A 56,200-nucleotide genomic window follows, 5' to 3' on the forward strand; every position below is an offset into this window, starting at 1 on the left:
GTTTCCGACCGCCGGGCACCTGTGTTCCTGGGCCAAGTTCTGCCCGGGGATCAGCTCCTCCGCCGGGAAAACCAAGGGCAACGGTTCCAGCGGACACGGCAACCGCTACCTCGCCCGTGCACTGGGCGAGGCTGCCGTTATCGCCGGCAGGACCAACACCTTCCTGGGCGAACGCTACCGACGGATCGCCAGACGCCGCGGGAAAAAGCGTGCAATTGTCGCCGTCGGACGATCCATCCTGGTCGCCACCTGGCACATCCTCCAAGACCCCGACACCAGGTTCCAGGATCTGGGCCACGACTACGTCCATGCCCGCACCAACCCGGACGCCAGGAAGCACAACCACATCCGCCAACTCGAAGCCCTCGGCTACACCGTGACCCTCACCCCGGTAGCCTGACAACCACACATACTCGCATAAGCCCAAACGTGGCCCGAACGATCAACCACGCCCAACCAACAAAGCCACGTCACCCCATTTTCGGACTAGCGCTAAGTGTCGTTTTGGGCCCTCAAAACGACACTTAGCGCTACCTAGTTGGGATTCGGGGGGCTGGCCCCGGTGCCACCTCCGTCATCAGTCCAGGGCGGCAACAACACAAGAACCTATTTCTGGCCCGTCAGCAGGGTGCCCTGGATCGCCGTCAAGGGCACAGGCCCGAAGTCCCTGGAGTCGATGGACACACCGCGGTTATCGCCGAGCACAAACACGCTTCCGGCGGGCACCTTCTGGGGACCGAAGTATGTTGCGTCGATGCGGCTGTGGTCGATAAACGGCTCTGGTACGGCCACGTCGTCGACGTACAGTTCCGCGTCGCGGATGGCAACAGTCTGCCCCTCCCCCGCAATGACGCGCTTGATAACAGTGTGGCCGTCAGCGGGACTGGTGAAAGCGACCACTACACCATTGCGAATCCAGCCCGCGGCGGCAGCCGGCTTGTACAAAAGCACGACGGCGCCCGAGGGAATGGTGGGCTCCATACTGTCCGACGACACGGTGAAGGGTTCCACGAGCCACGTGCGGACCGCCAGAATGACCAGGAGAGGAATCAGCGCCACCGCAAGGAGCCGCTGCCGGCGTCCTCTTATGAACCGCACCTTCGGCCACGGCAGCCGGCGGCGGCTCGGGAGCCGCCGCCGGCCATGGCGCTTTACTTGTGCCGTGCTCAATCGTCGTCGTCCCATTCAGCCTTGGCCGCTGTCATGGGATCGTTGTCGTCCACGTCGGTCTCTTGGAGGCCCACCCGGAATTGGACCATCATGTCGTGGTCTTCGTGCGGCAGGTTGTGGCAGTGCATCATGTAAACACCCTTGTGGGGAGTGAACTTCATCAGGAGCCTGACAGTCTCGTCTTCACCGATGTAGACCACGTCCTTCGGGCCCCGCTCGTAAGCGAAGGGCGCCCTTCCGTTGCGGCTGATGATCTGGAAATCCACCAGGTGGATGTGCAGCGGGTGGAACCAGCCGCCCGACCGGTTCTCGAATTCCCAGATTTCCACCGAGTTCAGCGCGGGATCGGCAACCACTTTCTTGTAACCGCTGGCAATGACGTCCTGCCAGCTGTCCTCGTTGATGGTCCAGAGGTTGGTGGTGTCGTTCCGTTTGACCCGGAACCTTCGCGTTTTCACGGATTGGGCCGTGGTCAGCGACATCGATTCGCTGCCGGTCAGGGTGGTCGGGATCCGGTTCCAGGTGGGGTCGGAGGTGTCCACTGGCTCGTCCGTAACATCAAACGCCATGATCTTGTTGGTGAAGTCATAGTCCACGTTGTTCTTGTTGGACAGGTTCCGGAGTTCGATCCGCTGCCCCGTCCTGTACTTCCGGAAATCGATCAGGACTTCATACCGCTCCGCCCCGGCGTGGCGGTAGTTGGCCACGCTTTGGGCCGTCGGCATTAGGCCACCGTCAGTGCCAACCACCACCAAGGGATCCCCGGTGCTGAGCGCCGGCCGCAGGGAGCGGGAGATGGACGCGTTCAGGATCCGGAACCGGTACACGCGCTTCTGCACCTTCATGACGGGCCAGGGCTTTCCGTTGACCAGGATCACGTCGCCCCACAGGCCGGAGTGGCTGTTGTCGTCGTAGCCCAGGGACCCGTTCTCGGCAAACATTGCGTCGCTGACGGTCAGTGCAACGTCGTAGCGGCCCTGCGGAAGAAGCTGCCGCTCGATGGGATCGTGCATGTGGTACTGCGCCGCGAGGCCGGAATAGGCGTTCAGGGCGGTGAAGTGGACGCCGTGGTCGTGGTACCACAATGTGCGGGCCGGCTGGAAGTTGGGAAAGCGGTAGTCCTTATAGAAACCCGGGTGCGTGATGTCGCTCGCGTAGCCGTCATACTGCGGCAGGGACGCGGACCCGTGCAGGTGGGTGGACGTGGACAGGGCATGACCGTCCAAAGCGTGCTGCGCCGGGAGCTGGTTGCGAACCCTTAGTACGGCTTTTGTACCCTGGTCGAGGCTGATGGTCGGCCCGGGGAACAAGCCGTTGTAACCGAGAATGGGCGTTGTCAGGCGAGGCAGGATATTGGCGCTAGCGGCTTTTTCCGTCACCCGGTAGTAGTTGACGGGCAGCCCGTCCGCCGGATCAATTCCCGTGGAATACGGCTCGAGGATAGGAGCCTGGACAAAAGGTGCCTGGAACGGCCGCGGCATCTCCCGGTCGCTCAGGCGGCTGGCCGACTTGGCCTCCACCGATCCCGTGGGCAACAGGGCGCCACCTGCTCCGAGGACTCCAAGTCCCCCGATCAACAGAACCTGACGTCGTGAAATTGTCATGGTCGGTCTCCTTTGCTGGATGGCTCGACTGTTCCGTACTCAGCTTGTGGATTTCCTGAACCGGTTTGCCCAATGCTTGGAGAAACCCTGAAAAGGGATCTGTTGCCGGGAATCTGACGCACTTCTATCTGCCGCCTCGGTGGTGTCCTGCACCAAGGGACAGGCCTTGCCCTCCTGGCAGCTCCAGGGTCAGGTCTATCGCGCGGTCCGGCAGCTCAAACACGAGGGTGGCGTTGATGCTTTCCCCTTGGCGCGCCGTCGCAGGGGCTGGAGAAAACCAGACCGGCTTCCAGGTCCCAGCGCCCAAGGACGAGACGGCATACCTGGACGGGTCGAAGGACAGGCCGTCCCGCTCCATCGCCGTCAGCTCCACCAGTATGCGGACCCGGTGGAGCTCTTCCCCTGGTGGGTTGGCGAGCGCCGCGGAAGGTGCCGGGGGCATCCATCCGTCCACTTCGAGGGGGATAACCCCATGAATGCGTGCAAGTCCTCCATGGAGGCTCGCTGACGCGCCCAGCATGGCAGGAGGCGTCCGCGGGGCGGCCGTGAGGATACCAAAAACAAGGGTCCCTACCAGGGCGAGCAAAACCGCCGGAACAAGAAATTTCGTGCCCTTGAGCAGTGCAGTCGATGCCATAGCTGCAGTCTTCCGCCGGCTCCTAGGGAATCCCTAGGGGCTCACGGATAGCCCCAGCCGCCGATGCACCGCGGCCAATGTCCCGGCCCGGATAGTGCTCCCCGGGACGTGGGAGGCATCAGACCCCTGCAGAATTTGCGGGAACCTTGAGGAACTCTTGACCCTATCTGCCGGGGTCCTTGAGCCAAGGACGGCAAAGTATTCGATGTAAGGCTTGAAGCGCAACAAAATTGCAGCTGGGACTGGGACCAGTAATGCCAAGGCCTTTATGGGGGAAACAGAGTCTCAGGGCTTGGCGGTGTCGAGAAGCCGGCACCGCCAAGCAGAGCCCCTCCCCCTGATCGGCACGTTGTTTGTACCGGCTGAGCGCCTAAAGTACCTACTTCTGAAAAAGTGAGTAGCCACTACTCGTGTGCTTCCTCCCCCTGCCCCGTAACGTCCTGAAAAAGTGTCTGCGATGACACTCGCTTCAGTGGTTCGGCTGTCAGGGGCAGGCTTATGGGGACTAAACCCGGAGTGCGGAAAGCGCACCATCAGACCGGGGCCAATGACGGAGGCGGCGGTACAGCGTGGTTCCGCAAAGAGTCATTGGCCCCCATAACGTCCGGGCCTCCCGCTGATTTTCCAGCCGAGAATGAACAGATATTCCTGGGCTTCATAGCCCTTGCTGCTGGCGCAGCCCTGCCCGATTCCGGGCCAGTCCTTGACTGCGAGGTAATTTCCCTGCCGGAAGGACAGCGATGACGCAGTACGGGGGCCATACCCTGCCACTCCTGGACAGTTCGGTTTTGGACAGGTTGCGTGCCGAGCTGGACGACGACGAAGGCGTCTGGAGTGTTTTTGTCCAGGATTTCGTGGCCCACCTGCCCGCCAGGACGGAAAATCTCCGCCTGGCCCTCACCACCGCCGATCTTGTCGGCGCAAGGAACGCAGTCCTCAGCCTCAAGACCTCCAGCCAGATGGTGGGTGCAGAAAACCTCGCGGGCCTTGCGCTTGATGTGGAGCATTCACTGCGTTCGGCCGCCCGCGATGACGACCCCGAGGTTGCCCTGCCCCGGCTCGCGGCAGCCTACCTCCTGCGCATCAGGCAATCCGCAGATCAGACTGCCTATCTCCTGGAGAGGCTTCTTCACCAACGACGAGCCGGCGCATGAGTCATCGGTTCAGCTCACTCCCAACGCTCGGTGGGTTTCGCCCAGCTCTCTTCCGGGGAACTGTCCACGCGCGTAATCTTGAGGAATCAGCGGCCTGCTTACTGGGAGCGGCTGGTGAGGGCTCGAGCAGGAGGGCCGGTTGTTCCACCGTCATGTGAACCACAGGTCGACGGTTCGGATGCCATCCTCATTGGAACTGCAGTGAAATCTTCAACAGATCAGCCCGGCATTCCACCCGTCGGCGGGCCTCAACGAACTTTCGGCGTTGAGGAGGAATTCCTGCTCGTAGATCCGGATACGGGGCAACCGGTGCCGGTAGCGGAACAGGCCCTGCGGCACGCCATTAAGAATCCAAGGACCGGCCAGGGGCCAGTCCTTGCTCTGGAGGTTAAACAGGAGCAGCTTGAGGTTGTTGGCCCCGTTTGTTCCACCTACCAGCAGATGGCGCAGGCCATCAGGCAGGGCCGGGCCATGGCCGATACAGCCGCCCGGGCAGTTGGCGCCCGGGCCGCGGCCTTGGCCACCAGTCCCTTGGCGGCCACCCCAACACTGGTACCTGAGCGGCGCTACCTGAACATGGCGGCCCGGTTCCACCTGACCTTCAGGGAACAACTGACCTGCGGCCTGCATGTTCACGTCCACGTCACCTCAGGGGAGGAAGGCGTTGCTGTCCTGGACCGAATCCGCGTCTGGTTGCCCGTGCTGCTGGCGCTGAGTGCGAACTCCCCGTTCTGGCAGGGGACCAACAGCGGTTACGCGAGCTTCCGCTACCAGGCGTGGAGCCGGTGGCCGACGGCGGGACCTTGCGAACAGTTCGGATCCTTACAGGAATACCGCCGTCACGTGCAGGAATTGCTTGCGACCGGTGTGCTGCTGGACGAGGGCATGGTGTACTTTGACGCACGGCTGTCCCGCAACCACCCAACCGTTGAGGTGCGCATCGCCGACGTCTGCATGGAGGCCGAGCACACAGCGGTCCTCGCGGCTGTCGCGCGGGCACTGGTGGAGCGGGCGGCCCAGGAATGGCGGGCCGGAATGCCAGCGCCACGCCTGCCGGCCGCGCACCTGCGCCTTGCTGGCTGGATGGCCAGTGAAGCCGGCGTCGAAGGCAGACTCCTTCACCCCCTGCGGCATTCTCCGTGCCCTGCGACGGAGGCCGTCCAGGACCTCCTGGCGCATATCCGGCCTGTCCTCGCCAGCTTCGGGGACGAGGAGCAGGTCACTTTGGGACTCGCCCACATCCTGGCCTCCGGTAACGGCGCCCACAAACAACGCGAAGCGATGGTTAAAAGCCAGAGCCTGACCGCTGTGGTGATGGACGCCGTCGAACGCACGCATGCAGCAGCCGCAAGCCCGCACCGCCGTTGGCGGCACCTCTACGCGACCTAACCGGATGAGTGGAACGCGAAGGCAATGTGTGCTGGGATGAAGTCAAGAAGCAGTTGGTCCGCCAAGGGCCAGAATGCTGGAAATGGAGCCGGTCATGGACACTGAATTGCCGCTGGCCGACGAGCTGGCCGCGGTCTTTGCGCGGTTTTCCAACGTACTCCTGACCGAGGAGACCGTTTCCAGCGCCCTGAAGCTCATCACCGAGGCCGCAGTCCTGGCAGTGAATGACGCGGCCGGAGCAGGCGTGTCCCTGCTGGATACCAGCGGCAACCGCAGCAGCGCAGCTTCAACCAGCCCGATTGTGGCAGAGGCCGATGCGCTTCAGTACGAGCTTGGGCAGGGTCCCTGCATTAGCGCGTGGGCGTCGGGCGCCCCGGTGGACATCGCAGACGTGCGTACGGACTTGCGCTGGCCTGAATGGGGCACAGCAGCAGGCGATCTGGGCTTGCGCTCCTGCGTAAGTGTTCCCTTGCTTTCCGGGGACGTCGCCTTCGGTGCAATCAAGATTTACTGGGACAAACCCAAGGCGGCCTCGCACCGGCTGATCCGGCTGCTGGAGTTGTTCGCAGCCCAGGCCTCGATTTTCCTGGTTAATGTGCAGGCGCGGGAGCGGGCCCAGATGTTGAGCGATGAGCTCAAGTCGAGCCTGACGCAACGCGATGCCATCAGCACCGCCAAGGGGATCGTTATGGCGAGCCTGGGCATGGGCAGCCATACCGCGATGCTGCACCTGATGACCAAGGCACTGAACGAGGACCGGACCATGCTGGAAGTGGCAGAGGAAATCCTCGAGTCCACGCCGGGACTTGATTCATGACCGGGGGTGAACGATGGCCCTCCCTGGGGACGAGGACGAACAGCGCCAAGGATTCCGGTTAGCTTTCGAGGCTGCACCATTTACCCTTGACCAGATCTGGATGAAGTACTTCGCGATCGGCGGAGGAGCCGGCATGACCGAAGTCCATGCCTACGTCCACGGGGCCCTGAGTCTTCCTCCCATTGAGCGCGATATGCTGGCGCACGCGCTGAACGAATCACTCAACGGCCATGGCGTCAATGGGCGCCGCGCCGGCTACAGCCAGGCCATCTGCCTCACGTCAGACGACCTCAAGCCAGACGAGGGCGAGAGCTGACGCCAGGGAAACGGCGTACGCTGGGGACACCAACTTCTGCAGGGCCTGACCCATCGCGGGTCGAAGGGTGGAACTGATGAAAGCGTTAGTCGTGGCTATTGTCGCCGTCGCCATAGTCCTCCTCATTGTGGGCTTGGCCGTCGAAACGCTGGGCTTCCTCCTGGGGGTAGCCCCGGTGCTGGTGGTCGTGGCTGTCGTCCTGCTGCTACTAAGCCGGTTCAGGGGACGCCGCATCCCCCGCTGACCGGCACTGCTGGACCAGAAGTTTCCGCGCGGGGTTCAGTTCGTGGTCGTTTGGGCGGGGTGGGGCTTTGAAGTTGCCCGGTCGAAGTGGGTTTGGGGTTTTTCGCCGGAAGCCTTGACCACTATTTCCTCGGCGAGATCGCGTAGTTTTTGGTTCCGGGTGCTGGAGGCCTTGGTCAGGATCTTCATGGCTTCGCTTTGGGTGCACCGGTTCTGGGCCATAACGATCCCGCAGGCCAGGTCGATGGCCGTCCGGCTTTTCATGGCCGTTTCCATGTCTTGGGCAACCCCTTGAATAGTTGCAACCTTTACGGCGAGCCGTACCGCATGGCCGGCGATTTCAGCGAACCCCGCAGCGTCCCGAACCGCGGCCTCGCTGAAGACGCCGGCTTGGGAGGCGAAAAAATTCAAGGCAGCAGATGCCTCCTGGTTCAGTTCCATTGGGACCCCCAGCGTGGTGAAGCATCCGTGCTCCATTAACTGCTTTTGATACTCCGGCCATCGGGAGTCACTTCGCGTATCTCCCAGCAGGACTGAAGTCTGAGTCCGGAGTGCAGTCATGCAGGGACCAGGGCCGGCATACTGCTCAATCCTGTCCAACTCGACGGCCCTGTCGCTGCTGCCGCCCACCGTCGCAGAAGCCCGGTGGCGTTTCAGGGTGACCCCGCACTCAACGTCCGTGCCGGCGCTGCGGCTGATCGTTGCAGCGGCAACCCCGGCAAGACTGGTAAGGAAATCGGACACCGAATCCGTACCGATAATGAGGTCCTGGAGCTGGACGAGCAACTCTTGTTCAGGGGAAATGGCCATATCTCAACCTAGATCAATGCCAACATGGCGACAATAACCTGCACGGCGCAAACCTGGCGGCACCACCCTAAGGAAGGGAAACACGCGCTCTCCCGTAATCCTCCATGGCCCAGGCCAGGATCTTCAGGTCAAAGGGGTCCAGGACGAGGAGCCCATGAAGGTAGGCGTCAAACTCCTCCAGCCGCGCCTCACCCCCATTTGCCCTGTACCAGACCCATAAGAGGCAAAGTGACGAATGATCATTGCGAACCAGCAACTGCGCCTGCGGCCGTGGATCTTGCATTGGGGAACCCTCGCTACTGCCGCCGGCACCAACGCAAGGCAAGGCAGTAATTAAACGCCCCCTAACTGGAGGCGGGCGGAACCCGAGTACAACTCCGGACACCCTGTGGGGATGAACTTCTGACGTCCATCAAGGCCGCTGGCTGCATAACGGCCTGACAGAATACGGTGAACTCTCGAGCACCTGAGTTTCGCGAATCCGAGCCGTGGGCTCGACCGATTTTTCGCTCTCCTCCTGCCCAGCATGGGCGCCTTTGCGCCAAATAGCCAGCCCGGCTGTCTATCGGAGGACGAATCCGCAGAAAGCACGGGTTTGAGTACAGGTACTGACTACCCGTTCCGCCCGAAACCACGTGGTCAGCAGGCGCGGAAACGAGTAACCAGTGCTGGCAGACTCGCGCCTAAACTTAGCCATGGACGCAATCCCGGCGGTAATCCTCATCCTGGGTGTGGCTGTCGCCTGGCTGGGCCTGGCGGTATTCCTGCTCCTCAGGTTGCGGCGCCGCAGGAGTGGATCGTCACTGGTCGCGTCGGCTCCACCTCCCGCCGATCCTGACACCAACCAGCGGCACAGGCCCTGGCGCCGCCTCCGCCCGGTAACTGGCCAAGCCCCGGCGCGGCGACGCAGGTTGAGTGTCAGGAAAGTCCGCGGGTAAAGCCAACACCTGCCACTAAGACGGGGGACAGTAAGACGGCGGCCAGGCGCTAAGTCCGCGCGTCGATATGGCTCTGGGCGATTGCGGCGAGTGTCCGGAGTACCTGCTGGTCCGATGGCGGGAAGGCGCGGGGCTGCTGGTCGATGATACACAGGGTTCCGATATTCCAGCCGCGGGGCCCGTGCAAAGGATAGCCCGCATAGAAGCGGATGTGGGGCTCCCCCACCACGAGCGGATTGGACGCGAAACGGTCATCGGTGAGTGTGTCGTTGATGATCAGCATCGAGTTCTGTTCCACCGTTGCCGCGCAGAGTGCGATCTGCCTCGGAGTTTCCTCGCGAAGTGGCCCGAAGACAGATTTGAAGTACTGGGCGTCTTCGGCGATAAGTGACAAAGATGCAGCGCCCACATCAAAGTACTTCCTGGTGGCAGTCACAATGCGGTCAAACGCTTCTTCCGCGCCGCTGTGAAGCAGGTTCGTCTCGTGCAGGGATTTCAGGCGTTCACCCTCTGCTTGTTCTGGCGTGAGCAGAAACTTGCCCGCAGCTCCCAGCGCTGACAGTGACTGCTCACGGGGTGTCCCCTGGTCAGCCGCGTACTGCCTGGATCTTTCCATCAGGCCTGGTGAGGGAGCCAACTGCCGCCCCGGCGAGTGTCCGTTGCCGGCGCCAAGGCGGCGTTGCGGTTTGGGCCACGCCATGGACCCGTGAAGGTAGGCGTCCAGCTCGAACTCCGACCACCGGGATTTGCCCGAATTGGCGGGCAAGAGTTTCCGGGGATCCAAACCGATCGTCGCAGCGAGCTCCAGCCGCCGCTCCACCTCGTCATCCACGCCGTACATCTCCAACCGAGTCGCCAAACCAAGCATTCCGCAGCTGCAAACCCCATTTGTAAGGTTACTTAGTACTTTACCCTTGTGGCTACCCCTCCGGCCTAATCGGCAAGGGCGCCCCCGCTTCCGAAAAACTGACAGTTGAGCGAAGACCTCTTAGGCAGGGACTCCGGGATTAGGATTTCTTCCATGAGGATTGCCGTTGCAGGGGGAACCGGTACCGTCGGGCGCCACGTGGTGGAGATAGCGAAAGAGCGCGGGCACGACGTCGTCAGCCTGAGCCGCTCGGAGGGCGTGGACCTGGTGAACGGCCGCGGCCTGGACCAGGCGCTCCAGGGCACGGAGACAGTCATCGACGTTTCCGGCATCCAGACCACGTCCACCAAGAAGGCAGTTGACTTCTTCACCAACGCCACCCAGAACCTGCTGGCGGCGGAGAAGAAGGCGGGCGTGCGGCATCACGTGGCACTCTCCATCGTTGGAATCGACAAGGCCACCTCGGGTCTCTACGCCGGGAAGCTGGTGCAGGAGGACGAAGTCAGGCATGGCGGCATTCCCTGGTCCCTCCTCCGGTCCACGCAGTTCCACGAGTTTGTCCCGATGGTGGTAAAGGCCGCCTCGGCCGGCCCGCTGGTGCTGGTACCGAAGATGTTCACCCAGCCGGTCGGCGCCCGGGAAGTGGCGGCTGCCCTGGTCGCCGCAGCAGAAGCAGGGCCGAAGGGACGCCTGCCCGATCTCGGTGGCCCCCGCGGCGAACAGCTGGTGGACCTGGTCCGCGCTTACCTGAAGAAGACGGGCAAGCGGAAACGGATTGTTCAGGTGCATGTTCCGGGCCCGATGGGTCAAGCGATGCGCAAAGGCAAGCTGATTCCCAAGGCGGGTGCCGCCGTCGGACGCCAGACGTTTCTTGAGTGGCTGGAAACGCAGACGCAACAAAACAGGTAGTCCCCGGCCGGCGCCGGCGAAAATTAGAGTACCCGCTACTGGTGCCCTCCCTTCGGGCCCGCCCGTAGATTCAAGGTGCAGACCGCGAACAATGCTGCGCGGGCGCGGAGCGAACGGGGGGGGTCACGGTGACGATTCATGTGGCAGGCACCAGCGGCAGGGTGTTGAAGGCCGACGGCGGGAAGCAGGCGATGGCGGGCTCCCCCGCCGTGGAGCCCTGGCCGGAGCCGTCCGGGTTCCTACTTGACCTGGTGACGGACACCCACACGGATGTGGACTCCCTGCGGAGGCTGGCCGAAACTGCTGCTGTTGCGCTCACCGGGTCGGTGGGGGCCCAAATTGATTGCGCCGCCACACTCGCCTCTGCACAGCGCGCTCCCATTCGCGCGGCCAACAACGGCCGGGCGGCTTCCCTCGCCGCAGCGGAACAGGATTTCGACGACGGCCCGCTGGCCCAGGTGGTCGATTCAGGGATTCCCGTGGTGGTGGAGGCCGACGGCGGCACTTTCCCGCGGTGGCAGGCTTACCGGTGCCGGTTCCTCGACGCCGGCTATGGCGAAGTCCTCGCCGTTCCGGTCCGGCTCGAGGCCGGCATATCCTGCGTCCTGGCCTTCTTCGCCCCGCCAGGCGTTTGGTTCACACCGGAGGTGGTGGGGCATGCCACCTGGTTCGCCGGCGTGGCGGGGAAGAGCCTGAAGCTGGCCCTTGACGTGCGGAGCGTGCGGGCAGCCGGGGACAACCTGAAGGCCGTCCTGGAAAGCCGCACCTCCATCGACGTGGCGTGCGGCGTGATCATGGGCAGGAACCGCTGTTCCTACCCGGACGCCTTCAGCATGCTTGCCTCTGCGTCCACCCGTCGAAGCATGCAGGTACGGGACGTGGCCGAGGGCATCCTCAAGAACATGCCGCGCGGCGCACCCGCCACCCGGTTCGTGGACTGATCCGGAAACTTGGCAGCAAGCCCTATCAGAATGGCCCGCTCCCGCGGGGGCAGCCGGGGGACGGTGAGCGGAAGCTCAGGGCTGGCCGACGGTGTCCCGCGGCTGCCTGGCTGTATCGAGGTGTGTCTGGAGAGCGTGGGAAGTCTGGCTGGCCCGTTGCTTGATCCGGTACAGATAGTCCACCGCGAGCCGGGGCAGGGCGACAGCTGGATCAGCGATCCGCACACCTTCCCGCTGGGCTGCCTCAAGGTCGAAGGCGAGGGCAGCGAGGCGTTCGGCACCCACCATTTGGCTAGCGGTCTTGAGGCTGAGCACCGCATCCCTGGCCTCAACGGCATCCCCGGTAGTCAACGCCACCCGCAGCTTTTCGATCCTTGAAGGCAGGGCGGTGATGAAGTTTTGGACAAATACCCGCCAGACCTCGTACTCATGAAGGTCCTCGCGCAACTTCTCCAGCACAACATGGTCTATGAGGGGATGGGTGGATCCTCCAGCGCTTATTAAGGGGGACGTCCCGCCGGCCTGGAGGCAATTCACCTTGTGCAGTGGAGTGGTGGTGGTGGTCATGACTGGACTGTACGGAGCGGATGTTGGGGGAACCCTGCGGCCGCACCTTGTGGTTTCCTAGCTCGTCCAAGGTCTCTCGTTTGGCCCTGGAGCCGGGGACCCTGATATTCTGGCTGCTCGCTTGTTGTCCCGTGCAGGCCATCAAGTCTGGCTGCTGTAGCCCAACGGCGGACCACTGCACCCTGCTGGGAAGAGCCGCAATGGCGCAATCACAGTTTGATCAGTTCCTCACGGAAGCCACCTACCGGGACCCCGAGTCCGGCTCGATCCTCAGCCGGGATGCCTTTTATGGCCTGTACACCAGCTGGTGCAACGTGTCCCAGGAAACGCCGCAGGCAGAGCACGTGTTCTGGGAGGCGATGGCGCACCTCGTCGGCCCCGGTGATGAACTGCGCATGAAAGGCCCGGCGGCTGCGGATTACATCCTGGCCAGCTACCAGGCCGTGGTCTAAGCGGGCCACATCGCAGTACTGACCCTTGCTCCCACCCGAAAAAGATAGACCGAAGGAAACAGAGCATGACCATCACCAGCAACACCACAGCGTCCAATGACGGACTTTCCCGCCCGATGAGCATCGAGGACCTCGACCTCACGCCCGCCGGCCTGGCAGACGCCCCTGCAAACGAACTAGACCGCGAAAGCATCGTGCACACCGGCAACAGCTGACATCTGCAGGACCTTGGCAAGGACAAGGGAAAGCCCCTCCTAGGAGGGGCTTTCAACGTAGTGGTCACTTGTCTTCTGGTATCGGTCAGCGGTGATGCACTCCCCCTTCCCGGACGCCCCCTAGCGTCCATCCGGACTATGACAAGTACTGACTTTAGTAAGCGGGGCCCGGGTAGTAAAGGGTTTTGACGCGGAAAAATCCTGATGGAACCGCAAGTGCCACAGTTCCGATGTGGACAGCCACACATCCCGGGCCATCCACTTCCGGTAAACCGCCAAACCCGTATTATTCATTCATGTGGACAAAACAGCACCAGGCCTTTTGCAGTAAGTGCGGCAGGGAGACCAAGCACGTAACGCACTACCAAAAGGACGACGTCGGCGGCTCCTTGGTTGCCGACGTCCAGTGTGCTGAGCACAGGGAATCGTCCGTCTACAGCAACCAGAGGATGTCAGCAGCGCCTGAGCCGGCGGCCTGACGCCAATGGGCGGCCCAGCACCGTTCCGCTTTAGAATGCAGGCCGCAGTAGCCGGCTCTGGCATCGGCGTGGCCTGGGACAGTTCGCATGCGGCGCCGAAACCGTCGGTATGACGCCGGCCCGGGCAGGCAATGCCCGGGCTGCATAAGGCTTATTCCCTGACGGCCTGATAACACCGGCGGATTCACGCACTGGGCCAGGGGGTCTCGCGGAGGCCTGCGCGCAGGCCCATATCGGCTAAGGGGCGGCGCATTCGTGCTGGCCGGCACGAGACCCGGGCGCCCACATGAAGGGGACCAGGCGGGCCTCGCCCGTCAGAGGCCTAGCGCGTCAGGGCGAGGGCGGCCACCGCCAGGACAATCAACAGGACAACAGTGCCAAGGATGGCGAGCTGCTTGCCGCCCCCTTGTGCTGGCCCTGGCCCTCTTCTGCGCCCGTGCTTGCGGATTACGTCTGTCATGCGCCGACTCTACGCAATCCCCCATGCCGGCGCCCGCGTATCGCCTACTCGTTTTACTAACCCCGGACCACGTGGCGGCGTCAACACGGCGTCAATATATTGACTTTCGATAGAAACCAATTGATTCTTGAGCTATGAGTATTGTGAGTCGATTGGTCCTCCCGCTTCGGGTCCTGCTGGTGATGGTGTTCCTTGGGCTGTTGGTGGCCCAGGTCATGTCGTTCCCCGGTGAATTCCTCTTCACGACAGAGGAGGGGCCGGGAATGGATCCCTGGCGGTGGCCGCTGCTGTTGTTCGCCGAATTGGAGGCGCTGTGCCTGCAGGTTGTCATCGTGTGCATCTGGCGGTTGCTGACCTTAGTTCAGCGGGACCGGATCTTCACCCCGGCCTCCCTGCGGTGGGTGGACGTGATCATGTGGACGTTCGTCGCGGCATGGCTGCTGCTGGCGGCATTGGCCGGCTCCCTTATCGCGTACATCTACTTCACGCCCGAACTGCGCGACCCCGGGACGCCTGCCATGTTGATCGGCATCACGCTGATCTTTGCGGTGCTGGTTCTGCTGATTGTGGTGATGCGGGACCTGCTGCGGCAGGCGACAGCACTGCGGACCGACATGGAAGGGGTGATCTGATGGCCATCGTGGTGCGCATCGACGTCGAACTGGCCAAGCGCAAGATGAGCGTGGGCGAGTTCGCCGAGCGCGTCGGGATCACCCCGGCCAACGTGGCGGTGCTGAAGAACGGCCGGGCCAAGGCGATCCGCTTCAGCACCCTGGACGCCATGTGCCGGGTCCTGGATTGCCAGGCGGGCGACCTGCTCGAGTGGGTAGCCGACGATGGTGCCGGCGACGGGAAAGAGAAGCGGTGAGGCGGCTGGCCTCACTCCTCGCCGTGGTGCTGGGCGTCACCGTCTTCGTGCTCGGCGGCGCTGATGACTCTCCGGGGCTGCAGGGTATCGGGGCGGTGATCGTAGCAGGCGCGGCCGTCCTCCTCGTCCGGGCCGTGCGCCGGGATCGCCACCGCTCTAAGCCGCAACAGGGGGCCATAGGCGCGGCTGTCCTCAATAACCTGTCAAAGCCGTAGCCAGCTGGAAGCCTGCGGGTATCCGCAGACTTCCAGCATTTGCCTTTCCTCCCTTGTCCACGTTCGTAGGATTTAGCCATGCGCCGGTTCTGGAACGTACAGGTGGTTGGTGGCTCCCCTTCGGTGAAGGAGTGGTAATGGTTCTCAGGGAAACTGAAATCCGGGCGCTCAGGGCTGTGGTGGACCGGCTGGCCCGGCGCTTCCCTGATCAGCCCCGCTCCGTCATCGAGGACGTGGTTGCCTACGAACACAGCCTTTTTGCTGAATGCCGGGTCCGGGACTACATCGCCATCCTGGTTGAACGAGCCGCAAAGCTCAGGCTTGCTGCGCCGCCAGTCCTGAGCCCGCAGGTGGATGCAGCCAGCGCTCCCGGCGGGTCTCCTGTCAACGCTTGACGAAGGGTTTACGTACGCCCGGGCACACGCGGCCGCCGCCGTACGTTACCAATCAGCCCCCGCCGTCGAACCGCGCACTGCTGCTGCCCTGCGGCACCACAACGTGCACAACGTTGCGCTCGATGGTGAAATCGGTGGGCGTGGCAGTGACGATCTCGCCGTCGAGGTTCACCGGCATGGGCGGCTCGGTAACCAGCCGGACACGCCGGCTGGTTAGGTGATAAACCCCGTCGCGTTCCACAAAGCTGCCGTCCTTCAGCAGCCGTGCGATCCTCACGTGCTCCCGCAGCGGCGCCCCGGGGATGGCATAGATATCAAGGGTGTGGTCATCAATCCCCGCCGTCGGCGAGACCGTGTTACCGCCGCCGTAGTGCCGGCCGTTGCCCACTGCCACCTGCAGCATGTCCTCGAGCTCCAGCGCTTCATGGTCCCCCTCGGGGAACTCGAGGCGGGCCCGGAACGGCCTGTGCCGGGCATAGGCGCGCACGGCGGCAACGCCGTAGGCCACCGGCCCGAGATACCGCTTCAGGCGGGGGCTGAGCGTCTCGGTGACACCGACCGAGAGGCCAACCGAAGCAACGTTCAGGAAGGGCTGGCCGTTCGCCCGCCCCAGGTCGATGTCCACCACCTTTCCGTCCGCGAGGGCAGCACAGGCACCGGCAAGATCGTTCGGTATCTCGAGCGTGCGGGCAAGATCGTTGGCGGTTCCCAGTGGAAGGACGCCGAGCACGATTCCGGTCCCTGCGAGCCGGCCGGCGGCGTAGGACACCGTCCCGTCACCGCCGCCGACAACCACCAGGTCGTGCCCGTCGGCCACCACCCTGTCCAGGGTTCCGGCCAGCTCTGCGCCGGACAGCACGCGGTGCACGGATGTGACGGTCAGGCCCGCCCTTCGCAGTTTGTCCACTGCCGCCTCCGGCGCCGCCGCTGCCAGGCGTGCCCCTGCGTTTATCACCACGGCAACGGAGTACGCCTCTCGGGCAAGCTTCATGGGGAACATCCTAGGCTGGGTGGGCGGGAAATCCCTGAGCCGCCAGGCTGAAGGTTCGCACCGGGCAACGTAGGGCGTACGACGGCGGCGCGCGGGCGCCGTCGTACCCCCTACTTCCCGACGTGGCTGGGACAGGAGTGAGACCGCAAGCCTGGTGCCGCAGGATCCCGCGGCCGTAGGATCTAGAAATGCTCACGCGAGTGTCACCGCTACCGAGGGAGTTATCCGTGATCGGCTACGCGCTTACTCTGCAATACGGCGGGCAGGACAACAGAGCGGGCGGCGGGCAATGACAGCGGCCGCCCCGAGCCTGCGGGACGCCCTCGCGCAGAGGCTTCGAGACCTGCTGAGCTCATTCCAGAACGTGCGTGAAGTGCGCATGTTCGGCGGCCTGTCCTTCATGGTGGATGACCGCATGGCTGTAGCGGCCGGCCGTAACGGGGACCTGCTGGTACGCACCGATCCCGCCCTGTACGGCGACCTGCTCAAGCGAGGCGGAGAACCGGCTTACATGGGCAAGGCTCGTCCGATGGGCCCCGGATGGCTCACCGTGCCGTACGAACGGATCCAGGACAGTGCGGAACTTGAATACTGGCTCAAGGTGGGCGTCGATTCCCGTAACGCGTCGAACTGAAGGTTCAGCCACGGCAGGACTTAGTACTAGCGCGCGTAGCGGGACTTCATCATCGAGACACCGTCCCCGGCCAACTCGTCGCAGTACGTTTCGCGGCCGGCCATCGCCATGGTCAGTGCCAGGGTTGTCCCTGTGACTAACGGGCCGGAGCCGACTTGGAAGGGACCGTCGGTCGCTTCCAGGCGAAGACCCTTCACCGCGGAACGGCTGTTCACCGCGAAATCACGGGCGGCGTAGAACTGCGCCACCGCGGTGACGGCATCGGCTGCCGGGGTTCGTTGCAGCCCGAGCGGTCGACGTATGTCCTGGCTGTGCACAATAACTTCACCCAGCCAAGCCGCTGTGTGCTTGGACGGCGCCTTGGTGCTCCTGATCACGGCCCGGAACCGGCTGAGCGTTTCGCTGGGGCTCGCGCCGCGCTGTTCTTCCAGGCGCCGCTGGTTGTGGAGATCGGCGTCGAACCGGGCCGCGAGAATGCTTCCCATCCAGCGGAGCGAGCCGATGCTCGCGGCCGCGGTCAGGTGGGCGACGACTTCCTCCACCACCCACCGCCCGCACAATGCTTAGTGCTCCCGGCGGGTCTCCTGCAGCCGCTTGATGAACCAGCGCGACTGCTCCGGCCCGTAGGGCAGGACGGGAATCGCCTTGGTCGCATCGGAGGGGGCCTCGCGGATGGAACGCTGGGCCTGGCGTACCGCCGTCGTCATGGTGTCCGCCATGGTCTTCACGAACTGGTCGCTGCACGGCTTGCCGTGGCCGGGGATGAGGAATTCGTAGCGGTGGCGCAGCGCTGAGATGTGCCGGAGCGCGTCCGCCCATTCCTCCGGGTAGGAGTCCTCGAAGGACGGGTGGGCGCCCTGCTCCACGAGGTCGCCGACATAGAGGGTAGTGGGCGTGCCCACCAGCAGGTCGCCGTCGGTATGGCCCCGGCCCAGGTAGAAGAGGGTGGCGGTCAACCCGCCCAGGTCCACCAGCACCGGCTGGTCCTTCACGATGGCATTGGGCACCACGAGCTCCACGTCCTGGCCCTCGCCAGCTGACATCTCCGGTTCCAGGGTCCCCACGAAGCGGCGCTGGAGGTCCCCGCGTTCATCGATCTCCCGGGCGCAGTTCTGGTGCGCCCAGAATTCGGTGACGCCCTCTGCCGCGAACACGGCGTTTCCGAAAAAGTGGTCGTAATGGGCGTGGGTGTTGACGACGACGAGCGGCAGCTGCGTCTTCTCCCGCACCGCATCCAGGATCTCGCGCCCCTGGCGGGGGCCGCAGCCCGTATCGATCACCATGGCTCGCTCGGATCCGACTATGAGTCCGGTGTTCAGCAGCGAGCCTTCGGTGACCAGCACATAGTTGTCCGCGCCGACTTCGAGCCATTCCGACATTGTTTCTCCGTACCTCCGGCAAAGCAGTGTTCGTTCGTCCAGGCGTCGATTGTACCCACTGGCCCTTGGAGTTCCCGGGATGACCGCTGTTGCTGGTGCAGGAGTGTCCCAGTGCTAGTTCCTCGCCCAAATCGCTACCCAGTCAACGTAAACATGGCCGCTGGTCTGGGGTGCCGGGCAGCCTGTCAGGCACGACTCGGTCTGCAGGATGTAGCGCATCGGCTTGTTCGGGACCATTGACGTTGCAACGCCGATGGACTTGCCATCAAGGAAGAATTCGATGCGCCCCGGACTCCACTCGGTGGTTGCCACATGCCAGTCCGTAAAGGGAACGTTGGGACGAAACACATCGAATTGGTGGCTGCCGTCCCGGATGCCATGCAGGGCGGCGTAGATGACTGTGGAGAGGTCCCCTTCCGGGAAATCGATCTCGCCGTCCTGCGGCCACTGCTTGCTAACGGGCCAGAGCAGCCAGGCTACCTTGTAACCCGGGAGGGCGTCGGCTTTGAAGCGCACGGAGTAGCGCCCGTAAAGCTGGCTGTTGTAGGGCGGCACGGTGGCTCCTGCGAATCTCGGGGAGGGTGCCGCACCCATGGAGACACCGTTTTCCGAGTGCAGGAACATGTCCAGGACACCGTTGTGGACACTCAGGACCTTTGACGGGTAGTAGCCAGAGTTTCTCTGGCCCTTTTCCTGCGCCTGGGCATGGGTGTCCGGCGTGCCGTCCTTGTAGGTCTCGTGCCATCTCGAACCGTAGATGCCGGGAAAACCGCCAAGGGGCACGTCCCCGTCGGTGAAGTCCTCCACAAAGACCTGCTTCCAGCCCGGCAGGTCGCCCACCGGCAGGGATTGGTCGAAGGACAAAGACATGGGTTTCGGAGCCGGATCAGAGCCGCCGTCCTTGGTCGGCTCCGGGGAGGCAGTTTCGGCAGTGGCTCCCGGAGGCCCGGCCTCGGCACTCGGCTGCAGAGAACTTGGATCAGAAGTCGGCTCCGGAGAAGGGGCATCCGTAGTGGGCTGCGCAGAGCGGGTTACCTGGGTCACTGGCTCTCCTCCTCCGCCTCCTCCTCGGCCCTCAGCAGCTTGGGTCCGCGGGGAAGTTGCAGCCACGCTGAGCGTGCTAATGGCGACCGCCAGGGAAACGACCATCAGGAGGGCGCCGCCGGTCCGCGCACCCTTCTTGACCGCTTCGGTGGGTGACGTTTCCTCCTCAGGGACAAGATGCCGCGTCGTGCCGTGTCCGCCCAGCCAAGGAAAGAGGGAGTTGCGAGGGCTGTTTGCCATGGTGTCCTCCCGTCGTGGTGCGTGGGGGACTTTGGGCAACAACGGAGCGCCCGGCCTCATCCCCGTCTATTCAGCCTAGGAGGGTCGCCGCAGCAGGTCACGAGTACCGAGTACTCATATTGAGATTCAACTCCCACCCGGGTACTTGTTTTTTCCGCACGCAACCCGGCGGCGCGGCCGCCGCCGTGCAAACCGCAGTTCGCCGTTCACCCACCCACGGCTTGTCGATGCATCGGCCAACGCCAAGGATGGCAAACTCCGTGACGCTCCTGGCACCCGCCTCAGGGAAGCAAGGCTGCCGCCTCAGCAAGGGACCGACGCAGCCACAGGGCGTAGTTGGTGGAGATGTGCTGAGCATCCGCATGGGTTGCAAATCCCGATACAACCGCGGGACAGAGATACTGCGCGCACAACCAGGGAACAACGTCCACGTATGCTGCGCCACCGGCCTCGGCGACGCGCTTCTCCATCTCATTGTGTTCGGTGTCCACGGCGTAACTTCGCGGAGTGTGGCAGCGACGGACGTCGTCGAAATTTGATGTGACGCAGTCCTGGGGATCCTTTTCCGAGTACGCGATGTCCCCGATCACCACCACACGATCACTTATGGCGCTCAACGACTTTATGGTCGAGGCGAGGCCCTGCTCCCAGGCGGCGTGCGTGTTTTCTTTGTCGGGGCGCCCTTCCTTCTCAAGCCACGTACCCTGACGCTGACCCGAGATGAGGACGACGCTCGGGTTTAGTGCCTCAATCTTCGCCAGCGACTCAGCACGGAATGCCTTGCACTCGGGATAATCACCCTTGCGCCTCGCGTTGTAGACCGAAAAGTCGGCTGGCGGACACGAGAACATCGAAAAGACTTCGAAGTGCCGCCCAAGTTCAGTGGCTGTCACGCCGAGCGGATCCGCCCACATCTCAGCGTGCGAGTCGCCATAGACCACCATTGTCCCGTTGCCGTTGGCGTCACCGTAACGGCATGGGACTTTCCCTGTTGGGGCATCCAGGCCCCTTACGCAAGCATGTCGGTTGAAAAGGAACCTCCCAACAGGCGGCTCCGGCGTCCACCCTGCAGCGTTTACGCCGTCAACCACGGCTTTTGCCACTTCATCAGCCGTCGGCAGGTCACTGCCGCGGGCAACTGGAAAATCGTCGTAGTTGTCTGTGGGGGAAGGCTTGGGGAGGACCGACACCAGAATGCTCGTGAGGCCCAGTGAAAGCGCCACCAGTGCGGCGCCGAAAGCCACACTGATTGATGGCCGGCGGGCCTTGAGCCAACTGGAGTTCCGTGCCGGAAATTCCACATATTTGAAGGTAACGACGGACAAGGCCAGCGCCACACCGACCAAGGCGAGCCCGGCGATCATCGTCAGTTCGGTTCCGAGCGATGCCGCGGCGAGGATCAGCACGGGCCAGTGCCACAGGTACAGCGAATACGAGAGCTTGCCAAGCCACTGCAGAGGTCCCCACTGCAGGAGCACTTCGGCTCCTCGCTTCGGTGCGATTGTCCCGCCGATTATCACAAGAACCGTTCCGACAACCGGAAGAATAGCAGCGGACCCCGGGTACCTCGTGAACTCGTCCAGTGTGAGGGATGCTGCCGCAATCGCGATGAGTCCAGACACACTCGTAACGGCAGCAAGAAGAACCGGCAGCCGCATGATGGCCGGTGTAAGCACGGCAAGAATTGCGCCAGCCGCAAGTTCCCATGCCCTCGTCAGGGGTGAGAAGTACGCCGCACTCGCGTTCTCCGTCGTCGCGTACACCGACCACGCGAGGGAGGCGGCAATCGTGACAGCGAGGAGAAACGCCAGTCGCATGTGCAGCGGAACTCTGCGTCCGATCGCAGCGACCGCAATCATTGCGGCTGGCCAGAACAGGTAGAACTGCTCTTCTATGGCCAGTGACCAGTAGTGCTGTAGCGGGGATTGAGGAAGGTTACTGGCCCAGTAGTCCGTCCCTTGCGAGATTTCGCGAAAATTACTGGCGAAAAGCGCTGCCCATAGCCCGTCTTCGGCGGTTCGAGCAGCACGCGAACCGCCGATCAGCGCGAAGGATGAAATAACTGTGACGGCGAGGACAAGAGTCGCGGCAGGCAGGATTCGCCGGGCCCGTCGTGCATAGAACCCCAAGATGGAGATCCGCCCGCCCCGTTCAGCGTTTTTGAGCAGGAGGCCGGTGATGAGGAAGCCGGAGACCACGAAGAAGACGTCGACACCGACGTAGCCTCCTTGCAGTCCCGGCACGCCTGCGTGGTCCAACACGACCAGTAGAACTGCGATCGCGCGAAGACCCTCTATATCCGGACGGAACGTGCGTGGAGCGGATGAAAGGCGAGCGGCTCCCTTTGGTGCGGGCTCACTCGTCTGTAGATGGCGTCCGCGTTTACGCGCGACGACATGGTTTCCCATGGCGCAATCCACTGGCCAGTGTCATCATGCCGCCCCTTTGCCCGACGTCTCTTACCGGCTCGTGCGGCCGACCGTACCGCTCTTTGCGGCCAGAATCAATGCATTTCCCCGGTTTGGGCGGCTGCCGCCACTCCCGCCAACAGGCGGGCCAGCCAGTACGACGGCGGCGCTTCGCCAGGACTCATCGGCAATTGGTTCCCGCGAAGGCATCCGGCTTATCGGGTCAAACTGGACCAGGACTCCAAGAACTTCTCAGCCATGTACGCATGGCCGGCTGAGTTTGGGTGGGCGCCGTCAGCGTCGAAGCCCGGGCTGTTGGCAGTTGTGAACCAGCCGGCCTCGATGGCGTCAATGAAGGGAGCACCGGCAGCTGCGGCGCCGGCGCGGACGGCGCTGTTCACGCCACGCAGTTCCTCCGCGAGGGGCTGGGGCGCCGACGGTCCAAGCACCACCACCTGGACGCCCGGCCAGAACCTGCGAGCAGCCTCGATGGTCTGCGCCGTGGCAGCAGTGACTTCTTCAGCATTGGGGACCTGGGAATCGTTCTGTCCGCCCTGCAGAACGAGGACGTTGGGCACGAACGCGGGGTTGGCGGCAATTTCCCGCAAACGGATTTCGTACTCACCCGCAAGCTCGTCCTGCCCACCGCCGCCCCAGGCGAACCCAGTGCCGGACACGCCGTCAATATTGGTCGGGTATCCCAGCTGCCCGGCAACCAGGTAGGCCCACCCCCGGTCCGGCTGGTCGGCACCAACACCGGCAGTGTACGAGTCGCCCATGATAAGGAGGACGGGCTCAGCTGGCAGCTCAATCCCCGGTTGCGGCGCGGTTGCAGTAGCCGAGAGTGCAGGAGCCGGAGAGGTGGGAGCCACAGACGCAGGAGCCGTAGGCGTTGCCACCGAAGCGCTTGCCGTCACAGGGACGGCCTCGCCTCCGCCCTGTGGGCCCATCAGGGCGATAGCTGCCACCCCAAATGCGGCCACGGCCAGCACGAAAAGTGCGGCGTACTTGGTCCACTCCTGCATGCGCCCGCCGTTTCCCCTCACCGGCACATCGTACCGGCGAGAGCCGCCCGTTTGGGGCTCGACCCGGGGTAATCAACGCGCGAAGAGCCCTGCAGACAGAGATTCGAAGCGGGGCTCTTCTCCTGCCTAGGTCCCGGCAGCTACAAGGGTTAACCAACCGTGACCTTCCTGCCGTTCCTTCGCCGGACAACAGCCGTTACTGTCGACTCCACCATCCGGATCGAACGGAAAAGAGGCGACGATGAGCATCGACATCGAAATTGGTAGCAGCCTCAGCAACGAGGACGCGGCGCACTTTGCGGCCAAGACGGAAGTCATCACCACAGCGATGCAACGGGTAAGGGAAGCCCACGCAGCATACAGCTGGGCGTGGACGGACGAGATCCGCTGCCGGGGATGCAACGCCAGCCTCGACATACCTCTACTCGCCAGCACGAACGCCAACGCGGACAAGGCTTTTCAAGCACACCAGGCCGCCCAGCTGGATGCCTTGCTGGCTGCCGGCGGCACCGGCCCGGCAAACCGGACGTGAAGACTTCCTGAAGCAGCTGTAGGCGTACGACGGCGGCGCGCGCCGCCGTCGTACTCCTCACCGTCCCTAGAGGTACTGCCACCTCGACTGATGGAGCGTTTGGGTAAAACCAACTTCAAGTGAGAGAGCGTTTGGGAAAAACCGACATCAAGTGAGAGAGCGTTTGGGTAAAACCGACGTCGAGTGATGGAGCGTTTGAGAAAAACCGACGTTAGGTGAGAGAGCGTTTGGCTTAGAGGTCGGCTAGGAGGGTGGTTGGGTTTTCTATTGCGTCGGCTACGAAGCGGAGGAAGCCGGCTGCGGTGCCTCCGTCGCAGACGCGGTGGTCGAAAGTCAGGGTCAGTTCGGTGACCTTGCGGACGGCGAGCTCGCCGTTAACTACCCAGGGCTTGTCGATGATCCGGCCGACGCCGAGGATGGCTACCTCCGGGTGGTTGATGATCGCTGCCGATCCGTCCACACCAAACACCCCGTAGTTGTTCAGCGTGAACGTGCCGCTGCCGAGCTCAGTTGGGGTGGCCTTGCCTTGGCGCGCGACGTCGGTCAGCCGCCGGATCTCCGCGTCCAGCTCCCGCGCACTCAGCTTTTCGGCGGAACGGACCGAAGGAACCACAAGACCGCGGTCGGTCTGGGCGGCGATGCCGAGGTTGATCCCATCGAACGAGATAATTTCCTGAGACCCGTCGGACCCCGTTTCGATGCGGGTATTCAGCTCCGGGTACTTTTTTAGCCCAGCTGTGACAAAACGGGCAATGAACGCAAGCAGGCCGGGCACCTCGGAGCCGCCGGCCTTGAGTTCCTGGCGAAGCTCCACGAGCGCGGTGGCGTCGACATCCACCCAGACAGTTGCCTCGGGAATTTCCGAACGGCTGCGGGCCATATTCGCGGCAACCGCTTTGCGCACTCCCCGAACAGGAGTCCGCGAAGAAATGGCCAGGCCGGTGCGGGCATCAGTTGTTGCAGCTTTTCCACCACTGGTTTCGAGAGGCTCCACCGCGGGCGTGGGCCCAGGGGCCACCGGAGCGGGCTCGACCACAGGAGTGCTGATGGCCTTCTCCACGTCGCGGCGCATGATCAGCCCGCCCTCGCCGGAACCGGGAAGCTCGCCGAGGTCCACGCCATGCTCCCGGGCCATGCGCCGGACCAGCGGCGAGATCACGGCACCGAGCTTGCCGGGGACGCGGGTGCGCAGGAGCGAGAGGTCCATGTCGGCACCCGCCGCCGGACCGCCGTCGGCCGCCCCATCCTCAAAGGGAAGCGTGCCGACAGAGCCGGCCGCAGTCCCCTTCCGCGCACGGGTCCGGCGGGCGACGCCGTGGCCGCCTGGAGTTCCGTAGCCGATCAAAACATTGCCGGATCCCGCTTTTTCCTCTTCGCGGTAAGCCTCCGCCTCGGGGTGGATTTCCTCAGCCTCAACTGCGGACTCCCCCAGTTCCGTTTCGGTCGGCTGGGTTTCCGGCTCGGCAGGCTCCGCTGGCTGATCCACCGGAGCCGGCCCGCCCACCGAGACAGGCGTCACCGAGATCAGCGGCTTCCCCACGTCCAGGGTCTCGCCCGGCTGCCCGTGCAGCTCAGCCACAATCCCGGCATAAGGCGAAGGCACCTCAACCGTGGACTTCGCGGTCTCCACCTCGGCGATCGGCTGGTCCACGGTAATCGTGTCACCAACAGAAACATGCCAGGAAACCAGCTCGGCTTCGGTGAGGCCCTCGCCCAGGTCCGGCAACAAAAACACACGTGTTTCACTCATGGTCAGTTCTCCCACTGAAGGTCGTCAACGGCGTCGAGGATGCGGTCCACGCCGGGCAGGTAGTACTTCTCAAGCTTCGGCGCCGGATAGGGGATGTCGAACCCGGTAACGCGGCGGATCGGGGCGGCCAGGTAGTGGAAGCAGCGCTCCTGCACCCGGGCCACGATCTCGGAGGACACGGACGCGAAGCCGTGGGCTTCGGCGATCACTACGGCCCGGCCGGTCTTCCGCACCGACTCACAGACGGTGGCGTCGTCGAACGGGACGATGGTGCGCACGTCGATCACTTCCAGCGAGCGCCCTTCCAGCGCAGCGGCTTCGGCCGCGGCGAGCGCGGTGGGGACGGACGGACCGTAGGCGATCAGCGTCGCGTCGGTTCCGGGACGGGCGACGGCGGCACGGCCTTCCGAGGACCGGCCGGCAGCAGCAGCAGCAGAGTGGGCAGACCGCAGCTCACCCAAATCCACCAGGTCCTTGGACCAGTAGAGCTTCTTCGGTTCCATAAACACCACGGGATCGTCCGAGTCGATGGCTTCGCGCAGCATCCGGTAGCCGTCGGCCACGGTGGCCGGGGTGAACACCTTCAGGCCGGCGGTGTGGGCGTAGTAGGACTCGGAGGAGTCGCAGTGGTGCTCCACTCCCCCGATGCCGCCGCCGTAGGGAACCCGGATCACCAGGGGCAGTTTCACGGCGCCCTTGGTGCGGTTGTGCATCTTGGCCACGTGGCTGATGATCTGCTCGAACGCCGGGTAGGCGAAGGCGTCGAACTGCATTTCGATCACCGGGCGCATCCCGTTGATGGCCATGCCCACGGCCATACCCACAATCCCGGACTCGGCCAGCGGGGTGTCGAAGCAGCGCTGCTCCCCGAAGGTCGCGGTGAGTCCGTCGGTGATGCGGAAGACCCCGCCCAGGGTCCCAACGTCCTCGCCGAACACCAGGACGGAGGAATCGGCGTGCATAGCGTCGGCCAGCGCCGTATTCAAGGCCTTGGCAAGAGTGACCGGCTGCGGGCCGGCGGCTTCGGCGGAGGCAGCGGCCGAGGCGGCTGCCCGGGCAGTCGCAGCAGAAACGTTGCCGTTGGCCTCGGATGAAGTGGTGATGGTGGGGCTCACTTGCCGGCCTCCTCGGTAGATGATGCTGCGTCGCGGGCGAGTTCGTCGGCGAGCAGGGCGGACTGTTCCTTCAGCTGGGGTGTGGTCTTGGCGAAGACGTGGCGGAAGAGCTCCTGCGGGTCCACCGGTACGTCTTCGCTGAGGCCGTCACGCAGCTGGGTGGCAACTGCCTCCGCCTTCTCACGGATCCGCGCCTCGCCGTCGTCGTCCAAGAGGCCGCGGTCCGTCAGGTAGGTGCGCATCCGGTTCACCGGGTCCTTGGCCCGCCACTCGGCAACCTCGCTGTTCTCGCGGTAGCGGGTGTCGTCGTCGGCATTGGTGTGGGCCTGCATGCGGTAGGTGTTGGCCTCCACCAGCAGGGGGCCGGAGCCTTCCCTGGCCAGTTTCACGGCCCGGTCCAGGACGGCGAGGAGCGCCACCACGTCGTTGCCGTCCACGCGTTCGCCGGCCATGCCGTAGCCCACGGCCTTGTGCGCGAGCGACGGCGCCACGGACTGGTGTGCCAGCGGCACCGAGATGGCGTACTTGTTGTTCTGGACGAAGAAGATGACGGGCAGGTGGAAGACGGCGGCGAAGTTCAGGGCTTCGTGGAAGTCGCCTTCGCTGGTGGCGCCGTCGCCGCACATGGCCAGCACCACGGTGTCCTCGCCGCGGAGCTTGGCCGCGTGGGCCACGCCGACGGCGTGCAGCAGCTGCGTGGTCAGCGGCGTGCACTGGATGCCCACTTTGTGCTTGAGGGGATCGAACCCGCCGTGCCAGTCACCGCGGAAGATGGTCATCACCTGCACGGGATCCACGCCACGGGTCATCACGGCGACGGCGTCGCGGTAGGTGGGGAACATCCAGTCGCCATCGGAGAGGCACAGCGCGGCCGCCACCTGGCAGGCCTCCTGGCCGTGGCTGGACGGGTACACGGCCATGCGGCCCTGCCGGACGAGTGCCGAGTTCTGGTCGTTGACGCGGCGGCCGACGACGAGCTGCTCGTACGCTGCCAGCAGCTCCTCATCGCCGGGCAAAGGGTACTCGTGGCCGGGTTCGGTGCCCTGCTCACCTTCGGGCTTGAGCCGGCCGTCGGGATCCACCATCTCGATCTGGTGCCGGGCGGGAAGCATGTAGTCCTCGGCAGTGATGCCGAACTTCTTGGCAGCTTCGGTGAGCGCGTCCCCGGTGGGCGCCTTGCTGGTTTGGTCCGGGGCGGTGTGGTTCGCGGAGATCGTCATCGTTCCGTCCTTCTGTTGCCACTATTACTCCCCAGTATCAGCCAGCAGAAGGTTTCGTATCCAGCACCCGGAACAATCGTGGAGAAGCTGCGCGATTCTGCTTCTCTTGGAAGACGAATTGTAAGTGTGAGCTGGCTAACGGGCAGGAGGTGTGGACGAAATTGTAAAGCGAAGGCCCCCAGCAGTAGTTGGAACCTGCGGTCCACCTGGGGTCGGCGTCGGATGCATGTGCACATGCGCCCGATCCTGCGCCCTCCATCGCGCCAACTAGCTTGCCGGCGGAAGGTTCCTGCATGATGAACCAAGTCCCGCAACGAGGCCAGCGTTGGTGGCAACCGAGGCACCGTTGGACGTCCACCCGTAACGCTTCATCACAATAGTCAGCTGGAGTTCCGAACCCAGGCCAAGCAGCCCGCCCAACAAGTTGACGGGTACGTCCGTGACATACCCCGTGGCGGCCGATCCCGTGGTCGTTGAGGTGAAAGAGAATCCCGTCAGCGGCGCCAAAACGGAACCCAATCCCCCGGTGGAGGCCTGCAGCTCAGCGTCAGCAAAAGAGTAGCCCTGAGGCGCACGCCAGTGAATGCGCACGTGGGCGCCCAGCCCAAGGAGGTTCGGAATGTAGCTGCAATGCCCGTTGAGGGTTGGAGCTGGAATGGTGGCGGCGGCAAAGCTGCCCGAAGCGGCTTCACTGTGCTGCCACGCCGCATCGGTCGCAGGAGGAGCCAACGCCGGCAGCAACACTGCGAACAAGGACGCGGCCACTACAGCCTTTCCGACCATTCTCATGCTGCCGTAGCCCGCAGACGGGCCAGTCCATACCCTACGGCCACAGCGAGGAGACCGAGCAATGCGGCACCGCCCAGCCTCGCCCCGGTGTCAGCCAACATGCCGGCCGGCGGCCCTGTCAACTGTCCCGGAGGGCCCCCGGTCCCGGCGTCCCCAAACCCGTTCCCGGCGTCGTCCCCCGAACCGTGAACGCCTACTAGGATCTGCGTCCTGCTCCCCTGCACTTCCAGGGGAACCTCGTCCGCCAGGGACGCGGTCAGCAGCACATGGGCGCCGCCAGATACGGATGTCCCTGTTTCCATCAGATCCGTCCGGACGCCCTCCGCACTGCTCAACGCTGTGCGTTGCACCAGCACCGTTTGCCCGGCCGGGCACTGGCCATGGACCCATGGCCGGGAACAAGCCCGAAGCTCCACGCTGAGGAACTTCCCCAGCAGATCGGCTGCGGCAGGTTCCGCCTGGAGCGTCACCTCCAGCGAGGTGGCAGGCTCACCCCGTACGTGTACGTCCACGGGCCAGTGTGTACTCTCTCCAGGCGTGAGGCGGTACACGGAACTGCCCGCGTCGAGTTCCAACCAGCCGGAAGCTTCTGATGCCGCGGACGCGGGAGCGGGAGCGTAAAGGCCAACCAACACGCAGGCAAAAACAAGCCCCAGCACCGGGCCCCCGCTACGCCGCAACATGCTCGCCAACCGTCCGCCGCGGCCACAGAACCCACGTCACCAGGGCCGAGACAGCAATCGTTGTCCCGCCGAGTAGCAGCGGGTTGGCGGCCGCGGCCACAGGGTGGGCGAGCCCAGGTACGGACCAGAGGACCAGCCGCACCCGCTCCACGACATAAGGTGCGGGGTCGGCTTCCTGGTTTGCGTCACCTTTCATGGTGATGATCCGCGCTGCGCCGTCCCCTAGGTCCACCGTTTGGACCCGGTGGGTGATGGGCAGCTTACCGGGCCGGTCGACGGTCACAACATCGCCGGCGTTGATCTCGCCGGCCGGGATCTCGCGGACAACAGCCAGGGATCCGGCGGGGATGCCGGGGGCCATGGATCCGGTCTTGAACAGGATCAGGGATATGTTGAACAGCACGGCGCAGAGCACCGCGATGATGCACACGGCACCTCCAACAGCAGCGATATTCAGCAGGGCTTCCCGCAGGTGGCCGGCCCATAAACGCCCCGTCATGTGCTTGAGGTGGCATTGAACTGCCAGGTTGCCGTTGCGGTCTGGCCCTGCAGCGCGTTGCTGGCCCCCGCGGGGAGGGTCACTTCAAAACAGAAGTGCGTGGGCTCCCCCGGCCTGGTTGCCGAGGCGGCCTGCAGGGAATTTACGACGCCGGCCGGCTGGCCCTCCGTGAGGGGCTTGGCACCGTCGCTACCCACCACGAATGCAGGCGTCCCGCTGAAGGATGACGCCCCGCAGGTGACGGAACGGACCACGCGGTAACGCAAAGCCGCTCCCAGGTTGGCGTCTCCGGTTCCGCTGCTGGTGACCGAGGCAGCCGTCAGCACCAGCTCGCCAGCCACGGAGGCCGCCTTGGTCCTGATGGCGACCGGAGCATAAACCACGGTGCCCGGGCTCATCGAGGCTGCCTCGAACACCAGGTTGGCCCCCGGCTGCTGGTCGTTGGTGCTCCACGCGCCCAAAGCATCGTACGGCTTGGTGACGTTGGATTCCGTCTGGAAGGTACTTGCCCCGAACGAACCCGTGGCAAAGTTACTGTCCGTCCACGAAGCCAGCGTCACTGATGCGCCAAGCCCCAGGACCAGCGCTCCCGCCAGCAGGGCCCGGACGCGCAGGACCGCAGCCGCCCGGGGCCCCGTCTTGGCTTGTCGGTCGCCCATGGATTACTGCGATTGCGCGGAGAATTCCCAAGTGGTGGTGCCCGTCTGGGACCTGACAAGGGCATCATTGGCCGTGATCTGGAAGCAGAGGTAGACGGGTGTGCCCTCGGCAGACCCTTCTCCCTGGCTGAGCGCGAAGGTGACACCCGGCGGCGTCGTACCCAATGCCTGGGGAGCCGGCACCAGTGTGGAGCTGACCGCTTGGCCGCATCCGAAGCTGGTGGTCCGGGTCAGCGAGTAGGTCAGTCCGGCCAGGCTTTCCGTTGAAGTTTCCGTCGAAACGGTCACGGTTGCATCATAAGTGGATGCTGCGTCCAGCCTGACGGCGAAGGGAGCCGAAACCACATCCCCGGGCGAAAGGTTGGCGGTGGTGGCGGTGAATCCGATTGATGCCGGCGCGTCCACAGGGTTTTCCGTGAAGGTAGTCCCATCCGTGCTGCCCTTCAGGTTGAAGGCGCCGGCGGTGAATGTTCCCTTGGCGAATTCGGAGTCATTCCACGCTGCCAGGGTGATGGCCGCGCCGATGCCCAGGACCAGGCCTCCGGCCAGGACAGCGCGGACTTTCGGTGCTTTTCTTGAGCGCTGTTCCGCCGCCGGTGGCGTGTCGCTTACTGCAGCCATGGTTCCCCCAAAGTAGATGTGTTTGCCGGCAGACATGACCGGCAGCGCAGATGCGAGGGAACCAATGACGCTTCCCCCAAAGGCATCATTACTTACTAATTCATCATCTGACCTGCGCGAATGTCAATTTTCAGGGCTTGAAGGGCTCGCGGCCATGGGCACAACTACCCTGCTTCGAAGTTCGCTGATCATCCAGGGCAAGTGATTTACTGACCTGACCGTCACATACTCCTGGGGGACAAGTATGAAGACCTTAGCTGCCACGTTTTTGCTCGCATCGCTGGTGCTTACGGGCTGCGCCGTGACTGGCCCTGGCAGTGCTCCGGCAGCGTCAACAGCTCCCCCAACATCATCCGGTGCAGAGACCTACTCAAGCCTGGATCCGGCGGGAATAGAAGAGATTAAGGCCTCGAAGATGGCACGCTTCGATATGTCCTCAGGGAGACTTACCAAAAAGGACGTTGGCCTGGAGGATGGCACCAGCCAGGCGCCGGATGTCCTGGTTCCCGATGGTGTGATGGAACTGACTATCGAAGCGCCAACGGGTCTGATCCGCGCCAAGACAAACCGGCTCCGGCTCAACGGCATGAATAAGGGGCCCGACTTCCGTGAGATCACGTTCTTCCTCACAGCCGAATCATTGGAGGACTTTACAGCCCTGATTCGCGACGGCGTGGACCGCTACGGCATTCCCGGCGAATCGGCAGAGGACTGGATCGAATCCAAGTCCAGCCACCCGGAGGACAAGAGCGACTTTGCCCTGGCGCCGGGAACTTCAACAGGCCTCCAGGTGCAGTACGACCTCCGCTACGACGGTTCAAAGGACGTCCAGGTCATCATTGTGCACGTTCACCCCGTCTGATCCCGCGCGCAAGACGCGGCCACGCCCAGGAAGAGAGCACCGTGGAACCCCATCACCAGTACCCGAATAATCCTGCCCACCAACCGGCAACTCAGGTCCAAGCACCGCCGTTGCCTGCTTGGGCCAGGGTATTCAGGACCGTTCTGCTGGCCCTCGCCGGTCTCCTGGTGGTCATGCTGCTGCTTCTTTTTGTTGCGGGTACGTCCGCATCGGCCGATATGTACACCCAAGGCGGGAGAGACATTCTCCAGGCGACCATCTGGCTGGGTTTGGGTACTGTCGTAATGACCATCCCGTACCTCATCGCCAGCATCCTTTACTCCACCCTCTGGGCGGTTAAGCTGCGCGGCAGAGGCTACCGCGGGTACCCGGCCACTTCCTGGGTGCTGGTTGCCGCGCCCGTTATTGTTGCGCTACCTATCCTGGCCGTAATCGGGCTGGTCGCAGCCAACCCCAGCGTGTTGTGAAAGCTCGAAGGCTCAACATCGCAACGTAGCGCCAGTTTGCCCGACCCGCTTCAGAAGATCCCGGGCGCGGACGGAAACGACCATGCCGATACCCCTGCCTTTGTACAGCACGCCCTTGCCAACAAACAAGCTCACCCGAAGCAGGTCTCTTCTCTTGCCTACCGAAGGGTTAGCTAACCGTGACCTTCCGGTCGTTCCTTCGCCGGACAACAGCCGCTACTGTCGACTCCACCATCCGGATCGAACGGAAAAGAGGCGACGATGAGCATCGACATCGAAATTGGTAGCAGCCTCAGCAAAGAGGACGCGGCGCACTTTGCGGCCAAGACTGAAGTCATCACCACAGCGATGCAACGGGTAAGGGAAGCCCACGCAGCATACAGCTGGGCGTGGACGGACGAGATCCGCTGCCGGGGATGCAACGCCAGCCTCGACATACCTCTACTCGCCAGCACGAACGCCAACGCGGACAAGGCTTTTCAAGCACATCAGGCCGCCCAGCTGGATGCCTTGCTGGCTGCCGGCGGCATCAGCCCGGCACCTCTCGTGAAGGCTCCCTGAAACAGTTGTAGGCGTACGACGGCGGCACGTGCCGCCGTCGTGTGGCTCACCTCAGGAACGGGCTGGTTTATACGCGGCAACTGTTCCGCCGCGTCTGCTACGAAGAGGGAGACGGCGGCGGCGGGTCGGCCGGCACCTCGGAGCGCCAGGGATTGCGCCACTCCGCAGCATCCCAAGCATCCATGATGTAAATCCGCTCGTGCGCAACGCGGTCGCCCCTGAATTCCAGCAGGCTGACAGTGAACATCCACGGGGCGCCGTCGTAGCTGATCAGGTTCTCCACAACCACCAGGTCGGCACGGTGGGTGATGCGCCGGGTGTGGAACTTGAGGTTCGCCGGGTACCGCCGTCGCCATTCGCGGAAGTTCTCCACGCCTTCGAAGCGTTCGCCGGACTGGGGGAACTCGAGTACGGCGTCGTCGTGATAGATCTCGTGGGCGATGTCCTCGTCCTTGCCTGAGTACTCCCAATGACGCCGCAGGGCCTGCATCAGGTCCGCCTCTTCGAGCATCATCGCCTCCTCAGTCCGGAGGACCAAGCGTAACGCCGGGCTCCCAGTCCTGAATAGGGAAACTACATCGGTGGCCGCACGGCCGGCACAGGTGCTCGAAAGAGTTTTTTGATTGAAACCACTCGTTTATCTGGGCCATTTCCGGGCCGGGAGCCGGACAACGGAGGATAATGGCGTGCAGGCCCTACAGGGAGCAAAGCGCATGAGCAGGTATGACATCGGCATTCAGAGCCACCGGGCTATGCCGAGCGGGGTTAATGGCAGGGGTGCCGCTCCGCCGATGTCTGCTGCCGCGGAGTTGTTCAAGGCCGTGGCCCATCCGGTCCGGGCGCAGATCCTGGAGTTGCTCTCATATGGCGAGTCCACTATCCCTGAGCTTTGCGAGGCCACTGGGGTGAAGGCGACGCACCTGTCCCGCCACCTGGGCCAGATGCGCGGGCAGCACCTGATTCAGTGCCTCCGGTCCGACGGCCGCCTGATCTACCGGCTGGCGTACCCGGAAGCCGCCGAACTGATCGCCGCTGCCCGGTCCGTACTCCAGGCCCGGCCGGGCTCCGCCGTCACCTCTCTACGCCCCCTGCCGGAAGAACTGCCGTCCACGGCCCTCTGGGACGATCAGTTCCTGGCCCTGGAGGAGTCACTTGTATCGCGTTCGGTGATCGCCGAGGCCTGCGAGGCGATAGCCGCGCGAAGCGGCTGCACACCGGAGGAAGCGGCCGGACGGCTCATCATGACGGCTTGCAACCGCAACTGCACACTTTTGGAAGCCGCCCGGGACGAAGTTGGCAACGGGCAGCAACCGAACCGCCCCTGACTTTTGGAGGGGCAGGTTTGCGGGTTGGCGTATGAACTCCATCTCGGCAGGCCGGGTGCCCGTAATGCTTCTTCTGTTTAGAAAAACTCCTTGACCTTCTCGCTGCGTGGGACCACACTCGGATTGGTCGATAGACAAAAACGTCTATCGGTCAATCAGCGGCAATTCATTTTCCGTTATTGCAGGCAGCAGGCTCCGCACCAGGTGGCAGGGAAATCCTCTATGGGGGCTCCTGGTGCGGCGATGGACGCGGAGGGGACAGCGTGGTCCCCTCCGCCTCTGAATCACTTTCCCGATCAGCCTTTCCTGCGGCTGGCGGGAACCGAGGCAACCACGCGCCATCCGTCCCGCCGACGTGGGGCGGCATTCCAAACACAGGGAAATGACTAAGGGTGGGTATCCGTAATGGGCATTGACAAGGTGTGGGACCGGCTCGAGCCAGAAACACGGCAGTGGCTGATCGACAATCCCGGGTGCAAGATCCTTCCCCGGGCCGTGGTGGCGGCCATCACCAAGGCCACCGGAGTGGAGTTCGATCAGGACCGGCACGGTGAGACTCTCCTCTCCCCTGCCGACTGCGACTTCATCCGTACCGCGGCGAACCTGGACGATGCCCGGCGCAGCGAGGCCTCGTCCCAGCGTTCCTGACACCAGTTCGTATTCGGCTTGTTCGGTAATCGCAAAGGCTTGCGCAATTCCCCTTACACTGGGAGACGAATTGTAAGTGTGAGCCGGATTACTGATAGGCCGTGGACAGCGTGGCAACCAAGGACGCCGGGACGGAACCCGTCCCGTTGGACGACATCGACCGCAGGATTATCTCGGAGCTGACCCGGGACGGCCGCATGTCCGTCACCCAGGTGGCGGAGAACGTCCACATCTCTCGGGCGCACGCGTACACCCGCATCGGCCGGCTCACCAGCGAAGGGGTGCTGTCCAGATTCACGGCGCTGGTGGACCCGATCAAGGCAGGGCTCCGGTCCTCCGCCTACGTGACGCTGAAGCTGAAGCAGGATGCCTGGCGCGAACTGCGCGACCAGCTCGCGGTGATCCCCGAGGTGCACCACGTCGCCTTGGTGGGCGGCGACTTCGACGTGATCCTGCTGGTCCGCGCCGTGGACAACATCGACCTCCGGCGGGTCATCTTCGACCAGTTGCAGTCGATGCCTGGTGTGTTGGATACGCAGACGTTTTTGGTGTTCGAGGATTTGGATACGCGGTAGGTTAGGGAGCTTATCGTCGCAGGCCAATAGCCCATGACGAAGCGCTTGCGCTTGACCACTCCTAATGTGCGTCAAGGGAAGATGTCCACGGTGAGTGAGGCGACGGTCAGCGAACGGGAGCGCCGCCTTCCGCGACCTTCATCTAGTCAGATTGGACTGCAGGAAGACTGTCGGTCCAGCTACTCGCTTTCGCCGAACACTGCAATCATTCTGGGATAGCTACTGCGGGATGGGCGCGGAACGAACGCTCACGTGGACGGCGGGTCACTCCGCCTACAGCCGGATATGGGTATTGCCCCTCAATGACCAGGTATGCGTGACGGGATAAGACGCGTAACCTCTACTGTGGCTCATGCGAGTCTTTCAAAATAGCTTCTTAATGTGACCAGGGAAACTGAAACCAACGCTCAATCGGCTCAAAGCGACGATGAGGTAAAACGCCGGGGAATACTCCGCATAGGCACGCTGATAAGTGCACTAACCGGTCTTTCCGCAGTCTCAGCTGTAGGTGCCAGCAGCGCGCAGGCAGCGCCCGGCGCTCAGACTTCCCCCGATGCTTATGTCCCGGTTGCAGAGAAGGGATCGCCATCCGGTGTCGCAACCTTGGATGGGAAGGCAAAAATTCTTCCCATCCAGATTCCGGACCTTTCCGGCATGTATGCAAGCAAGTCCGAGGTGAAGCAACCATCTCTCGGCAAGCTACACGCTGCATTGGCACAGAGTAAGTCTGGCCCCGTGTGCCTCGCTTTTGCAGGGTCCTCCTCAGTAGCCGGAAGCAACGCCACATCCGCCGACAAGGGGTTCGTCAACCTTCTTAATGCCGATATTCAGGCTGCCTACCCTTCCGGCACGGGGACCGAACACTTTGTGGTCACGACCGGCGCTGCGCTTTCCACCGCCCCCGGCGTCCAGAGTATCAACGCTGGCGTCGGCGGGCGCGTAGCCTCCAACATCCTAAACACGACTGAGCGTAGCCATATCGCTGCCGCGAATCCGTCAGCGCTATTCGTAATGATCGGATCAAACGACTGGTTCAAGGGAGTTCCGCCCGCCGAATACAGAGCCTCTATTGAAACGTTCATAGCTGACATGAAGATCCGGATCAACACACCCTGTGTATATATCCTCTGCCATGCTTTCCGCCGCGCTGATGTGGCTTCCCCGGCGTACCCGTACTCTCACTACAAAGAAGTCCTTCAGGCCATCTCGGCAGCGGACCCGCAAAACGTCGCATTTATCGACGTAGAGGCCGTTGGCGAGGTCAATGGGCTGTCAGCCGAAGACCCGCTGAACCTGCTGGATATGGACATGGTCCATCCCACCGACGCCGGTCATGCAGTCATCAAAGACACCGTCCTCGAAGCACTGCATCTTCGTCCGCCGGTAGCGGTAATAAGCAGTGGCACGACTCGTACAGCAGTCACGGCACCGCCAGCAGGGCATCCTATTGCTTTGGACTACTTCGCCAGGGCGGACGGTGATATTGGTTCAGCGCTCTCCGGGCAGGCCTGGAGCACGCCAAGTGGCACCTGGGTTGTGGGGTCAGGAAAGGCCAGGGCCTCCACGAGTGGCACCGTTTTGCTCGACATAGGGGAATCAGACGACCTCTACATTTCGACAGCGATGTTGCTGAGTACCACTGAACCGGCCGCAGCCGGGGTAATCGCACGAGCCGTGGGCGACACATCGCGAGTAGGTGCTTTCCTCGACCCAACAGGCCTAGTAAACCTCTGGATCAAATATGGCACCTTCAATGCGGCGGTGGCCGGAGCAACACCAGGCAGCTACCGCGCCTCAGCAATGAATATCATTGGGCTAAAGATCAAAGGGAACACGATCACGACTTACCTGAACGGCGTCCAAGCATCGTCCTATACGCTTAACTCTAGGGAATCTGGCGGGTTGAACATCGCTGGCAACACCAACGTGGGGCTCCGCTCAGGGCTAAGCACCCTCCACAAGTTCGACAGCTTCGCAGTCCAGAGCATCTAGTTATAGGATCTGGTTTTCTTGGTCCTCGACGTCAAGCCGTTCACACTCGGTAGAACAGTACTTGTATCCACCAGCTACCCGGAAAGTTGCTGGCCTTACGCCGCAGTAATCACATGCGGTCCTTCGAGCAGCAATGGCCCCCGCAATAAAACGTCGAAGCGAACTAATTTTCCCCATCTACAAGGAATATCTGCCATGCATCAAGAATCTTGAAACTTTGGCTCAAGAATCTGCCAAACTCTAGCAAAGCCATGCCACTGGATGCTGCAGAGCAGGCGGCATTTGTATTGTCCTTCGTCGTCCTCAGTTTTGAATGCACGCTGCGAGCCTACGTCGCATCCTATTCTCAGCAGGTCTTTGCCACCACCTTGGCTCCGAATCTGCAGCTAGCCCTTACCCTGGATAAGTCGGGAGGGTAAGGGCTATTTCTTTGCTCGTGCGTTTATCGGTACCCGTCGACAATTGCTGCAGCAATCTCCTTATAAGCCCGCCGGGTCTCCGGTTTGAGGACATCCAACGTTACCAAGTCACCGTCAGCAACGCCCCGGTCATGTGGCACCGCTATGAGTTCACGACAAATTCCTGCAAGGTGCTCCTCAATCGCGTCTTTGTCGACTCGAGACGAAACCTCATCCTTATCTGTGATAACCACGATGGCGTTCCGGGCGAGGTCCTCGTACCCGTGGCTAGCCAACCAATGAAGGGTACTGCGAGCACGTTTGGCACCGCTCACCGCGTAGCCGGCAGCAATCACCAAGTTGTCCGCCGACTGCAGGATCCCGCTCATCGCGTTGTGGGTCACTCCTGTGCCGCAGTCGGTTAGCGCTACAGAGTAGTAGGCGGAGATGAGCTTTCGAATCCGCAAGTACTCCGCCGCGGTCAGTGAATCCGAGACCTCCGGGTCCTGCTCCCCTGCGATTAGATGCAGCCTGCCGGCATGGTGCATATAGCGGGCCAAGGCAGTGAGTGAGTCAATTGAGTCGAGGTTCCGAAGAAGGTCCGTAATGGTGCGAGGGCTGGACTGCTGGTATATACCCTCCCCCAGAGCGCGCTCCACGAGGTCGCCGGAATCCGGATTTGCATCGATCGCGCAGGGCGCGTCCCCACGGTACTCCGCGAGCGTTAGACCCACGCCCACCGTGGTCGAGGTTTTACCAATGCCACCCTTGAGACTCAGCACTGCCGTGTTGTAGCTGCCCTGAAGCTGGCGAGAGATTCGACGCCCTAGTTCTTCCTCCTGGCGCTGCTTCGCGCCCGGGCCCAAATTTATCGCCCCACCGGTTGCTTTGAAGATTGCCCCGCGGAAGCCGCCCAGGGGGCGGGGTTTCTGTTCCTTCACGAATAGGCCGGGCGAGCTAATGAAGTCTGGCATCGGAGTATCGGCGATGACATCTGCTCTTGTGGGCCGGGCCCGACGGAAAGCATCAGTTTCGAAGGGAAAGGGCGACGGCGCCGGCGGGACGGAGGTGCCGATGTCCGGCCTAGTGGCTTCCACGGGGGCAGGGGCGCGAGCCGGGGCCGGCACATGTACACCGGGCTTAGCAGCGTCAGCGGCCGCCGCTGCCTCTGCCCATGTGGTCCTGCGCGTAAGCGGCAGGGCAGCGTCGGGCTGGCTAGATGGATTGGGTGTTACGGCTGGCATGATTCCTGTCTGGGCGTCCGTCAGTTCGCCGTTACCGCGACGGAGGTCACGGCGACGGCGCAACTGCGGCTGCCCTGCATCCTCTACATGGGCGCGTGCGTTCTGATCCGCCGGATCGGGCATAAATGTCCCCCAAGACGTTCGGCAAACTTGGTGCAGCACTGGTTCAAACAGTAAGTCTAGGGGCTTTGGCAGATGCATTCGATCATGTGCGGATGATGGCGGCCGCAACCACCGCAGCGGTAAGGATTAGAAGAACAAGCAAAATTATGTAGGCCTGCCACTTCGGTCGACCTTTATGCGGGTTGATGTCAACGTAGGGCATGACTAACGGTGGTTACCTCGGGGGGCATCGGCGGGAGCGGTGACACGGATGGCACGTCGCTTGAGCCGTAGCACCTGGTAGATGAAAAAGAAGGGAACCAGCACAGTACCCAGCAGCGCGCAAAGCGCAAAGGCATACTCGGATATAGCCACAACAGCCTCCATCGGTCGCATTGATCCCCATCGACCTCGACCTAACCACGTGACTTAGCGTTTGACAAGTCGCGTCAAACGCTAGGTCCGCTCGACAGCCTTAGCGGCTTAAAGCAAACAGCACGACCGTAGCAGTTACTGTCGCCAACAGAATCAGCAGGGAATACGAAAGTGGCCGCAAGCGGGCCTGTCGAAGCTCACTGCGTGACTTACGCGCATAGGCGCTGTCCCCGTATTTACCCATGGGCCGATCATACGGAACACAACCTCAATGTTTGATCAAGTCAAGCCTTGTATGACGGTGAGGTCGCTTGCGGATCGCTTAGGTAAATTAGTGCTGTACCTGGCTGCACCGCGAATAACCCTGTTAGCGTCACTGGGTGCATCTCGAATGGATCGGCGTGCTTGGCGAGTGGCGTGACCATAGTGTTAGCCATGGTCTTGACAAATTGTGCCGCTCTTCCTTCAAGGACCCGTAACCGGAAGAGCGGATAGAGCCCTCCGGCATATCTCATCCCTGCCCTCGCTACGAAGTTCTCATACCCACTACGGCAAACCAGACAGCTCCCGGCGGTGTTGAGGATCTCGCGCCCACGTCGAAGGCCGCGGCGGTGCCAACCACCATGGCTCATTAGAAACCTAGAAGAAGTGAAGATTTCGTGACCAACCCATAATCGATGCTCCGCCTTCCAACCCTACGGACGTCGGTTGCCCCTACCTCGGCTCAAAGCAAATGCATCCGGTATAGGCACCATGTCTACCGGTACTCGGGATTCTTCTCGATACCGAGATCCGTATTAAGTCGAATCTCGTACTAAGGTCACAGCCGGGTTACGCAACGGCATTTGCTAGAAGTCCGCGTGAACGGGAGGCCTTAAACGACTCATTTTTCCACGTGATGAGACGGGACTGTACCCACCGACGATACGCGGAACTAGTACGAACGTGACGTTGATGGCTCTATGCGGGAGCGTGGCCGTTGGAAAAGTGGATTTCCGGGCAATCTCCGGAGCACGCTGTGTAAAAGGAGGGATCCGGCAGTCACGGCCGCAGTCATACCTACCGCCAACATTCCGTCCATTACTGGGTTTTGAGCCCAACTTACGGCCTTTCCAGGGTGAAGGTATGCCGCCGCCAACATAATCAATGGCGCGTGAAGCACGTATATCCCAAGAGTTCGCCGTCCTATGAAACTCGCGGCAATCCCTATCCACGTGATATTAGCTATTCCAGCAACCGAAACGATTACGGCTGGAATTGCAGCCAAACTCGGCAGCAACGCAAGCACCCACATGTCTCCGCTGCCTGGGATTGCCCGCAACGCGAGGAGAGCGATGAAAGTGCAGACAAAAGCAAGACAAGTAGCCGTGCTGGCTTTGGGGAGGGCCTTTAAGTAATCGCTGAAGTAAGCTCCCAAGGCAAAGAAGATGAAGTTGGTGACAACTCTAAGACTAAGAGAGTCAGGATCCCCCAGTTGTGAGAGTCCCCACAGTAACAGTGCGATCGACAAGACCGCCCCTTTGCGAAACCGCATGGTAGCGGCTAAAGCCACAGCGAAGGCGTAAACAGCGAGGGCGAAAATAAACCAGAGGGACGTTCCAGGAAGAACTAGTTGTATGCCTAGCTCAGCAAAAGAGGTGACCCGGTTCTCAACCGACGATGGGAGTGTCCACGACACGAGGAAGTAGACGATGATCCACAAGACATACAGGTAGTACGTATCAGCGACGCGGGCTGCCGCTCCTTTGGCCTTCCACCCCTGCAACAGCTTGCTTGCCAAGAACATTCCTGACAAAGCAAAGAGGACAGGCATACGGACCTTTGCGAGCCCCTGATTGAAAAGCGTCATTAGCCCAGAAAGGCCGGTCTCCGGGCCGTAAATGGGCGCGTGGTACCACGTTATGACGTGGAACAGCACCACAGCCAAAACGCAAATGCCCCTGGTGGCATCCGGCCAAACCAATCTCGTCTGCACAAAGACTGCCCCCTTTTGTCAACACGAAAGCCAGCTGACATCAGTTCTTGCTCTTCTTGCGGCACACTCATTCGGATAGGAAATCAAGTTGACCCGCAGCGGTGATTCAAAGTGACATTAGTTGTGCGGGTCATGCCCCAAGCGCAGAACGGGGAATCATATGAAGTGATTCCTAGCTCCCCCTAGGAGACAAGTGTAAACCACTACCCCGAATTCGCAATTTTAGTCACGATTATGGGACAAACAAGACGGGGGACGGTAGCCGGCACGTCGCTCAGAGGGAGCGCCGGCAATGGCGTCTATAGCGGATCTCCGACTAAGCCAGAGCTAAAATCCGAGTTTCCCTAGGGAAGGCACAGACCGCCATCTTCGGTGCCACTACGATCCCTACTCTTTTGAAGGGCCAGTATGCACATATACCGTCAAGGTTCCGTTCGAAGGCATGTCCGGTCGGCACGGCTGTCACGTCAACTGGGGCTACTCGGCACCTTCAACACCTGCGGGGCAACTTTGCTGGGCAGAACAACTACTGATCGCCGACCGCTGAGTCCCCGGCTGCACCGTACACTAGGTAGTCGTACGAAATTTGCGTTCTGGATATAGCCATAGGTGATCCAGTCGCCGACCCAGGGGGCCCAGCTTGAATCTCAGCGAATACCTTCGCATGGCACGTCGCAATTGGATGATCATCGCTGTAATGATGCTTGCCGGCCTACTGATAAGTGGGGCGACAACAATATTCACAAAGCCGACCTACACCGCTGAAACGCAGCTCTTCGTTGCCATCCAGAACTCGGGGTCGGTCCAGGAACTTCAACAGGGGAACACCTTCAGTCAGTCGCGGGTACAGTCTTACGCCAAGACGATCACCACGCCTGCTGTTCTCCAACCTGTTATCGACACCTTGGGACTGACCCAGTCCCCTGAGCAGTTGGCGAAGAATGTCAAAGCTACAACTGATCTAAATACGGTGCTAATCACCATATCGGTCGCCGACACCTCTCCAGTACAAGCCGCGGCTACAGCACAGGCCGTAGCCGACAGCTTGATAGAGGTCGTAGACGTTCTTGAACGGCCTAGAGCTGGTGGCACCTCTCCTGTCAGTCTTTCCGTCGTGACCCCTGCGAAAGCCCCGGCCGATCCTTCAGCACCCAACACACGCCTGAATCTCCTGATCGGCCTGGTAGCTGGTCTGACGCTTGGACTCGCGGCAGCGCTGCTCCGAAGCACACTGGACAACAGGATCCGCGGCGAAGCAGATTTCAGAAGAATTAGCAACGCGCCCCTGCTGGGGGGCATAGCTTTCGACCAAGACGCCACCAAAAAGCCTCTTCTCACGCAAGCACCCCATCAAAGCCCCCGAGCGGAAGCATTTCGGCAGCTAAGAACCAACCTTCAGTTTGCCAACTTCGCTGGGAAAACCAAGACGCTCCTCGTGACATCATCGCTGCCGGGCGAGGGAAAAAGTACAACGGCGACCAATCTCGCTATTGCCCTAGCACAAGCAGGACAATCCGTTTGCCTGATTGACGCCGATCTTCGTCGGCCTATGATCAACGAGTACTTGGGTTTGGACAGGAACGCAGGGCTCACCACAGCCCTCGTCGGCACGTCCGACGTGAATGACCTGCTTCAACCTTGGGGCGAAGACAACCTCTTTGTGATCACGTCCGGGCAGATCCCGCCTAACCCAAGCGAGCTTTTAGGGTCCGAGGAAATGGATGGCCTCATCCGCAGGCTAGAAACGACATTCGACATTGTAGTTATAGACGCGCCGCCACTCCTGCCTGTGACAGATGCTGCCGTTTTGTCTCAACATGTAGGAGGGGTAGTGGTCGTCGTAGGATCACACAGGGCGAAGCAACAGGATCTTGAAAAATCCCTGGGTGCACTCGACATGGTCGGGGCGAATTTGCTCGGTGTAGTTCTGAATCGACTGCCCTCTAAGGGACCAGACGCATATTCATATAGTTACTACAATCAGGAAGAGATCCAGCCTGCGAAGCGTGGCAGCAGAAAGGCCGCTAACAAGGAGGGAACGCCGACGGTAACTTGGCCGACCACCCTAGATAGCGAACCATACGATCGAGAGCCACAAGTATTTCCAACGTTGCGGCCGGGAAAATAGCTCGCCTTTTCAGTTCTCTAGTCCCCCGCGCGTCTGCGAAGACAGCCGCTACCCGATAGGACAGCTCGAATGACATTCTTCTCGTATCTAACGCAGGACTTTAAGGACAATCCCCTAAGTGCGGTTCGCCCTCCTAAACCCCTAACGGTGCGCGGACTGTCCACTCTGCTTGTTCGACTGTCACAGTTGGCCGGCAGGGTCCACCCCGTCTGCGGGGCAATCGTTAAGCAGAGCAACCACTTGCTCACTGGCGCGGATATCGCTTGGCAGGCAACAATCGGAGGGAATGTGAACTTTTTTCACCCCACGGGTGTTGTTATTGGAGAAGGGGTAATTCTCGGTTCAAATTGTCAGATTCAGGATGGAGTGACCTTGGGCGCTAGCGGGGGTGCTGTAGAGGGGAACCCGATTATTGGTGATGACGTGCATATCGGATGCGGCGCCAAAATACTTGGGCCAGTAAAAGTTGGGTCGCGATCCGTTATTGGCGCTAATGCCGTCGTTCGCATAGATATACCTGAAGATTCCATGGCAGTCGGTGTGCCAGCTACTGCTAAACCGCGAGCGGCCAAACTCACGAGTGAGGAAGTTGCGCGATTTTAGATGCCTCATACTTCGAGTACTCCAGCAAAGGCGAACGATCATCTTGTCCTCAAGCTGGCCTTAAGGCTATGAAAAGGGCCAGCACGCACCAAGGGTCTCTGTTGCTGGGGCCCGCGCTTCGAAGTCTTCATGCACCAACATAGGTCCGCACCTCGCGTGGGGAACCAATAAATCTGAAACTGCGAACTTTTATTTCTCACATTGGATGTCATCGGAGACAGTCCTCTGCGGATCAGATTAGCGGCCAAACCGCGCTTCGTAGTTGAAGGGGAATGGAGTTCGTGTCGTTGAAGCCAAGGGGGGCCCGTGGCCCTGCTGGCTTCATCGAACCTACCGGGGTCGCAGCCGCCGCTGCCACGATCCTGTTCAACCTGGCCCGACTATCACGTCATGTCCACCACCATCACTGCCGGCCGCCGGCAGGCCATCGTTGAAGCCAGCCGCTAGGTTGCCCAAGCTGCGCGGTCATCGCATCCCGGCGGAAAGAGCTCCGCCTTCAACGACCCGTGATATTCCCGTCGCCGGCCGGGCGGACGTGCTCTGGTCCAAGTACCGCTGGTACTGCCTAGAAGCAGCCTGCGAAGGGCTGTCGTTCTTTGAATCAACGCCCCAGGTTCCGCGCCGCGTCCGCTCCACGGTCCGTCTCCGGGACTACCCCTTGGAAGCAGTCATCCGCTCCGGCAGAGCCGTGTCGGAGACGGCTTCCGGGTTCGCGGTGTCGTGGTGCATGGTCCGAGCGGCGCCGAATGAAGCATGTCTGCTCAGGCTGCCGGTTGGACAAGCTAAGGCCGCGGATGTTCGGCATCAATGAACACCGGTTCAGGCCGGTGCGCCACTTCCGGGACGCGACGACGACGGCCTGGACACGGTTCAAGCCGTGGATGACAACCGTCGTGGACCTGGACACCGGCCAAGTACTGGGCGTGGTCGATGGCCGTGACCACAGGGGCCGTCGACGACTGGATGTTCGCCCGACCGCTGGCATGGCGGCTGGCCGTGCAGGTCGTGGCCATCGACCCGTCCGCGGCGTTCAAAAAAGGCGTTGCGGATGTGGCTTCCACGGACGGCGGTCGCGGTTGATCATACTCACCTGATCTCTCTTGCCAACCATGCCATGACCGAGACGAGGCAGAACCTCTCCCAGCAGGTCAAGGGCCGCCGCGGCAGCGCCATCGTCAAGGCCTGGGCTCACCGCATGCTCCTGCCGCGCGGCGGCGACAACCTCAGCTGCAGGGCAGCTCGTCGGCTGAAAGAAGTGTTCGCTGCGGACGACCCGACCGGCACCTCCAAGCCGACTGGCAGGTCAAGGAACAACTCCGAGTGCTGTTGGGCACCGGCCTACTGGAGGCCGCCGCGGCCGCGAAAAACGAACTCGCGGAACTCGTGAAGAAAGCAGCACGGCCGGAAACGAAAGCTCTACGGCACCGTCTACCGGTGTTGGGCAGAGATCGAGGTGCGCCTCATTACCGGCGCTACGTCAGGCAAGGTCGAGGCGAACAACACCGCCATCAAGAACAGCAAACGCACGGCACGCGGCTACCGCAACCCAGCCAACTACAAATCGGATATTCTCTTGAAAAGTGCCGCCCGGACGGCGGCATGACCGCTCATCTCAAGGAGCCATTTCCACATGAGCCGTGAAGAGCCTCTTGAGGGATAACTAAGCCACGAGGAGCCCGTGGACTATCTAAATTGACGGGCCGGTACCCATCTTTTGTTCTTGCCCCGTATCAAGCTCCAGCGAAGCGTCTCCTCCTGAGGACGCCACAACCAGCACGCGTCGCTTCAATAGATAGACATAGCTCAGCAACGAACAGATTCCCAAGGTCGCCAGCGAGACCAATAGCAGGTCTCGGGGAACGCAGAGCACAATGGCCAGACCGCCAGCAGCGCGAATTACATCCCAGACAAGACGCTCACGTTGACCGCCCAAAAGCGTAAGGCTTCTGTCTATGGGGGCTAGGAACACTGAGGTGGCAGAATAGCCAAGCATGGCAATGGCGATTGGCATGCTTAATGACTCTATATCGATCCAGGCCACGCCTATCAGCGAACTCATAATGCAAATCGCCCCCAACGTAGCACCCATCACCAGTCCTTTACGCCAAACGCTTCGCACTAATCGCGCTTTGCATTCCCGGATCCCGGCAAGGAAGCCGATGTCGAGCTTTGGCCCTAGGATATGGCCACCCACGGTCTGCAATCCCGTCATGATACGAATAGCAGTCGCCCAAGCCCCTGCGTCCGACGAGGGGACCAACGGAGTGATGAGCGCGCCTACTTGGCTGCCTAGGCCACTGACAATGGAAGCCGTTACTACATAGCGTGCCGCCACAAGCTCAGACCCGAAGCCGTAGAACGACAAGGTTGGTAAAGAAATGCTTTGTATCAGTCCCCAGGAAAATCGGCCCAGGATGATTGGGACAGCACCACCTAGGTATCCGAAAGCATTGACGAGCAAAAACGCGAGAGGACTAGCGCCGAGACCACCCATCAGCAGAGTGCCAACGAAGGTTAAGGAGCCATAGAGCAATCGGGAATACATCAACTTGGAGTAAGAAAGATCTGCGGTTCCTAAAGCCAGAGCTATAAAATAGATTGCTTGGCAGGGCAGAAGAACAAACAGTCCAAATATGAACCTGCGAAGAGTGATATCTTCGCTCAGAAAGAGTACGTAAATAAATACAGCTGAGAGACACGAAGACGCCAGCAGTACTCCGGAAAGCGAGGACGCTAAACGTGGCAACATCTGGGATTTGTCGGCCATCGGAAGCCGAGTTTGGGCACCTAATGTCACTGCATGGACGACAATTGTCACGGGCGCCGCTACCGTCAGCAGGTAAACCAATACGTCGTCGCGACCTATCAGTATGGGAAACATGGCTGCAGCTAGGGTGAGTCCCTGAGCCACGAATCCAGGGAAACTTCCCCTAAAAAGCGCTGAAAGCCGATCTTTCACTCTGTGAGCCACCGACTAACATCATCGCCCACCCTTTGCCATGAAAATGTGGTCCTGCTTGCTATTGACGCGTTATGTCCCAAGCGCTCCCTCATGTTGCGGTCCACAACTAGTTTTTCCAAGGCATTTGCGAAGTCATTTGGTGACAATCCGGCTGCTACGAGACCGCATGAAGCAGCGTGGATTTGTTCAGGCAATCCACCTACAGGAGTGACGACCATAGGAAGTCCCCGCGACATGGCGTAAGCGACTACTCCCGACTGACTAGCCTCCTTGTAGGGAAGCGCCAAAATGTCAAAGGAATCCAATATTTCGGGTATCTTCTCGTCGTCAATCCAGCCTATGGACCAGTTAAGCGCCGCTCCCAATTCGGTTCCTGCCAAATATTCTTCAGGTCCTGCGCCATGTACATGGCCTTCCACGTCGAGGCCGCGTGAGCGAAGAATTCCAACAGCTTCCGCCAGCAGATCCAGTCCTTTATATTTACCAAGGCGCCCGATAAATCCAATCCTGAGTGCACGGGCGCCGCTTGTATTGTTCCGCGCAACCTCCTGCGGTACATGCGAGTCAAAAGCACCGTGAACAGTCTCCCTAACTGGTCGTCCCCGTAGAGATTTCCCGCTACTAACAGCACTCCGCACTGCTCCACTAAAAACAATAAATTCGTCGGCTCTCGAACGTTCTCCCCAACGAGAAAGCTTCTTTAGGAAATGCTCATCCCCCGGATGATCTACGGCGTCATGCACGCAAGACATGTATTTCACTCCCCTAGGGATAGCGATCGGCGCTATCAAGCCTTGGTAAACACTCTCCATCGAATTGATAACGACTGCTATTTTGTTCTCTTGAATGTATCGCCGCAACCGGACAGCAGAAAAGAGCAGACGAGGCATCCCAAGGATCAAGCCGAATTTGCTCCTATACGTGGGTAAAGCCATGAACGAGGAACCGGTCGCACGGAACTGGGCCTTGTTATCAGCCCCCTCCGCTACAAGGTAGTGAGGTTCAAGATCGGGCCGGTCTAAAAGAGACGCGAACAAATGATAATGGAACTTAGGCCCACCGCCATTGCTTCCTAAATGTGTGACAAGAACTCGCGTGACTTTCGACGACGACATCTTCACTCCTCAACGGCTAAAGTTAGCTTTCCGCAAACAGGGCGACTAGGGAACTTTCCCGCACGATGACGTAAACGCCCGTACGAGCAGATAGTGCTGGTAATAATTCGGCAAGGGCACTAGCCTCACGACGAGGGAATTCTGCAGGCTCCACCCGCTATGTCAGATCGTGCGATTTAGCATGGGATCAACTGGGGCTTCCTCAGCAACCTTAGGCTGGTCGGATGGTTGCAGGACGATGCTTAGCATTAGAGGTAGAAGAGGCGAAAGATGCCGTATGTAAGAACCATAGTCAGGCTCGAAAATAGACTGCACGACGGTAAAGGCAAAAAGTAGGGCAACGCAACGTTGAACCCAGGGGTCTTCGGCGCCTCCCCGAACGGAAGTTTTCCATGATTTCTGCAGCGCTGTGAAAAGACGCACCCAAAGGGCCATGAGAAAGACCACAATTAGTAGGTAGAAGAACTGACCTTTGGCCACCAGCGGGATCGGCACGACAAAGCTGGCCAGTACGGCCAAGGCGTTGATGAAACCACCGACGAAGCCGCCCATGGAAGTGAGTGGTTGTATCGCGGATTGGGCATCTACATTATCGACGCGTGAATCATTGACCACCATACGATAGTGATCAAGGTCGAGACCCATGTAGAAAACAAAGACAGCCGACAGAAAAGCCAGGCCAGCAATGGAACCGATGATCATCGACTTCAGAGGCGAGTACTTTAGCAGTAGCAGACGAAACATAACGTAGAAGCCACCGACAATAAACCAATAACTCCTGAAGAACACGGCATAAAGTATGATGAAAATGAGTATGACGACGTCCCACGGCCATCGGCGTGTTCGCATGGTGACCAGGGCACAAATCGGTAAGATGAAGAATTCTTTTGCGTAATGGCCCAAATAAACGGCCCCCAAAAAAATGACTGCAGCTACAATACCTACCGTTACCAGCGAGAGTCGCGCTGCGGTGCGAGCACGCATAGCGAAAAGCAGTATCGCGCAGAATGCTACAAAGCCTATGATACCGGCCAGTAAAGGCAAATCCGCTAGACCGGTAACTCTGTAAATGTCGGCAACGATTTGAAAAGATTTGTCTGTCGGAATGCCAGGCTCTTCACGGGCCAATGCGGCGATTTTCTCTTCGTCGTAGGAATACTTCGGGGGTAGAAACGGATGCCCAGCCAGAATGTAGACTACGGAAAAACCGACAGCTAAAATGAGCAACAGGTGCATCTGTGCTGACCGCGTCCTAATCCCCAGATCTTCCTTCACGCACACCCCATCTATTTTCCTTTTCAGTACATCCACAGACAAGAGCGAGCGCAGTGCTGGCCACAGTCGTAAATTTGCCGGCGTACTCGGTTGTCAAAGTTCGTAAGCGACATTCAAAGCACGTTCCTGATGCATGTCAGTATTGTTCGCCAGCTGGCTACGCCAAGCTGACACATTCTTTTGCTTCCACGCTGCAAAGTCCAGTTGGCTACGGCAGATGTGGGGAAGAATCTTAAGGGCTGACTCAAGCTTGAGGTCTTCAGAGACTTCCTCGAACGCCGGTATATCACGGACAACTGTAGCAACAGACAGCGCCGTAGCTTCCAGAACCGCCAACGGGAATCCCTCCCACAAGGCGGAATGTATGTAAACGTCGGCTTGGCGAAGATGCTGCTGGACCTCACCTGACGACAGCCACCCGGTAACTAGGACTCCTTCCTCTCGCAAGGTCGCCTCTAGCTCAGGATTTCCGCCACCAATCCAAGTGGCAGAAACATCTAGCCCCCTTCTGCGCAGTTCTCCGATACACCTGGCGAAGAATTCCGGATCCTTTTGGGGTCCGAGCCTACCGGCGCCAACAACGGAAACTACCTGCTGATCAGAAGAGGGACCTGGCGTTCCCGCTATCACCCCCGTCATTATGTTGGGAATCATCAGCCGACCAGCCTTCACCGCTGGCCAACGGGACAGCTTTACTTCTCGCTCAGAACACCCGGCAAATAGCGTGGTATTGAAAGCCAGCGCCCACTCCATTAGCCAGAACAATACTCGCTTGACAAGTCCGATGTCTTGACGTTCAAACGCATAGCAATGCGGCGTGTAGACAATTCGCCGCTTGAGACTCTTAGCGGTAGACAAGCGCGTGTAGGCTCCCCCAAAACTGGAATGGGCGTGGATTGTGACTTCGTCAAAAGCAGCCAACCGCCGACGGAGGTCCAATATCCGACCTAAGTGGCTTGAGCCCATCTGTGTCACAGAGGCAAAGCCCTGAAGATCCGCAGCATCTATTGGCGCGTCATCTCTAGGCGCATACACAAGGTGGTGCTCTGCCTGAGGTGAATTCTTCTTATAATGCCTGATCGCGGCCGCAACGCCACCGCCAAAGCTTTCAGTCACATGAAGAATAGCTTTCCTATTAGGCTTCACCGGTGTCCTCTAATTCCTACATGGGTTCGTGCGTGGAGTGCACGCCTAAAAGACAGGGTCGCACTTAGGCCCGCTCGTGATGCCCGCATCCCCCGAAGGGACATCTTACTGGAGTCCGATGAGGACGACGCGCGCTGCTCAGGTCGTGCCGTAGAATCGGAGAGCCTTGCACCTTGCACCCAATTCGGACTGTCCGCGACGTTAGCAAGTGGTGGGACATCCTAGTCCGGCCTAGCTAGGCCAAATAAAATCGACGGCCTAACGGCCTGTACTTTGAGCTGGGTGAAGATTCGAATGGGGGGGCGAGTGAGAAGTTTAGATGGTTGGCGCATGCGCTACAGCCGGCGCCTAGCTGTATGTGATGCATTCGTAATCGCATGGGCAGTAGTAGGAGCCTATATCCTCAGGTTTGGCTGGAGTCCAGATCTCCAAAGGGGCGAGGAGGGTGTCTACGCACTTGTATCCATACCCCTGGCACTATTTTGGTGGCTCATGCTCGGGGCCTGGAACAGCCGTCAAAGCCGGATACTAGGGGCCGGAGTTGACGAGTACAAGCGCGTGGCAGCGGCATCACTTTGGGTATTCGGTCTCATCGCGATTCTTTCCTACGTCTTTCAGGCGGACATCGCCAGAGGCTATGTAGGTGTGGCGCTACCTGTGGGCTTGATTGGTTTGCTCCTGTCACGCTGGCTTCTAAGGCAGCATCTAAGCGTTGAGAGGGGGCAAGGAGAAAGTATGTCCAGGCTCTTGCTGTTGGGTGGGCCCAGCGCTGTCGAACATCTGGCGGTCTCGCTACGACGTGCAAAATTTGCCGGATACCTGCCTGTCGCGGCCTACACTCCAGGCGCCCAGGTTGGCGCCGAACCAACTTCACTTTCTGGTCTTCCTGTTCTAGGCCATCAGGCCGACGTGAGTTCTATCATTGAAGCCATAAAAGACTGCGACGCTGATGCTGTGGCTGTATCTGCAGGCGTTCAGCTGCACCCGCAAATCCTCAGACATCTAGGATGGGAGCTGGCGGCCCGAAACACGGCTTTGATAATGGCCCCCGCGCTAACGGATATTGCGGGTCCAAGAATTCACACGCAACAAGTTGCTGGGCTGCCGCTTATTCACGTCACAACGCCGACGCTTGAAGGCGGTCAAAGAGTAGCAAAACGTTTGTTCGACATTTTAGTGTCCGGACTGCTCATATTCCTTACGCTGCCTCTCATGGCAGCCATCGCCCTCTGGGTAAAGCTAGACAGTCGCGGGCCGGCACTTTTTCGTCAAGAGCGGGTCGGCATGGAGGGGCAGCCGTTCACAATGCTCAAGTTCCGCTCCATGGTGGTGGCAGCCGAAGACCTTCTGTCCGATTTGGCCAAACACAATGAGGGCAACGGTGTTTTGTTCAAAATGAAGCAGGACCCGCGGGTGACTAAAGCAGGCAGGGTTTTGCGTAAGTTCAGTCTTGATGAACTGCCTCAGCTATTTAATATTTTTGTCGGGGAAATGAGCTTGGTGGGACCACGTCCTCCACTGCCACGGGAAGTAGCCGTATACGAACACGACGTCAGAAGAAGGCTACTCGTGAAGCCAGGCCTGACAGGACTGTGGCAAGTAAGTGGCCGGTCCAACCTTTCGTGGCAGGATTCCGTTCGACTCGACCTCTACTATGTAGAAAACTGGTCTTTAACAGGCGATCTTCTAATTCTACTTCGCACAGTGCGAGCAGTTTTCCGAAGCACTGGCGCGTACTAAACCCACTTTTGCCCCCTGAAAGGCACCGCCCGGGATGACAGCAGCTAATCACGCGGTTCTTGCACCCTCCGAGAAGCGCGTCAGCCGAAACATAAAGGCCCCTCGATTGAAGCGGATAGTCATCATATCCGCTGGCATTTTCTTAATAGTGGCTGGCTGCATCTTATGGCTCAGCTACAAAGCGTCGTCGATGTATTCTCACCTAAATTCTGCTACTTCATTAGTTTCACTGTTGAAGGATGAAATCCTTCAAGATGACACGATAAGAGCGAATGAGATCACCAAAGAACTGCAAACGCATACATCGGCAGCGCGTGGGGCTGGGGAGGATCCGCTTTGGAAGGCGGCTGGGATGCTGCCTTGGGCAGGTGCAAATTTTCGTGCTGCCTCTGAGGTAGCAGTATCGGCAGATGACGTCACCCAACTCGGCCTAACCCCTTTAGTCGACGCGCTCGGGTTGCTGGACTTGAAGATGCTCACGCCAAGTAGCGAAGGTGTAGACCTTTCACCCCTGAGCGCTGCAAGGCCCAAGCTACTTGCCGCGGCCCACGCGGTCCGTGAATCATCAGATCGACTAAATGCCATAAACGAGTCGGCCTTGATTCCGCAACTGGCCGTGCCCCTCGTCGAAGCGCGCGAAGAACTTTCGTCGATGCGGAACGGGCTGGATACTGCCGCCGATATCTCCTCCATCGCTCCCAACATGCTGGGGGCGGAAGCACCTAGGCGTTACCTTCTACTGATACAAAACAATGCGGAGAGTCGGGCATCGGGCGGTATTCCCGGTGCGGTAGCTGTCTTGTCTGTTGACCAAGGGAAACTAACGCTGGAATCTCAAACTAGCGCGAGTGCATTGGGCAAATTTAGTCCAGCAATTGCAGTCGAGGCGCAGCAGCAGCTAATTTACTCGAGGCGGCCAGGGCTTTACATGCAAGACGTGAACCTCACGCCGGATTTCCCCACGACAGCAGACTTGGCAAAGCGGATGTGGGAGACGAGGATGGGCGGGTCACTTGACGGAGTTGTTTCCATCGATCCAGTGGCTCTTAGTTACATTTTGGATGCAACCGGAGTAGTTCACCTTTCTGATCCGCTGCTTCTTACCTTGGCAGGCGAGCGACTGCCCACAGAGTTGAACAGCGGCAACCTCGTTCGGACGCTCCTTTCAGATGTCTACGCAGAAATTAGCGAACCTCAACTCCAGGATGCTTACTTCGCCGGTGTCGCTCACGAGGTGTTCGACGCCCTATCCAAAGGCACAAGCGATCCCAAGGGACTAATTGTTAGCCTCACTCGCAGTGTCGATGAAGGCAGATTGAGGGTCTGGTCAAACACAACAGAAGAACAGGATGTGCTCGCTAGCTACGCCTTGGGCGGCTCCATCACCGGCGTAAGCGTCTCGCCGGCGGAGTTCGGTGTGTACTTCAACGATGGAACCGGCGCAAAAATGGACTACTACGTAAAACGGACCGTGCAACTCTTGAAGGAATGCGCCAAAGACGGTTACGAAGAGACAACTGTCCGAGTCACCAGCGTCAATAGCGCACCGGCAGATGCGGCCACGTCATTGCCAACTTATGTGACAGGTGGAGGAACCTACGGAGTTCCCCCTGGGTCCGTTCAGACGAATATTGTCGCCTATGGTCCAGTGCAGGCCAACGTAGAAACGGCAAAGCTCGACGGCGAGAAGACCCAGTTCGCACCCTATGTTCACAGCAACAGACCGGTCGGTGTTGTCGCCGTACAACTAGCACCAGGCGAAAGCAGGACGGTCGAGTTCACATTCGGAAAAATTGTGCAGCACGTGGAACCTAACCTTGTTGTCACACCAACAGTCGAACCAGTCATGAATGTGAGATTGCCCACACAGAGCGCTGCGTGCAGCTAGGACTCGTGAACCGTGCGTTAACACTATGTAAACCGATTGGATTGACGTTGCTTGAGACAACTTGCAGATGGTAACGTCTTTTTGGGATAAATATCCGTAGTTCTGCACTAGGTCTCGTGCGGAGGGGAATGCTCCCCAAAATCGGGTACAACAAAACTTATACGTCTCCGGGGGGACAATAATGAAGAAAACATTCGCAGCACTTGCACTCGCAGGTTCAATCGCTCTTATAGGCGCCGGCGCGGCTCAGGCCGGTTATGCACCGCTCCCACCGGCCGCTACCGTCTCGGATGCCACCGTGACTCCCGGTGAAACCTTTATTTTCAGTGGGCAAGGCATGCTGCCTAACGAGACAGTCACCATCACTGTGACTCCCGTTGATGGCACGGCGCCTGCTGCCGGTAGCCAGTCAGTTGCTTCAAAGATCAGCGTCTTCGCGGAACCGCAGACTCTTGGAACCACTGCTGACGCTGAGGGTAAGTTCTCCGTCCCGGTCACCCTTAACGAGGCTGGAACGTACTCCATTCTGGCGACTGGCAACATCTCCGATAACACAGTGGGTCCCGTCACGGTTACCGTGGCAGCTTCCCTGGCCAGCACCGGTGGCAACGCCGGCGGCGCTCCCTTGGCCAGCACCGGCGGTGCAGGTTTGGCCAACACTGGCGCCGACTCCGGCCTGGTCCTCTGGACCCTGGTGGGCGCTGGCGCACTCGCAGCCGGCGCTACCTCGGTAGTGGTTGTTCGCCGCCGGGCCAAGTCTGAGGTTGCTGCATAACTGCAACGCAAATAACCACCGAGGAAGGTGGGTGTCCTCCAGAGATGGAGAACACCCACCTTCCTCGTTTAAGGTTTCGAAAGAACTCAGCCGCCAGTCGGAGGGCTTGGCTGTGGTATCAATATGAACTATGGGGAGACATTGGCGACGAGCACCATGGCAGTACGACTTGTCCCTACCCCTACCGGGCCCTCAGATGCTCAGTTACGCCCTCCTGGCGCTACTCGCGGTTGCCGCCCTTGGAATCGCAGCATTAGCCCTTCTGAGGACTTCCTGAGGGAGATGTGAAGCTTCTTCAGAACTACCGACTCTGGCGTCTGATCCTTATCGCCACGATGGTTCCACTGGCTCTCATCGCCTTCTGGCCCACCCCTGTAGACCAGCCAATCCAAGGCCTGCTGACCCGCATCCTGCGATTCCTCCACCGCAACGGAATTCCGAACTGGTTCAGCTACAGATTCTTAGAAGCTTCGGCCAACATTGCGCTGTTTATCCCCATCGGATTCATAAGCTCGCTTGCTTTTCCAAGAAAGGCCTGGTGGCGGATTGGTGCCTTTGGGCTGCTACTTTCCGGAACTATTGAGCTGGGGCAACTCCTGTTTCTTCACGACCGCTTTGCAAGTCCAGTGGATCTTGTAACAAATGCGTCAGGATCTGTCATCGGCGCACTGCTGGCCATTGCGGCACGCAGAAAATTACAGGCCCGCTGCCTTCCGGCAGCGGACCTGTAAGCAGTATGTAGCATCAGTTAGTTGACGAAGCCCTTCATCCAGGTCTTCAGGTCCTCGCCGAACTCAACGCGCTCGGACGCGAGCGTGATGACGGCCTTGAGGTAGCTCAACTTGTCGCCAGTGTCGAAGCGGCGGCCCTTGAATACCACGCCATACACCCCGGAGCCTTCGCCCTCGCCGGAGGCCAGGGTCTGCAGGGCATCCGTCAGCTGGATCTCGCCGCCGCGGCCCGGCTCCGTCTTCTCAAGGATGCCGAACACGGACGGGTGCAGCACGT

General features: G+C 60.8%; 59 protein-coding genes and 1 pseudogene (1 of these 60 cut by a window edge). 29 read left to right on the forward strand and 31 right to left on the reverse strand.

Translation table 11 applies throughout. From position 1 onward, the window contains the following. A partial coding sequence (locus G6R19_RS17205; RefSeq protein WP_163167218.1) for a transposase occupies positions 1-400 on the forward strand: 400 nt, incomplete at its 5' end. A gap of 206 nt (positions 401-606) precedes the next feature. On the opposite strand, the gene lepB is transcribed toward G6R19_RS17205, so the two are convergent. The 3 genes from lepB to G6R19_RS17220 form a co-directional block, all read right to left on the reverse strand. After that, positions 607-1,059: a signal peptidase I gene (gene lepB / locus G6R19_RS17210; protein WP_240341936.1), complete on the reverse strand. Its 453-nt coding sequence runs from the start codon at positions 1,057-1,059 to the stop codon at positions 607-609. 107 nt (positions 1,060-1,166) lie between these two features. Continuing rightward, positions 1,167-2,774 carry a multicopper oxidase domain-containing protein gene (locus G6R19_RS17215; RefSeq protein ID WP_163167222.1) on the reverse strand — a complete coding sequence of 536 codons (1,608 nt, stop codon included), beginning with the start codon at positions 2,772-2,774 and terminating at the stop codon, positions 1,167-1,169. A 124-nt stretch (positions 2,775-2,898) separates the two neighbouring features. Further along, entirely contained in the window at positions 2,899-3,411 is a 513-nt protein-coding gene (locus G6R19_RS17220) for a hypothetical protein (protein ID WP_163167224.1), read from the reverse strand. A gap of 740 nt (positions 3,412-4,151) precedes the next feature. Between G6R19_RS17220 and G6R19_RS17225 the strand changes: the two genes are divergently transcribed. The 5 genes from G6R19_RS17225 to G6R19_RS17245 all read left to right on the forward strand — a co-directional run bounded on the left by G6R19_RS17225 (position 4,152) and on the right by G6R19_RS17245 (position 7,331). Continuing rightward, positions 4,152-4,565 carry an Hpt domain-containing protein gene (locus G6R19_RS17225; protein ID WP_163167226.1) on the forward strand — a complete coding sequence of 138 codons (414 nt, stop codon included), beginning with the start codon at positions 4,152-4,154 and terminating at the stop codon, positions 4,563-4,565. Between the two features lie 201 nt (positions 4,566-4,766). Then, positions 4,767-5,954 carry a glutamate--cysteine ligase gene (locus G6R19_RS17230; RefSeq protein WP_240341937.1) on the forward strand — a complete coding sequence of 396 codons (1,188 nt, stop codon included), beginning with the start codon at positions 4,767-4,769 and terminating at the stop codon, positions 5,952-5,954. A 94-nt stretch (positions 5,955-6,048) separates the two neighbouring features. Next, positions 6,049-6,771: a GAF and ANTAR domain-containing protein gene (locus G6R19_RS17235; protein ID WP_163167228.1), complete on the forward strand. Its 723-nt coding sequence runs from the start codon at positions 6,049-6,051 to the stop codon at positions 6,769-6,771. 13 nt (positions 6,772-6,784) lie between these two features. Further along, entirely contained in the window at positions 6,785-7,087 is a 303-nt protein-coding gene (locus G6R19_RS17240; RefSeq protein WP_163167230.1) for a hypothetical protein, read from the forward strand. Positions 7,088-7,163: 76 nt separating this feature from the next. Continuing rightward, entirely contained in the window at positions 7,164-7,331 is a 168-nt protein-coding gene (locus tag G6R19_RS17245) for a hypothetical protein (RefSeq protein ID WP_163167232.1), read from the forward strand. Between the two features lie 35 nt (positions 7,332-7,366). Here the strand turns inward: G6R19_RS17245 and G6R19_RS17250 are convergent, their stop codons facing one another. The 3 genes from G6R19_RS17250 to G6R19_RS17260 all read right to left on the reverse strand — a co-directional run bounded on the left by G6R19_RS17250 (position 7,367) and on the right by G6R19_RS17260 (position 9,937). Further along, complete coding sequence (locus tag G6R19_RS17250; RefSeq protein ID WP_163167234.1) at positions 7,367-8,140, reverse strand: GAF and ANTAR domain-containing protein; 774 nt, start codon at positions 8,138-8,140, stop codon at positions 7,367-7,369. 67 nt (positions 8,141-8,207) lie between these two features. After that, complete coding sequence (locus G6R19_RS17255; protein ID WP_163167236.1) at positions 8,208-8,423, reverse strand: hypothetical protein; 216 nt, start codon at positions 8,421-8,423, stop codon at positions 8,208-8,210. 704 nt (positions 8,424-9,127) lie between these two features. Continuing rightward, on the reverse strand, positions 9,128-9,937 hold the full coding sequence (locus tag G6R19_RS17260; protein WP_163167238.1) for a GAF domain-containing protein: 810 nt from the start codon (positions 9,935-9,937) through the stop codon (positions 9,128-9,130). A gap of 162 nt (positions 9,938-10,099) precedes the next feature. On the opposite strand from G6R19_RS17260, the gene G6R19_RS17265 reads away from it, so the two are divergent. Beyond that, a complete protein-coding gene (locus G6R19_RS17265) occupies positions 10,100-10,855 on the forward strand; it encodes an NAD(P)H-binding protein (RefSeq protein WP_163167240.1) in 756 nt (251 codons plus the stop codon). 128 nt (positions 10,856-10,983) lie between these two features. Further along, the gene (locus tag G6R19_RS17270; protein ID WP_240341938.1) at positions 10,984-11,796 is read left to right on the forward strand and encodes an ANTAR domain-containing protein; all 813 of its coding nucleotides are present in this window, start codon (positions 10,984-10,986) and stop codon (positions 11,794-11,796) included. Positions 11,797-11,871: 75 nt separating this feature from the next. On the opposite strand, the gene G6R19_RS17275 is transcribed toward G6R19_RS17270, so the two are convergent. Continuing rightward, positions 11,872-12,363: an Hpt domain-containing protein gene (locus G6R19_RS17275; protein ID WP_163167242.1), complete on the reverse strand. Its 492-nt coding sequence runs from the start codon at positions 12,361-12,363 to the stop codon at positions 11,872-11,874. A 200-nt stretch (positions 12,364-12,563) separates the two neighbouring features. Here G6R19_RS17275 and G6R19_RS17280 point away from each other — a divergent pair, with 200 nt between their 5' ends. Together G6R19_RS17280 and G6R19_RS17285 are read left to right on the forward strand one after the other, a co-directional pair. Then, positions 12,564-12,815: a hypothetical protein gene (locus G6R19_RS17280; protein WP_163167244.1), complete on the forward strand. Its 252-nt coding sequence runs from the start codon at positions 12,564-12,566 to the stop codon at positions 12,813-12,815. Positions 12,816-12,880: 65 nt separating this feature from the next. Then, the gene (locus tag G6R19_RS17285) at positions 12,881-13,030 is read left to right on the forward strand and encodes a hypothetical protein (protein ID WP_163167246.1); all 150 of its coding nucleotides are present in this window, start codon (positions 12,881-12,883) and stop codon (positions 13,028-13,030) included. A gap of 801 nt (positions 13,031-13,831) precedes the next feature. Here the strand turns inward: G6R19_RS17285 and G6R19_RS17290 are convergent. Continuing rightward, positions 13,832-13,969, reverse strand: coding sequence for a hypothetical protein (locus G6R19_RS17290; protein WP_163167248.1), 138 nt, complete (start codon positions 13,967-13,969; stop codon positions 13,832-13,834). A 134-nt stretch (positions 13,970-14,103) separates the two neighbouring features. On the opposite strand from G6R19_RS17290, the gene G6R19_RS17295 reads away from it, so the two are divergent. Next, on the forward strand, positions 14,104-14,601 hold the full coding sequence (locus tag G6R19_RS17295) for a DUF2975 domain-containing protein (RefSeq protein WP_163167250.1): 498 nt from the start codon (positions 14,104-14,106) through the stop codon (positions 14,599-14,601). Continuing rightward, entirely contained in the window at positions 14,601-14,837 is a 237-nt protein-coding gene (locus G6R19_RS17300; RefSeq protein ID WP_163167252.1) for a helix-turn-helix transcriptional regulator, read from the forward strand. Before G6R19_RS17295 ends, G6R19_RS17300 begins: the two co-directional genes overlap by 1 nt. Before the next feature lie 11 nt (positions 14,838-14,848). On the opposite strand, the gene G6R19_RS17305 is transcribed toward G6R19_RS17300, so the two are convergent. Beyond that, positions 14,849-15,004 (reverse strand): hypothetical protein, encoded by a 156-nt coding sequence (locus G6R19_RS17305; RefSeq protein WP_163167254.1) that lies wholly within the window; start codon positions 15,002-15,004, stop codon positions 14,849-14,851. Between the two features lie 185 nt (positions 15,005-15,189). Here G6R19_RS17305 and G6R19_RS17310 point away from each other — a divergent pair, with 185 nt between their 5' ends. After that, a complete protein-coding gene (locus G6R19_RS17310) occupies positions 15,190-15,447 on the forward strand; it encodes a hypothetical protein (RefSeq protein ID WP_163167256.1) in 258 nt (85 codons plus the stop codon). A 52-nt stretch (positions 15,448-15,499) separates the two neighbouring features. Here the strand turns inward: G6R19_RS17310 and G6R19_RS17315 are convergent, their stop codons facing one another. After that, positions 15,500-16,438 carry a lipid kinase gene (locus G6R19_RS17315; RefSeq protein WP_163167258.1) on the reverse strand — a complete coding sequence of 313 codons (939 nt, stop codon included), beginning with the start codon at positions 16,436-16,438 and terminating at the stop codon, positions 15,500-15,502. Between the two features lie 289 nt (positions 16,439-16,727). Here G6R19_RS17315 and G6R19_RS17320 point away from each other — a divergent pair, with 289 nt between their 5' ends. Further along, positions 16,728-17,072 carry a TfoX/Sxy family protein gene (locus G6R19_RS17320; protein ID WP_163167260.1) on the forward strand — a complete coding sequence of 115 codons (345 nt, stop codon included), beginning with the start codon at positions 16,728-16,730 and terminating at the stop codon, positions 17,070-17,072. 26 nt (positions 17,073-17,098) lie between these two features. Here the strand turns inward: G6R19_RS17320 and G6R19_RS17325 are convergent, their stop codons facing one another. From G6R19_RS17325 to G6R19_RS17345, 5 genes are all read right to left on the reverse strand, one after another. Next, positions 17,099-17,632: a maleylpyruvate isomerase family mycothiol-dependent enzyme gene (locus G6R19_RS17325; protein WP_163167262.1), complete on the reverse strand. Its 534-nt coding sequence runs from the start codon at positions 17,630-17,632 to the stop codon at positions 17,099-17,101. 3 nt (positions 17,633-17,635) lie between these two features. Next, complete coding sequence (locus tag G6R19_RS17330) at positions 17,636-18,451, reverse strand: MBL fold metallo-hydrolase (protein ID WP_163167264.1); 816 nt, start codon at positions 18,449-18,451, stop codon at positions 17,636-17,638. A gap of 114 nt (positions 18,452-18,565) precedes the next feature. Continuing rightward, positions 18,566-19,735 (reverse strand): glycoside hydrolase family 16 protein, encoded by a 1,170-nt coding sequence (locus tag G6R19_RS20490; RefSeq protein ID WP_240341940.1) that lies wholly within the window; start codon positions 19,733-19,735, stop codon positions 18,566-18,568. 281 nt (positions 19,736-20,016) lie between these two features. After that, complete coding sequence (locus G6R19_RS17340; protein ID WP_163167266.1) at positions 20,017-22,143, reverse strand: acyltransferase family protein; 2,127 nt, start codon at positions 22,141-22,143, stop codon at positions 20,017-20,019. A 215-nt stretch (positions 22,144-22,358) separates the two neighbouring features. Beyond that, positions 22,359-23,189, reverse strand: a complete 831-nt coding sequence (locus tag G6R19_RS17345) for an SGNH/GDSL hydrolase family protein (RefSeq protein ID WP_240341942.1) — start codon at positions 23,187-23,189, stop codon at positions 22,359-22,361. Between the two features lie 220 nt (positions 23,190-23,409). On the opposite strand from G6R19_RS17345, the gene G6R19_RS17350 reads away from it, so the two are divergent. Beyond that, the gene (locus tag G6R19_RS17350) at positions 23,410-23,700 is read left to right on the forward strand and encodes a hypothetical protein (protein ID WP_163167268.1); all 291 of its coding nucleotides are present in this window, start codon (positions 23,410-23,412) and stop codon (positions 23,698-23,700) included. Positions 23,701-23,932: 232 nt separating this feature from the next. Here G6R19_RS17350 and G6R19_RS17355 read toward each other — a convergent pair whose 3' ends face one another. From G6R19_RS17355 to G6R19_RS17390, 8 genes are all read right to left on the reverse strand, one after another. Continuing rightward, the gene (locus G6R19_RS17355) at positions 23,933-25,450 is read right to left on the reverse strand and encodes a dihydrolipoamide acetyltransferase family protein (protein WP_163167270.1); all 1,518 of its coding nucleotides are present in this window, start codon (positions 25,448-25,450) and stop codon (positions 23,933-23,935) included. A gap of 2 nt (positions 25,451-25,452) precedes the next feature. Continuing rightward, positions 25,453-26,565, reverse strand: a complete 1,113-nt coding sequence (locus G6R19_RS17360; protein ID WP_163167272.1) for a transketolase C-terminal domain-containing protein — start codon at positions 26,563-26,565, stop codon at positions 25,453-25,455. Continuing rightward, entirely contained in the window at positions 26,562-27,785 is a 1,224-nt protein-coding gene (gene pdhA, locus G6R19_RS17365) for a pyruvate dehydrogenase (acetyl-transferring) E1 component subunit alpha (protein ID WP_163167274.1), read from the reverse strand. Before pdhA ends, G6R19_RS17360 begins: the two co-directional genes overlap by 4 nt. Positions 27,786-28,052: 267 nt before the next feature. Further along, positions 28,053-28,568, reverse strand: a complete 516-nt coding sequence (locus G6R19_RS17370) for a hypothetical protein (protein ID WP_205484538.1) — start codon at positions 28,566-28,568, stop codon at positions 28,053-28,055. Positions 28,569-28,570: 2 nt separating this feature from the next. After that, positions 28,571-29,086 carry a hypothetical protein gene (locus G6R19_RS17375; protein ID WP_163167278.1) on the reverse strand — a complete coding sequence of 172 codons (516 nt, stop codon included), beginning with the start codon at positions 29,084-29,086 and terminating at the stop codon, positions 28,571-28,573. Between the two features lie 157 nt (positions 29,087-29,243). Next, the gene (locus G6R19_RS17380; protein ID WP_163167280.1) at positions 29,244-29,756 is read right to left on the reverse strand and encodes a signal peptidase I; all 513 of its coding nucleotides are present in this window, start codon (positions 29,754-29,756) and stop codon (positions 29,244-29,246) included. After that, positions 29,753-30,415 carry a SipW-dependent-type signal peptide-containing protein gene (locus G6R19_RS17385; RefSeq protein ID WP_163167282.1) on the reverse strand — a complete coding sequence of 221 codons (663 nt, stop codon included), beginning with the start codon at positions 30,413-30,415 and terminating at the stop codon, positions 29,753-29,755. Before G6R19_RS17385 ends, G6R19_RS17380 begins: the two co-directional genes overlap by 4 nt. A gap of 3 nt (positions 30,416-30,418) precedes the next feature. After that, the gene (locus G6R19_RS17390; protein ID WP_205484545.1) at positions 30,419-31,036 is read right to left on the reverse strand and encodes a SipW-dependent-type signal peptide-containing protein; all 618 of its coding nucleotides are present in this window, start codon (positions 31,034-31,036) and stop codon (positions 30,419-30,421) included. Between the two features lie 415 nt (positions 31,037-31,451). On the opposite strand from G6R19_RS17390, the gene G6R19_RS17395 reads away from it, so the two are divergent. The 3 genes from G6R19_RS17395 to G6R19_RS17405 all read left to right on the forward strand — a co-directional run bounded on the left by G6R19_RS17395 (position 31,452) and on the right by G6R19_RS17405 (position 32,926). Next, complete coding sequence (locus G6R19_RS17395; RefSeq protein WP_240341943.1) at positions 31,452-31,898, forward strand: hypothetical protein; 447 nt, start codon at positions 31,452-31,454, stop codon at positions 31,896-31,898. Positions 31,899-32,008: 110 nt separating this feature from the next. Beyond that, positions 32,009-32,365 carry a hypothetical protein gene (locus G6R19_RS17400; protein ID WP_240341944.1) on the forward strand — a complete coding sequence of 119 codons (357 nt, stop codon included), beginning with the start codon at positions 32,009-32,011 and terminating at the stop codon, positions 32,363-32,365. 261 nt (positions 32,366-32,626) lie between these two features. After that, on the forward strand, positions 32,627-32,926 hold the full coding sequence (locus G6R19_RS17405) for a hypothetical protein (protein WP_163167290.1): 300 nt from the start codon (positions 32,627-32,629) through the stop codon (positions 32,924-32,926). 97 nt (positions 32,927-33,023) lie between these two features. Here the strand turns inward: G6R19_RS17405 and G6R19_RS17410 are convergent, their stop codons facing one another. After that, complete coding sequence (locus tag G6R19_RS17410) at positions 33,024-33,440, reverse strand: nuclear transport factor 2 family protein (protein ID WP_163167292.1); 417 nt, start codon at positions 33,438-33,440, stop codon at positions 33,024-33,026. 199 nt (positions 33,441-33,639) lie between these two features. Between G6R19_RS17410 and G6R19_RS17415 the strand changes: the two genes are divergently transcribed. The 4 genes from G6R19_RS17415 (at position 33,640) to G6R19_RS17430 (ending at position 37,466) form a co-directional block, all read left to right on the forward strand. Beyond that, complete coding sequence (locus tag G6R19_RS17415; RefSeq protein WP_163167294.1) at positions 33,640-34,251, forward strand: metalloregulator ArsR/SmtB family transcription factor; 612 nt, start codon at positions 33,640-33,642, stop codon at positions 34,249-34,251. A 405-nt stretch (positions 34,252-34,656) separates the two neighbouring features. Then, on the forward strand, positions 34,657-34,899 hold the full coding sequence (locus G6R19_RS17420; protein WP_163167296.1) for a hypothetical protein: 243 nt from the start codon (positions 34,657-34,659) through the stop codon (positions 34,897-34,899). Positions 34,900-35,009: 110 nt separating this feature from the next. Then, positions 35,010-35,474: an Lrp/AsnC family transcriptional regulator gene (locus G6R19_RS17425; RefSeq protein ID WP_163167454.1), complete on the forward strand. Its 465-nt coding sequence runs from the start codon at positions 35,010-35,012 to the stop codon at positions 35,472-35,474. A gap of 381 nt (positions 35,475-35,855) precedes the next feature. Further along, a complete protein-coding gene (locus G6R19_RS17430; RefSeq protein WP_163167298.1) occupies positions 35,856-37,466 on the forward strand; it encodes an SGNH/GDSL hydrolase family protein in 1,611 nt (536 codons plus the stop codon). 442 nt (positions 37,467-37,908) lie between these two features. Here the strand turns inward: G6R19_RS17430 and G6R19_RS17435 are convergent, their stop codons facing one another. Further along, complete coding sequence (locus G6R19_RS17435) at positions 37,909-38,838, reverse strand: MinD/ParA family protein (protein WP_240341945.1); 930 nt, start codon at positions 38,836-38,838, stop codon at positions 37,909-37,911. Positions 38,839-40,519: 1,681 nt separating this feature from the next. After that, positions 40,520-41,560 (reverse strand): acyltransferase, encoded by a 1,041-nt coding sequence (locus G6R19_RS17440; protein WP_275898078.1) that lies wholly within the window; start codon positions 41,558-41,560, stop codon positions 40,520-40,522. A gap of 640 nt (positions 41,561-42,200) precedes the next feature. Between G6R19_RS17440 and G6R19_RS17445 the strand changes: the two genes are divergently transcribed. The 3 genes and pseudogenes from G6R19_RS17445 (at position 42,201) to G6R19_RS20495 (ending at position 45,894) form a co-directional block, all read left to right on the forward strand. Further along, a complete protein-coding gene (locus G6R19_RS17445; RefSeq protein WP_163167304.1) occupies positions 42,201-43,688 on the forward strand; it encodes a polysaccharide biosynthesis tyrosine autokinase in 1,488 nt (495 codons plus the stop codon). Positions 43,689-45,221: 1,533 nt separating this feature from the next. Next, positions 45,222-45,371 carry a transposase gene (locus tag G6R19_RS17455; RefSeq protein WP_163167210.1) on the forward strand — a complete coding sequence of 50 codons (150 nt, stop codon included), beginning with the start codon at positions 45,222-45,224 and terminating at the stop codon, positions 45,369-45,371. Further along, positions 45,340-45,894: pseudogene (locus G6R19_RS20495) on the forward strand (transposase). The gene G6R19_RS17455 and the pseudogene G6R19_RS20495 overlap by 32 nt, the downstream one beginning before the upstream one ends. Positions 45,895-45,978: 84 nt before the next feature. Here the strand turns inward: G6R19_RS20495 and G6R19_RS17470 are convergent. From G6R19_RS17470 to G6R19_RS17485, 4 genes are all read right to left on the reverse strand, one after another. Next, positions 45,979-47,172, reverse strand: coding sequence for a hypothetical protein (locus G6R19_RS17470; RefSeq protein ID WP_205484547.1), 1,194 nt, complete (start codon positions 47,170-47,172; stop codon positions 45,979-45,981). A gap of 74 nt (positions 47,173-47,246) precedes the next feature. Continuing rightward, complete coding sequence (locus G6R19_RS17475; RefSeq protein ID WP_163167312.1) at positions 47,247-48,368, reverse strand: glycosyltransferase family 4 protein; 1,122 nt, start codon at positions 48,366-48,368, stop codon at positions 47,247-47,249. A gap of 162 nt (positions 48,369-48,530) precedes the next feature. Then, on the reverse strand, positions 48,531-49,643 hold the full coding sequence (locus tag G6R19_RS17480) for a hypothetical protein (protein WP_163167314.1): 1,113 nt from the start codon (positions 49,641-49,643) through the stop codon (positions 48,531-48,533). 93 nt (positions 49,644-49,736) lie between these two features. Beyond that, positions 49,737-50,759 (reverse strand): glycosyltransferase, encoded by a 1,023-nt coding sequence (locus G6R19_RS17485; protein ID WP_163167316.1) that lies wholly within the window; start codon positions 50,757-50,759, stop codon positions 49,737-49,739. A 360-nt stretch (positions 50,760-51,119) separates the two neighbouring features. Here G6R19_RS17485 and G6R19_RS17490 point away from each other — a divergent pair, with 360 nt between their 5' ends. The 4 genes from G6R19_RS17490 to G6R19_RS17505 all read left to right on the forward strand — a co-directional run bounded on the left by G6R19_RS17490 (position 51,120) and on the right by G6R19_RS17505 (position 55,923). Continuing rightward, positions 51,120-52,529: a sugar transferase gene (locus G6R19_RS17490; protein WP_240341946.1), complete on the forward strand. Its 1,410-nt coding sequence runs from the start codon at positions 51,120-51,122 to the stop codon at positions 52,527-52,529. Positions 52,530-52,635: 106 nt separating this feature from the next. Then, a complete protein-coding gene (locus tag G6R19_RS17495; protein WP_240341947.1) occupies positions 52,636-54,417 on the forward strand; it encodes a DUF4012 domain-containing protein in 1,782 nt (593 codons plus the stop codon). A gap of 181 nt (positions 54,418-54,598) precedes the next feature. Next, positions 54,599-55,192 carry an LPXTG cell wall anchor domain-containing protein gene (locus tag G6R19_RS17500; protein WP_163167318.1) on the forward strand — a complete coding sequence of 198 codons (594 nt, stop codon included), beginning with the start codon at positions 54,599-54,601 and terminating at the stop codon, positions 55,190-55,192. 284 nt (positions 55,193-55,476) lie between these two features. Next, a complete protein-coding gene (locus G6R19_RS17505) occupies positions 55,477-55,923 on the forward strand; it encodes a VanZ family protein (protein WP_240341948.1) in 447 nt (148 codons plus the stop codon). A gap of 17 nt (positions 55,924-55,940) precedes the next feature. Here the strand turns inward: G6R19_RS17505 and galU are convergent, their stop codons facing one another. Further along, a protein-coding gene (galU, locus tag G6R19_RS17510; protein WP_163167320.1) for a UTP--glucose-1-phosphate uridylyltransferase GalU crosses the window boundary here: on the reverse strand, positions 55,941-56,200 show its 3' portion. The gene runs 631 nt beyond the window's last position; 260 of the gene's 891 nt are visible here — the last part of the coding sequence; its start codon lies beyond the right edge, outside the window; its stop codon occupies positions 55,941-55,943.

Source organism: Arthrobacter sp. Alg241-R88 (assembly GCF_900537115.1).
In the GTDB taxonomy this organism is placed as follows: Bacteria; Actinomycetota; Actinomycetes; order Actinomycetales; family Micrococcaceae; genus Arthrobacter.

Bases quoted from the DNA above. Each gene is read 5' to 3' on its own strand.
- G6R19_RS17225 (WP_163167226.1), top strand. From the start codon at position 4,152: ATGACGCAGTACGGGGGCCATACCCTGCCACTCCTGGACAGTTCGGTT.
- G6R19_RS17240 (WP_163167230.1), top strand. From the start codon at position 6,785: ATGGCCCTCCCTGGGGACGAGGACGAACAGCGCCAAGGATTCCGGTTA.
- G6R19_RS17415 (WP_163167294.1), top strand. From the start codon at position 33,640: ATGAGCAGGTATGACATCGGCATTCAGAGCCACCGGGCTATGCCGAGC.
- G6R19_RS17330 (WP_163167264.1), bottom strand. From the start codon at position 18,451: ATGTCGGAATGGCTCGAAGTCGGCGCGGACAACTATGTGCTGGTCACC.
- G6R19_RS17435 (WP_240341945.1), bottom strand. From the start codon at position 38,838: ATGCCAGACTTCATTAGCTCGCCCGGCCTATTCGTGAAGGAACAGAAA.
- G6R19_RS17235 (WP_163167228.1), top strand. From the start codon at position 6,049: ATGGACACTGAATTGCCGCTGGCCGACGAGCTGGCCGCGGTCTTTGCG.
- G6R19_RS17320 (WP_163167260.1), top strand. From the start codon at position 16,728: ATGACAGCGGCCGCCCCGAGCCTGCGGGACGCCCTCGCGCAGAGGCTT.
- G6R19_RS17395 (WP_240341943.1), top strand. From the start codon at position 31,452: ATGGCACGCTTCGATATGTCCTCAGGGAGACTTACCAAAAAGGACGTT.
- G6R19_RS17350 (WP_163167268.1), top strand. From the start codon at position 23,410: ATGAGCATCGACATCGAAATTGGTAGCAGCCTCAGCAACGAGGACGCG.
- G6R19_RS17385 (WP_163167282.1), bottom strand. From the start codon at position 30,415: ATGGGCGACCGACAAGCCAAGACGGGGCCCCGGGCGGCTGCGGTCCTG.
- G6R19_RS17220 (WP_163167224.1), bottom strand. From the start codon at position 3,411: ATGGCATCGACTGCACTGCTCAAGGGCACGAAATTTCTTGTTCCGGCG.
- G6R19_RS17300 (WP_163167252.1), top strand. From the start codon at position 14,601: ATGGCCATCGTGGTGCGCATCGACGTCGAACTGGCCAAGCGCAAGATG.
- G6R19_RS17250 (WP_163167234.1), bottom strand. From the start codon at position 8,140: ATGGCCATTTCCCCTGAACAAGAGTTGCTCGTCCAGCTCCAGGACCTC.
- G6R19_RS17340 (WP_163167266.1), bottom strand. From the start codon at position 22,143: ATGGGAAACCATGTCGTCGCGCGTAAACGCGGACGCCATCTACAGACG.
- G6R19_RS17370 (WP_205484538.1), bottom strand. From the start codon at position 28,568: ATGGTCGGAAAGGCTGTAGTGGCCGCGTCCTTGTTCGCAGTGTTGCTG.
- G6R19_RS17405 (WP_163167290.1), top strand. From the start codon at position 32,627: ATGAGCATCGACATCGAAATTGGTAGCAGCCTCAGCAAAGAGGACGCG.
- G6R19_RS17215 (WP_163167222.1), bottom strand. From the start codon at position 2,774: ATGACAATTTCACGACGTCAGGTTCTGTTGATCGGGGGACTTGGAGTC.
- G6R19_RS17490 (WP_240341946.1), top strand. From the start codon at position 51,120: ATGCGCTACAGCCGGCGCCTAGCTGTATGTGATGCATTCGTAATCGCA.
- G6R19_RS17255 (WP_163167236.1), bottom strand. From the start codon at position 8,423: ATGCAAGATCCACGGCCGCAGGCGCAGTTGCTGGTTCGCAATGATCAT.
- G6R19_RS17455 (WP_163167210.1), top strand. From the start codon at position 45,222: ATGGCCGTGACCACAGGGGCCGTCGACGACTGGATGTTCGCCCGACCG.
- G6R19_RS17420 (WP_163167296.1), top strand. From the start codon at position 34,657: ATGGGCATTGACAAGGTGTGGGACCGGCTCGAGCCAGAAACACGGCAG.
- pdhA (WP_163167274.1), bottom strand. From the start codon at position 27,785: ATGACGATCTCCGCGAACCACACCGCCCCGGACCAAACCAGCAAGGCG.
- G6R19_RS17470 (WP_205484547.1), bottom strand. From the start codon at position 47,172: ATGTTTCCCATACTGATAGGTCGCGACGACGTATTGGTTTACCTGCTG.
- G6R19_RS17500 (WP_163167318.1), top strand. From the start codon at position 54,599: ATGAAGAAAACATTCGCAGCACTTGCACTCGCAGGTTCAATCGCTCTT.
- G6R19_RS17390 (WP_205484545.1), bottom strand. From the start codon at position 31,036: ATGGCTGCAGTAAGCGACACGCCACCGGCGGCGGAACAGCGCTCAAGA.
- G6R19_RS17245 (WP_163167232.1), top strand. From the start codon at position 7,164: ATGAAAGCGTTAGTCGTGGCTATTGTCGCCGTCGCCATAGTCCTCCTC.
- G6R19_RS20490 (WP_240341940.1), bottom strand. From the start codon at position 19,735: ATGGCAAACAGCCCTCGCAACTCCCTCTTTCCTTGGCTGGGCGGACAC.
- G6R19_RS17290 (WP_163167248.1), bottom strand. From the start codon at position 13,969: ATGACAGACGTAATCCGCAAGCACGGGCGCAGAAGAGGGCCAGGGCCA.
- G6R19_RS17285 (WP_163167246.1), top strand. From the start codon at position 12,881: ATGACCATCACCAGCAACACCACAGCGTCCAATGACGGACTTTCCCGC.
- G6R19_RS17410 (WP_163167292.1), bottom strand. From the start codon at position 33,440: ATGATGCTCGAAGAGGCGGACCTGATGCAGGCCCTGCGGCGTCATTGG.
- G6R19_RS17275 (WP_163167242.1), bottom strand. From the start codon at position 12,363: ATGACCACCACCACCACTCCACTGCACAAGGTGAATTGCCTCCAGGCC.
- G6R19_RS17355 (WP_163167270.1), bottom strand. From the start codon at position 25,450: ATGAGTGAAACACGTGTGTTTTTGTTGCCGGACCTGGGCGAGGGCCTC.
- G6R19_RS17265 (WP_163167240.1), top strand. From the start codon at position 10,100: ATGAGGATTGCCGTTGCAGGGGGAACCGGTACCGTCGGGCGCCACGTG.
- G6R19_RS17280 (WP_163167244.1), top strand. From the start codon at position 12,564: ATGGCGCAATCACAGTTTGATCAGTTCCTCACGGAAGCCACCTACCGG.
- G6R19_RS17295 (WP_163167250.1), top strand. From the start codon at position 14,104: ATGAGTATTGTGAGTCGATTGGTCCTCCCGCTTCGGGTCCTGCTGGTG.
- G6R19_RS17315 (WP_163167258.1), bottom strand. From the start codon at position 16,438: ATGAAGCTTGCCCGAGAGGCGTACTCCGTTGCCGTGGTGATAAACGCA.
- G6R19_RS17475 (WP_163167312.1), bottom strand. From the start codon at position 48,368: ATGTCGTCGTCGAAAGTCACGCGAGTTCTTGTCACACATTTAGGAAGC.
- G6R19_RS17380 (WP_163167280.1), bottom strand. From the start codon at position 29,756: ATGACGGGGCGTTTATGGGCCGGCCACCTGCGGGAAGCCCTGCTGAAT.
- G6R19_RS17310 (WP_163167256.1), top strand. From the start codon at position 15,190: ATGGTTCTCAGGGAAACTGAAATCCGGGCGCTCAGGGCTGTGGTGGAC.